This window comes from Paenibacillus sp. BR1-192, assembly GCF_029542445.1.
Classification (GTDB): Bacteria; Bacillota; Bacilli; order Paenibacillales; family Paenibacillaceae; genus Paenibacillus_AQ; species Paenibacillus_AQ lautus_A.
In genome coordinates, this window is sequence record NZ_CP120718.1 from 4,497,547 (window position 1) to 4,555,217 (window position 57,671).

54 protein-coding genes, 1 pseudogene and 1 riboswitch (2 of these 56 only partly in view) are annotated in these 57,671 nt (G+C 52.6%); of the genes and pseudogenes, 12 read left to right on the forward strand and 43 right to left on the reverse strand.

Annotated elements, in window-relative coordinates:
• Nucleotides 1–858 carry the 3' portion of a stalk domain-containing protein gene (locus tag P0X86_RS20000; RefSeq protein ID WP_277746295.1) on the forward strand. The gene continues 417 nt to the left of window position 1, outside the view, so only the last 858 of its 1,275 coding nucleotides appear in the window; its start codon lies off the left edge, out of view; it ends in the stop codon at nucleotides 856–858.
• A 119-nt stretch (nucleotides 859–977) separates the two neighbouring features.
• Here the strand turns inward: P0X86_RS20000 and P0X86_RS20005 are convergent, their stop codons facing one another.
• Nucleotides 978–1,454 carry a C40 family peptidase gene (locus P0X86_RS20005; RefSeq protein ID WP_015736121.1) on the reverse strand — a complete coding sequence of 159 codons (477 nt, stop codon included), beginning with the start codon at nucleotides 1,452–1,454 and terminating at the stop codon, nucleotides 978–980.
• A 3-nt stretch (nucleotides 1,455–1,457) separates the two neighbouring features.
• Nucleotides 1,458–1,591, reverse strand: a riboswitch (cyclic di-AMP (ydaO/yuaA leader).
• Between the two features lie 262 nt (nucleotides 1,592–1,853).
• Here P0X86_RS20005 and P0X86_RS20010 point away from each other — a divergent pair.
• The gene (locus P0X86_RS20010; RefSeq protein WP_015736122.1) at nucleotides 1,854–2,381 is read left to right on the forward strand and encodes a hypothetical protein; all 528 of its coding nucleotides are present in this window, start codon (nucleotides 1,854–1,856) and stop codon (nucleotides 2,379–2,381) included.
• A 305-nt stretch (nucleotides 2,382–2,686) separates the two neighbouring features.
• Here P0X86_RS20010 and P0X86_RS20015 read toward each other — a convergent pair whose 3' ends face one another.
• The 11 genes and pseudogenes from P0X86_RS20015 to P0X86_RS20070 all read right to left on the reverse strand — a co-directional run bounded on the left by P0X86_RS20015 (nucleotide 2,687) and on the right by P0X86_RS20070 (nucleotide 14,846).
• Entirely contained in the window at nucleotides 2,687–3,640 is a 954-nt protein-coding gene (locus tag P0X86_RS20015; RefSeq protein ID WP_036661357.1) for an ROK family protein, read from the reverse strand.
• A gap of 35 nt (nucleotides 3,641–3,675) precedes the next feature.
• Nucleotides 3,676–4,362: a copper homeostasis protein CutC gene (locus tag P0X86_RS20020; protein WP_277746296.1), complete on the reverse strand. Its 687-nt coding sequence runs from the start codon at nucleotides 4,360–4,362 to the stop codon at nucleotides 3,676–3,678.
• Nucleotides 4,363–4,392: 30 nt separating this feature from the next.
• A complete protein-coding gene (locus tag P0X86_RS20025; protein ID WP_277746297.1) occupies nucleotides 4,393–5,853 on the reverse strand; it encodes a leucyl aminopeptidase family protein in 1,461 nt (486 codons plus the stop codon).
• A gap of 37 nt (nucleotides 5,854–5,890) precedes the next feature.
• On the reverse strand, nucleotides 5,891–6,880 hold the full coding sequence (locus P0X86_RS20030; protein WP_096774359.1) for an ABC transporter ATP-binding protein: 990 nt from the start codon (nucleotides 6,878–6,880) through the stop codon (nucleotides 5,891–5,893).
• Complete coding sequence (locus P0X86_RS20035; protein ID WP_277746298.1) at nucleotides 6,877–7,881, reverse strand: ABC transporter ATP-binding protein; 1,005 nt, start codon at nucleotides 7,879–7,881, stop codon at nucleotides 6,877–6,879. Before P0X86_RS20035 ends, P0X86_RS20030 begins: the two co-directional genes overlap by 4 nt.
• 14 nt (nucleotides 7,882–7,895) lie before the next feature.
• Nucleotides 7,896–8,804: an ABC transporter permease gene (locus P0X86_RS20040; protein ID WP_009592082.1), complete on the reverse strand. Its 909-nt coding sequence runs from the start codon at nucleotides 8,802–8,804 to the stop codon at nucleotides 7,896–7,898.
• Between the two features lie 12 nt (nucleotides 8,805–8,816).
• Nucleotides 8,817–9,743, reverse strand: a complete 927-nt coding sequence (locus tag P0X86_RS20045) for an ABC transporter permease subunit (protein ID WP_009592113.1) — start codon at nucleotides 9,741–9,743, stop codon at nucleotides 8,817–8,819.
• A gap of 114 nt (nucleotides 9,744–9,857) precedes the next feature.
• A complete protein-coding gene (locus tag P0X86_RS20050) occupies nucleotides 9,858–11,447 on the reverse strand; it encodes a glutathione ABC transporter substrate-binding protein (RefSeq protein ID WP_096774360.1) in 1,590 nt (529 codons plus the stop codon).
• Nucleotides 11,448–11,541: 94 nt separating this feature from the next.
• Nucleotides 11,542–12,546, reverse strand: a complete 1,005-nt coding sequence (locus P0X86_RS20055) for an asparaginase (RefSeq protein ID WP_277749069.1) — start codon at nucleotides 12,544–12,546, stop codon at nucleotides 11,542–11,544.
• Nucleotides 12,547–12,574: 28 nt separating this feature from the next.
• Nucleotides 12,575–13,734, reverse strand: a pseudogene (locus P0X86_RS33325) (ROK family transcriptional regulator).
• Nucleotides 13,735–14,609: 875 nt separating this feature from the next.
• Complete coding sequence (locus tag P0X86_RS20070; protein ID WP_009592106.1) at nucleotides 14,610–14,846, reverse strand: ferredoxin family protein; 237 nt, start codon at nucleotides 14,844–14,846, stop codon at nucleotides 14,610–14,612.
• Between the two features lie 294 nt (nucleotides 14,847–15,140).
• On the opposite strand from P0X86_RS20070, the gene P0X86_RS20075 reads away from it, so the two are divergent.
• On the forward strand, nucleotides 15,141–15,788 hold the full coding sequence (locus P0X86_RS20075) for a helix-turn-helix transcriptional regulator (RefSeq protein WP_096774362.1): 648 nt from the start codon (nucleotides 15,141–15,143) through the stop codon (nucleotides 15,786–15,788).
• Between the two features lie 223 nt (nucleotides 15,789–16,011).
• On the opposite strand, the gene P0X86_RS20080 is transcribed toward P0X86_RS20075, so the two are convergent.
• Nucleotides 16,012–17,109 (reverse strand): PQQ-dependent sugar dehydrogenase, encoded by a 1,098-nt coding sequence (locus tag P0X86_RS20080; RefSeq protein ID WP_249732753.1) that lies wholly within the window; start codon nucleotides 17,107–17,109, stop codon nucleotides 16,012–16,014.
• A gap of 9 nt (nucleotides 17,110–17,118) precedes the next feature.
• Nucleotides 17,119–18,630: a UDP-N-acetylmuramoyl-L-alanyl-D-glutamate--2,6-diaminopimelate ligase gene (locus P0X86_RS20085; RefSeq protein WP_277746301.1), complete on the reverse strand. Its 1,512-nt coding sequence runs from the start codon at nucleotides 18,628–18,630 to the stop codon at nucleotides 17,119–17,121.
• Nucleotides 18,631–18,995: 365 nt separating this feature from the next.
• Between P0X86_RS20085 and P0X86_RS20090 the strand changes: the two genes are divergently transcribed.
• Nucleotides 18,996–19,850 carry an SDR family oxidoreductase gene (locus tag P0X86_RS20090; protein ID WP_090908383.1) on the forward strand — a complete coding sequence of 285 codons (855 nt, stop codon included), beginning with the start codon at nucleotides 18,996–18,998 and terminating at the stop codon, nucleotides 19,848–19,850.
• A gap of 190 nt (nucleotides 19,851–20,040) precedes the next feature.
• Here the strand turns inward: P0X86_RS20090 and P0X86_RS20095 are convergent, their stop codons facing one another.
• The 11 genes from P0X86_RS20095 to P0X86_RS20145 form a co-directional block, all read right to left on the reverse strand.
• The gene (locus tag P0X86_RS20095; protein WP_213579111.1) at nucleotides 20,041–20,781 is read right to left on the reverse strand and encodes a LutC/YkgG family protein; all 741 of its coding nucleotides are present in this window, start codon (nucleotides 20,779–20,781) and stop codon (nucleotides 20,041–20,043) included.
• Nucleotides 20,774–22,294 (reverse strand): LutB/LldF family L-lactate oxidation iron-sulfur protein, encoded by a 1,521-nt coding sequence (locus P0X86_RS20100; protein WP_015736139.1) that lies wholly within the window; start codon nucleotides 22,292–22,294, stop codon nucleotides 20,774–20,776. Before P0X86_RS20100 ends, P0X86_RS20095 begins: the two co-directional genes overlap by 8 nt.
• Nucleotides 22,281–23,018, reverse strand: coding sequence for a (Fe-S)-binding protein (locus P0X86_RS20105; protein WP_096774365.1), 738 nt, complete (start codon nucleotides 23,016–23,018; stop codon nucleotides 22,281–22,283). The genes P0X86_RS20100 and P0X86_RS20105 overlap by 14 nt, the downstream gene beginning before the upstream one ends.
• Nucleotides 23,019–23,121: 103 nt before the next feature.
• Nucleotides 23,122–23,898, reverse strand: a complete 777-nt coding sequence (locus tag P0X86_RS20110; protein ID WP_096774604.1) for a DeoR/GlpR family DNA-binding transcription regulator — start codon at nucleotides 23,896–23,898, stop codon at nucleotides 23,122–23,124.
• Nucleotides 23,899–23,928: 30 nt separating this feature from the next.
• Entirely contained in the window at nucleotides 23,929–25,398 is a 1,470-nt protein-coding gene (locus P0X86_RS20115; RefSeq protein WP_213579112.1) for a rhamnulokinase, read from the reverse strand.
• 71 nt (nucleotides 25,399–25,469) lie between these two features.
• Nucleotides 25,470–26,735, reverse strand: coding sequence for an L-rhamnose isomerase (gene rhaA / locus P0X86_RS20120; RefSeq protein ID WP_192571382.1), 1,266 nt, complete (start codon nucleotides 26,733–26,735; stop codon nucleotides 25,470–25,472).
• Between the two features lie 108 nt (nucleotides 26,736–26,843).
• The gene (locus tag P0X86_RS20125; protein WP_277746302.1) at nucleotides 26,844–28,913 is read right to left on the reverse strand and encodes a bifunctional aldolase/short-chain dehydrogenase; all 2,070 of its coding nucleotides are present in this window, start codon (nucleotides 28,911–28,913) and stop codon (nucleotides 26,844–26,846) included.
• 287 nt (nucleotides 28,914–29,200) lie between these two features.
• Nucleotides 29,201–29,674, reverse strand: coding sequence for an IS200/IS605 family transposase (gene tnpA, locus P0X86_RS20130; protein ID WP_277745902.1), 474 nt, complete (start codon nucleotides 29,672–29,674; stop codon nucleotides 29,201–29,203).
• Nucleotides 29,675–29,868: 194 nt separating this feature from the next.
• Nucleotides 29,869–30,195 carry a DUF4176 domain-containing protein gene (locus P0X86_RS20135; protein WP_277746303.1) on the reverse strand — a complete coding sequence of 109 codons (327 nt, stop codon included), beginning with the start codon at nucleotides 30,193–30,195 and terminating at the stop codon, nucleotides 29,869–29,871.
• Nucleotides 30,196–30,200: 5 nt separating this feature from the next.
• Nucleotides 30,201–30,401, reverse strand: a complete 201-nt coding sequence (locus P0X86_RS20140) for a hypothetical protein (RefSeq protein ID WP_009593141.1) — start codon at nucleotides 30,399–30,401, stop codon at nucleotides 30,201–30,203.
• A 17-nt stretch (nucleotides 30,402–30,418) separates the two neighbouring features.
• Nucleotides 30,419–31,264, reverse strand: coding sequence for a WXG100 family type VII secretion target (locus tag P0X86_RS20145; RefSeq protein ID WP_277746304.1), 846 nt, complete (start codon nucleotides 31,262–31,264; stop codon nucleotides 30,419–30,421).
• A gap of 359 nt (nucleotides 31,265–31,623) precedes the next feature.
• Here P0X86_RS20145 and P0X86_RS20150 point away from each other — a divergent pair, with 359 nt between their 5' ends.
• A complete protein-coding gene (locus P0X86_RS20150; protein ID WP_277746305.1) occupies nucleotides 31,624–32,517 on the forward strand; it encodes a hypothetical protein in 894 nt (297 codons plus the stop codon).
• An 89-nt stretch (nucleotides 32,518–32,606) separates the two neighbouring features.
• Here the strand turns inward: P0X86_RS20150 and P0X86_RS20155 are convergent, their stop codons facing one another.
• From P0X86_RS20155 to P0X86_RS20170, 4 genes are all read right to left on the reverse strand, one after another.
• On the reverse strand, nucleotides 32,607–32,948 hold the full coding sequence (locus tag P0X86_RS20155; RefSeq protein ID WP_277746306.1) for a hypothetical protein: 342 nt from the start codon (nucleotides 32,946–32,948) through the stop codon (nucleotides 32,607–32,609).
• Between the two features lie 100 nt (nucleotides 32,949–33,048).
• Nucleotides 33,049–33,876, reverse strand: a complete 828-nt coding sequence (locus tag P0X86_RS20160; RefSeq protein ID WP_277746307.1) for a redoxin domain-containing protein — start codon at nucleotides 33,874–33,876, stop codon at nucleotides 33,049–33,051.
• Nucleotides 33,798–34,133: a hypothetical protein gene (locus P0X86_RS20165; RefSeq protein ID WP_277746308.1), complete on the reverse strand. Its 336-nt coding sequence runs from the start codon at nucleotides 34,131–34,133 to the stop codon at nucleotides 33,798–33,800. The genes P0X86_RS20160 and P0X86_RS20165 overlap by 79 nt, the downstream gene beginning before the upstream one ends.
• 105 nt (nucleotides 34,134–34,238) lie before the next feature.
• Nucleotides 34,239–34,766, reverse strand: a complete 528-nt coding sequence (locus P0X86_RS20170) for a GNAT family N-acetyltransferase (RefSeq protein ID WP_277746309.1) — start codon at nucleotides 34,764–34,766, stop codon at nucleotides 34,239–34,241.
• Nucleotides 34,767–34,943: 177 nt separating this feature from the next.
• On the opposite strand from P0X86_RS20170, the gene P0X86_RS20175 reads away from it, so the two are divergent.
• Together P0X86_RS20175 and P0X86_RS20180 are read left to right on the forward strand one after the other, a co-directional pair.
• Complete coding sequence (locus tag P0X86_RS20175) at nucleotides 34,944–36,776, forward strand: DUF2334 domain-containing protein (protein ID WP_277746310.1); 1,833 nt, start codon at nucleotides 34,944–34,946, stop codon at nucleotides 36,774–36,776.
• 89 nt (nucleotides 36,777–36,865) lie between these two features.
• Nucleotides 36,866–37,537, forward strand: coding sequence for a pentapeptide repeat-containing protein (locus P0X86_RS20180; protein WP_096774375.1), 672 nt, complete (start codon nucleotides 36,866–36,868; stop codon nucleotides 37,535–37,537).
• A 135-nt stretch (nucleotides 37,538–37,672) separates the two neighbouring features.
• Here P0X86_RS20180 and P0X86_RS20185 read toward each other — a convergent pair whose 3' ends face one another.
• The 4 genes from P0X86_RS20185 to P0X86_RS20200 are packed head-to-tail and all read right to left on the reverse strand — an operon-like array spanning nucleotide 37,673 to nucleotide 41,824.
• A complete protein-coding gene (locus P0X86_RS20185) occupies nucleotides 37,673–38,779 on the reverse strand; it encodes a Gfo/Idh/MocA family protein (RefSeq protein ID WP_015736153.1) in 1,107 nt (368 codons plus the stop codon).
• Nucleotides 38,780–38,800: 21 nt separating this feature from the next.
• Nucleotides 38,801–39,532: a ThuA domain-containing protein gene (locus P0X86_RS20190; protein WP_192571375.1), complete on the reverse strand. Its 732-nt coding sequence runs from the start codon at nucleotides 39,530–39,532 to the stop codon at nucleotides 38,801–38,803.
• A gap of 53 nt (nucleotides 39,533–39,585) precedes the next feature.
• Entirely contained in the window at nucleotides 39,586–40,746 is a 1,161-nt protein-coding gene (locus tag P0X86_RS20195) for a Gfo/Idh/MocA family protein (protein ID WP_277746311.1), read from the reverse strand.
• A 25-nt stretch (nucleotides 40,747–40,771) separates the two neighbouring features.
• Nucleotides 40,772–41,824, reverse strand: a complete 1,053-nt coding sequence (locus P0X86_RS20200; protein ID WP_192571373.1) for a LacI family DNA-binding transcriptional regulator — start codon at nucleotides 41,822–41,824, stop codon at nucleotides 40,772–40,774.
• A 182-nt stretch (nucleotides 41,825–42,006) separates the two neighbouring features.
• Between P0X86_RS20200 and P0X86_RS20205 the strand changes: the two genes are divergently transcribed.
• Together P0X86_RS20205 and P0X86_RS20210 are read left to right on the forward strand one after the other, a co-directional pair.
• Entirely contained in the window at nucleotides 42,007–43,053 is a 1,047-nt protein-coding gene (locus P0X86_RS20205; protein ID WP_277746312.1) for an ROK family transcriptional regulator, read from the forward strand.
• A gap of 29 nt (nucleotides 43,054–43,082) precedes the next feature.
• Entirely contained in the window at nucleotides 43,083–44,336 is a 1,254-nt protein-coding gene (locus P0X86_RS20210) for an MFS transporter (RefSeq protein WP_213579120.1), read from the forward strand.
• A gap of 85 nt (nucleotides 44,337–44,421) precedes the next feature.
• On the opposite strand, the gene P0X86_RS20215 is transcribed toward P0X86_RS20210, so the two are convergent.
• On the reverse strand, nucleotides 44,422–46,185 hold the full coding sequence (locus P0X86_RS20215) for a glycoside hydrolase family 35 protein (RefSeq protein ID WP_277746313.1): 1,764 nt from the start codon (nucleotides 46,183–46,185) through the stop codon (nucleotides 44,422–44,424).
• A gap of 176 nt (nucleotides 46,186–46,361) precedes the next feature.
• Between P0X86_RS20215 and P0X86_RS20220 the strand changes: the two genes are divergently transcribed.
• Both P0X86_RS20220 and P0X86_RS20225 read left to right on the forward strand, forming a co-directional pair.
• Complete coding sequence (locus P0X86_RS20220) at nucleotides 46,362–47,276, forward strand: AraC family transcriptional regulator (RefSeq protein ID WP_213579122.1); 915 nt, start codon at nucleotides 46,362–46,364, stop codon at nucleotides 47,274–47,276.
• A gap of 259 nt (nucleotides 47,277–47,535) precedes the next feature.
• Entirely contained in the window at nucleotides 47,536–47,928 is a 393-nt protein-coding gene (locus P0X86_RS20225) for a DoxX family protein (RefSeq protein WP_096774383.1), read from the forward strand.
• A gap of 110 nt (nucleotides 47,929–48,038) precedes the next feature.
• Here the strand turns inward: P0X86_RS20225 and P0X86_RS20230 are convergent, their stop codons facing one another.
• The 6 genes from P0X86_RS20230 to P0X86_RS20255 all read right to left on the reverse strand — a co-directional run bounded on the left by P0X86_RS20230 (nucleotide 48,039) and on the right by P0X86_RS20255 (nucleotide 53,753).
• A complete protein-coding gene (locus P0X86_RS20230; RefSeq protein ID WP_277746314.1) occupies nucleotides 48,039–49,280 on the reverse strand; it encodes an MFS transporter in 1,242 nt (413 codons plus the stop codon).
• 149 nt (nucleotides 49,281–49,429) lie between these two features.
• The gene (locus P0X86_RS20235; protein ID WP_096774385.1) at nucleotides 49,430–49,708 is read right to left on the reverse strand and encodes a hypothetical protein; all 279 of its coding nucleotides are present in this window, start codon (nucleotides 49,706–49,708) and stop codon (nucleotides 49,430–49,432) included.
• Between the two features lie 9 nt (nucleotides 49,709–49,717).
• Nucleotides 49,718–51,211, reverse strand: a complete 1,494-nt coding sequence (locus P0X86_RS20240) for an alpha-N-arabinofuranosidase (protein WP_277746315.1) — start codon at nucleotides 51,209–51,211, stop codon at nucleotides 49,718–49,720.
• 195 nt (nucleotides 51,212–51,406) lie between these two features.
• Nucleotides 51,407–52,153: an amino acid ABC transporter ATP-binding protein gene (locus P0X86_RS20245; protein WP_277746316.1), complete on the reverse strand. Its 747-nt coding sequence runs from the start codon at nucleotides 52,151–52,153 to the stop codon at nucleotides 51,407–51,409.
• A gap of 15 nt (nucleotides 52,154–52,168) precedes the next feature.
• Complete coding sequence (locus P0X86_RS20250) at nucleotides 52,169–52,828, reverse strand: amino acid ABC transporter permease (RefSeq protein WP_015736165.1); 660 nt, start codon at nucleotides 52,826–52,828, stop codon at nucleotides 52,169–52,171.
• A gap of 157 nt (nucleotides 52,829–52,985) precedes the next feature.
• Complete coding sequence (locus tag P0X86_RS20255) at nucleotides 52,986–53,753, reverse strand: amino acid ABC transporter substrate-binding protein (RefSeq protein WP_277746317.1); 768 nt, start codon at nucleotides 53,751–53,753, stop codon at nucleotides 52,986–52,988.
• 282 nt (nucleotides 53,754–54,035) lie between these two features.
• Between P0X86_RS20255 and P0X86_RS20260 the strand changes: the two genes are divergently transcribed.
• Nucleotides 54,036–54,779, forward strand: a complete 744-nt coding sequence (locus P0X86_RS20260) for a hypothetical protein (protein WP_096774390.1) — start codon at nucleotides 54,036–54,038, stop codon at nucleotides 54,777–54,779.
• Between the two features lie 104 nt (nucleotides 54,780–54,883).
• Here P0X86_RS20260 and P0X86_RS20265 read toward each other — a convergent pair whose 3' ends face one another.
• From P0X86_RS20265 to P0X86_RS20275, 3 genes are all read right to left on the reverse strand, one after another.
• Entirely contained in the window at nucleotides 54,884–55,399 is a 516-nt protein-coding gene (locus P0X86_RS20265) for a hypothetical protein (RefSeq protein WP_277746318.1), read from the reverse strand.
• A gap of 345 nt (nucleotides 55,400–55,744) precedes the next feature.
• Nucleotides 55,745–56,674: a manganese-dependent inorganic pyrophosphatase gene (locus tag P0X86_RS20270; RefSeq protein WP_009593146.1), complete on the reverse strand. Its 930-nt coding sequence runs from the start codon at nucleotides 56,672–56,674 to the stop codon at nucleotides 55,745–55,747.
• 126 nt (nucleotides 56,675–56,800) lie between these two features.
• On the reverse strand, nucleotides 56,801–57,671 hold the 3' portion of the coding sequence (locus P0X86_RS20275) for a UDP-N-acetylmuramate dehydrogenase (RefSeq protein ID WP_277746319.1). It continues 152 nt past the right edge of the window; 871 of the gene's 1,023 nt are visible here — the last part of the coding sequence; its start codon lies off the right edge, out of view; it ends in the stop codon at nucleotides 56,801–56,803.

Sequence of the window (57,671 nt, forward strand, 5' to 3'; positions counted from 1 at the left end):
TGGAATCAGGCGACTCGCACGGTCTCCCTCGTGTCGCCGCAGCGCGAAATGCATCTAAGAGCCTTTTATGCTTTGCAATCTTTCCAAGAGCGGGATCTCGTAGCATCCATGAATTCAGTCGCCTTCGGCTGGAGCCGCATTGATCGGGAAGGTCAGTTTACGCTTCAAGGCGACGAGTATCGTCTGCCTGCGGCGGCCGGCGACGTGACTCCGCAATCGATTGTTGCGGATGCAGCGGATCGGGAGATTAAACCGTACCTTATGGTTTACGCTTTGGACGGAAACGGCGAATTAACCAAAGTCCTCAGCGACAGCAGCCTTCGCCAAAAGTCCATTGAGGGCATCACGACCGCGGTGGCGGATAACGGATTCGGCGGCGTGGTGCTTGATTTCGAAGGGCTCGGTTTTAAACTGGATGCCGCGAAGCAGCAGAAGCTGCTTAATGATTACGTCAAGCAATTGAAAGCGGCATTGCCGAGCGACATTGCTCTGTCCTTAGCCGTTCCGCCATTGAACAGCGCCTATAAAGGCTATGATTACAAGACGCTGGCCTCCCTTGCCGATGATCTCATCGTCATGGCGTATCAGTACAATCCGGTTGGCACCAAAGCCCAGGTTCCTGAACCCAACAGTCTGGTGGACCAAGCCATTCAGCAGGCACTTCAGGCAGGCGTTCCTAAGCAGAAGCTCCTGCTCGGCATCAGCTTAAGCAGCGAAACCGCCACATCCGTCGACGATAAGCTCGGCTTGGCCAAGCGCTATGGTCTGAAAGGTGCCGCCTTCTGGCGTCTGGGCTTGTTCCGTTCCTATAATAATGGCATGGAAGCCGCCGTGAATGCCTCTGTCGTAAAGGAATAATCTAGTGAATCCTTTCGCAGAATCCCAAATTATAATCTTCTATAAAAAAGAAAGCCTGACAAGATCATCTCTTGTCAGGCTTTCCGGTTATGTATCGAACTCTAAACTGCTTATTCCAATTAGCTCGCGCTTCCTACCAGTTTAGCATAGTTCTCTTGACTCAATACACGGCGCGCCGTTACATAACGCGGTTCGTAATAGGAGTCGCTAAGCTTGCTGATTCTTACGCCCTTGCTGCTGGAAGCATGCGCAAATTGTCCATCTCCAATGTAAACGCCCGCATGGGAAATGCCGCTTCCGCTTGTATTGAAGAATACCAAATCTCCGACTCTCAGGTCCTCGCGATCCACATGAACCCCGGCTTTAGCCTGACTCTGGGATGTGCGCGGAAGATCCATGTCGAAATTTCTAAACATATACAGAATAAATCCGGAGCAATCAAATCCGCTTGTCGTTGTTCCGCCCCATTTATAAGGCGTTCCTACCAATTGCTTCACTTGATGCTGAAAATTCGGTTGTTGATCAGCATAAGCTGATACGGCACCTGAAGAAAAAATAATTGCAGACCCAAGCAATGTGATGACAAATTTCTTCAAAATATGTTCTCTCCTTCGATGCCTACGGAGTTAGCTAAGGGTTCGGTTGAAGGTTCCCTATACTCTCTATGGTACAAGAATAATTCACCCAAGACGGTTCCCCCGTTTTCACAAACGAAATTCGGCAAAATTCATTAACATTTTGTAACCTTCTCTTAATATAGTATACAAGCAAGGATGCTGTCAATAATATCCTAGAAATCTATCACTATATGTTAATCAATGTCGTATAGGCTGAAAATTTTCATGTTTTTTCATTATGCCATCTCGTTTACTCATGACAATTATGTAACACTCCATCGAACCTCCGGCGACGTTTTGTTAACGGGCATGCAACTTTTTTGCAGTTCGGAACGTTTACATATTCAGACAAGAAATCAAAGAGGTGATCCTTCGCTTATGAGTCAAATCACGATGGCTGAAGCTTTGGCAGTCCGGGCAGCAATCAACCGTCTCATGAATCAATTGATGTCGGAACGCTTGAACAACAGCAGCACGATCATTGAAAAAGGGGAAACGGCGGAGTATCCTGCTCGCAGCGTGGATGCCATTACGGAAGAGATCGAAGCCGCCGCAGCGGATTACAGAAAGCTGGATCTGCTGATGGCAATCTCCAACACGACGCAGACCATTAGTTGGAACGGCTCCGACATGACCATCATGGAGGCGATCGAGCTCGCCAAACAAATGCGCAGCGATATCGGACAGCTTGCCCATCTCGGCTCCCGCAAGAAGCTGGAGCGCCAGAGCGGACGGGGAAGCGGAGATGGCGCCGTAACGCTGTTTAACGTGGCCCTATACGATCCGGAAGCTTATCAGGCGCAGGCGCGCAAGAAGGAACGCGAAGTGACCAGGCTCTCCTCACTGATCGAGCATGCCAACCATACGAGCATGATTACGTTCGACGCATCAAAATACATGGAGTAGCGGAATCCGCCGGCTCCAAGCCTGCAGGCCGCCTCGCGTGCGGGTTTGGAGCCGGCGGATTCCGTCGGCGGGCGGGAAAGTGCGGGCAACCGCTTATTGTTTGTCGGATACAAACAAACCTAATAGGAAACCAAAAACTCGACTCCAGTGAAAACGGATGACGGCTTACGGTTTACGCCTATCACCTGTCACAAGTTACGGACTTCGCTTACGCAAATATGATCGCTCCGTTTCCCGCTCTCTTCATGAATAATCAGAAAGCCGCCCTTGAGGGCGGCTTTTGTTGCCTTTTCTTTACGAATGTATTATTGGAACAAGGCTGCGGCTCCCACCAGGCCAACATCGTCCCGCAGTCCCGCAGGAACGATCTCGTAGGTTCCTAAATAAGACGGCATGACCAGCTTATCCGTCATTTCCCGAAGCTGCGGGAAAAGGAGCTCGCCTGCTCTGCTCACACCCCCGCCAACCACGATGCGATCGGGGTTGAAGCTGTGAATGACGTTAACCAGTCCAAGCGCCATGTAATAAACGGCACGATCGATGACCTCCACTGCGACGGGGTCATGAAGACGTTTAGCCTCGAATACATGCCTGGCGTTCACGCCTCCATCGGCTGCGGCCAGTTCAGAAATAACGCTGGTCTGGGTAAGCATCCGCTGGGATGCTGCCAGGCCGATGGCCGTTCCTGAAGCAAACACCTCCCAGCAGCCATGGCTGCCGCAATTGCACTGCGGACCGCTGGGATCAATGATATGATGCCCAAGCTCCCCTGCAAAGGAATTGCTGCCCAGAAACAGCTTGCCATCCAGCACGATGCCTGAACCGATGCCTGTGCTGAGCGTCACGTAAACCATGTTCGTCGACCCTCGGCCGGCACCTCTTACATATTCGCCCCATGCGGCTGCATTGGCATCATTCAGCACTTGTACTTCCGTATTCAGATCTCGTTCCATCCAGGCTTTGAGCGGGACGTTGGTCCATTCCGGCAAATTCGTGCCGTGAATGACAATGCCCTCCCGGCTGTTAACCGTTCCCGGCGAAGCCATGCCTACGCCTCGAAGCGGGTGGCCGCCCGACACGCTGCGAATCATGTTCGTAATTCTCGCGACCACTTCCTCGGCCGTACGCGCTCCGGCTGTCTCCATTTGCTCCCGGTTCAGCAGCTGTCCTTCGGAATCAAAGAGCGCTGCCGCGATCTTCGTACCCCCAAGGTCAACGCCAACCACAAATTCTTGCTGTTTATTCAATTCGGTTTGCAATTTTTGTTCACCTGTTTCCGATAGGTTTGCTACTTCTATTGATGTAAGCTGTCAGCCAATGATCGCAGCTCAACCGGATCAATGGGCTTCAGCCCTGATCGGCCATACCGGACAGCGGAGCCGAAATGAACCTCGCTCACGCCGGTCTGGTCGATGAAATCGCGTATGATTTCCCACTTCAGGCCTTTCCCGGCCAATATCTTAAGCCCGCTGCCTGCGGCTTGTTCCACAAGCTCGCGAATCCTCGGGATCGCTTGCGGTGCCGGCTGCGGTCCTCCCGACGTCAAGACGCGGGTGACGGCCGGATATTTCTGCAACGTACGCAGCCCTTCGAATTGATCCTCCAATTCATCAAAAGCCCGGTGGAATGTCACCTGCATATCGCCCGTCCATTCCAGCATTTGGGCCAATGCGGCCTCGTCGATCTTTCCTTCCGGAGTCAGCATGCCAAGGACCACGCCAGCCGCACCCGCCTTGCGGATCGCCTTAACCTCCGCAACCATGGTTGCTATATCCAGCGCGTTATACACAAAGGATCTGCTATGGGGCCTTACCATCACATGGACCGGAATCCGAACGGCTTTCACGACCTCTTCCACGAGACCGATGCCCGGCGTGAGCCCGCCTTCGGTGATCGCCGTGATCAATTCCAGACGGTCCGCGCCATTCTTCTCGGCTGTGATGGCATCGTCCACGCATGTTGCGATAATTTCAAGCAGCATGTTCTTCACTCCTTACTGTCTTTGGTTCGCTTATGCAGGGCGAAACTGCTTCTCCACATAGTCCGCCAGCAGCCTGGCTCCATAGCCGGTAGCCCCTGCCGCGGAGTGAGGGAATTCCCGTTTATACTGGACCGTGCCTGCCATATCGATATGCACCCATTTCATGGTCTCCGCCACAAAATGACGGATGAACAACGCAGCCGTGATCGCGCCTGCCAAAGTCGACGTGCCGACATTCCTCAGGTCGGCATAATCGCTTCTGAGCTCGGATTCATACTCGTCCATCAGCGGCATGGGCCATAGGCGCTCACCGTTGCGCTCCCCGATCTCGACCAAATCGGCCGTTATCTCCTGATCGCCCCAAATGCCGGCGATCTCCAAGCCTAATGCCGCACCGACATTGCCGGTAAGGGTGGCGATATCGATCACCTTATCAGCGTTAAGATGGGCTGCGTGCAGCAGCGCGTCCGCAATGATCAATCTTCCTTCCCCGTCCGTATTCGCTACCTGAACGCTCAGTCCGTTCGGATAGTGAACGACGGAAGAAGGAAGCATCGCATCCGGTCCCGATAAATTATCCGCTACGGCGATCAATGCCGTAACCCGTACCGGAGCCTTCCGCGACACCAGGATATCCATGGCGCCCACGACGGCGGCTGCGCCGCCCATATCCATGCGGGCATCGCTGATGTCTCGGCCGATCTTAACGTTCATCCCGCCCATGTCAAAGGTAACGCCTTTGCCGATAAGCACGATATGAGGGCTTTCCTTCCCGGATTCCGCTCCGTTATAGGAAATCTCGATCATCGCAGGCTCGTATTTGCTGCCGGCACCCACGGCGATCAGTCCGTTCATCTGCCGGTCATGAAGCTCTTGTCCGCGGTATACGTGAAGGTCTACGGGCGCTTTTTTGAAACGATCCTCAACGACCGCAACAAACGCCTCCGGATTTAACGTCTCAGGTGATTCATTCACCAAGTCTCGGGTGAGCTGCGTTCCTTCGATCCGGATTTCCGCCGTCCGGATGATGGCTTCCATATCTTCACGGGAAAGCCCCTCCCAGTCCTCTTGTCGAAGATGAAGGGACAGGGCCTGCAGATTGGCCGTAACCCCGCGATGCTTATTGAATTGATATAATCCGTACAGCCAGCCTTCCAACCACGCCTGGAGCTCTTCCTCCGCCGTAATCCCTGATGCTGCCCCGACATTGCTAGCTGCCGGGCGGATCAGCACGGCGCTTGATTTATTCTCCTTGAGCAGCGCTCTCGCGGCCGAAGCGCCCGTTATTCGCACCTGCTCCGAAGTCAGGTTCGAACGTTGCCCCATTCCGGCAACGAGATCGTCCGACTCGTGCTCGGAACGTCCATAGAACCAGGTCAGCGTCTGGCTTTGCTTCCGGGATTCCGTTACGCGGTAATGAGACTCCTCTCCCTCATAAACCGCATAAATCGAAGCATCTGCCAGCTGAACTTCATCGATGGTGATGTTCATATCGAGCCCTTACCTCCTTTTATGAGAAAAATGCCTGTTACGCCTTCTTCATGATTTCTTCGTCATATAAATGGCAAGCTACCTGATGTCCCGGCTCAATCTCACGGTATACAGGCGTAATCTGTTTGCATACTTCCATGCAGGAAGGACAGCGGGTATGGAATCGGCAGCCTGTCGGCGGATTGACCGGGCTCGGCAGATCCCCCTTCAGAATGATCCGTTCCTTCTTCTGCTTCGGATCCGGAACCGGCACCGACGACAGCAGCGCTTGAGTGTAAGGATGAAGCGGGCGATCGTACAGCGTATCCTTATCGGCCGTCTCCACGAGCGCGCCCAGATACATAACGCCGATCCGGTCGCTGATATGCTCAACCACGCTGAGATCATGGGAGATGAACAGATAGGTCAGGCCGTATTCTTCCTGAAGATCCTGCAGCAGGTTCAATACCTGGGATTGAATGGATACGTCAAGTGCCGATACAGGCTCGTCGGCTACAATCAGATTGGGACGCACGGACAAGGCTCGGGCAATGCCGATGCGCTGGCGCTGACCGCCGCTGAACTCATGGGCGAAGCGTTCGGCATGGAAGCTGTTCAAACCGACCGTTTCCAACAGCTCGCAAGCCAGTTTATCGCGCTCTTTGGAACTCAGCTTGGTATGAATCAGCAAGGGCTCCGCTACGAGCTCTTTGACTTTCATCCTTGGATTAAGGGAAGCGTACGGATCCTGGAAGACCATCTGCATGTCTTTGCGCAGCGGACGCATCTGGTTCTCGTTGTATCCGCTAATGTCGGTTCCGTTAAAAATCACTTCGCCGCTATTCGGCGTTAGCAGTCGGGTCACCAGCCGGCCGGTCGTCGATTTGCCGCAGCCGCTCTCGCCAACCAGGCTGAATGTCTCGCCCTTTTGGATTGCGAAGGAGATGCCATCCACGGCACGGAGCTGCTTGGATGTACCGAAGAACCCTTTTTTCACCGTGAATGATTTCTGCAAGTTTTTTACTTCTAATAAAGGTGTTTCTTTCATGCGGTTTCTCCTCCCTTCGAGTGACCTTCCTGTGTCAGCCAGCAGCGGCTTTTGCGATGTTCTTCATTTACAACGGGGAGAAGCTCCGGCTCCCGGGAGAGGCACTGCTCCATGACAAACGGACACCGCGGAGCAAATTTGCAGCCTTGCGGCATGTTCCTCAGATCCGGCACATTCCCCGGAATGGATTCCAAGCGGCGCACCTTTTGTCTAAGCTTGGGCACCGAATTAATGAGTCCTTTGGTGTAGGGATGCTGCGGGTTATCAAACAATTCCTCGACCGTCGCCTCTTCGACGACTCGGCCAGCGTACATGACAACCACACGGTCACACATTTCAGCCACAACGCCGAGGTCATGGGTAATGAGCAGCATGCCCATCTCCTGTTCCGTCTTGAGTCGATTCATCAGATCCAGGATTTGAGCCTGAATCGTAACGTCCAGGGCGGTTGTCGGCTCGTCCGCGATCAGCAGCTTCGGATTGCACGACATGGCCATCGCAATCATGACCCGCTGGCGCATGCCGCCGGACAATTGGTGCGGATAGTCATCCACGACCTCGTCCGCCCGCGGAATGCCGACGAGTTTGAGCGAATCGATGGCATGCTGCCGCGCTTTCTTGCGGCCGTATCCCAAGTGCAGCATAATCGCTTCCTCCAGCTGCTTTCCGATCCGAAGGACGGGATTCAGCGACGTCATCGGCTCCTGGAAGATCATGGCCAGCTCGTTTCCGCGATAGCGGCGCATTTCTTTTTCCGACATTTGCACGAGATCCTTGCCCTCAAAGCTTACCGAGCCCCCGGATATTCGGCCGGGCGTGTCTTTAAGAAGCCTCATGATGGACAGGGAGGTCACGCTTTTGCCGCATCCGGATTCACCCACGAGCCCGAGCACTTCGCCTTTATTGATATGAAAATCCACTCCTGCTACGGCAAGCACCGATGAGCCATCGCGTTTGAATTCGGTTTTGAGACCTTTAACTTCAAGCAATGTTTGCGTCACGATCTATCCCCCTATTAGTTTTTCGTCTTCGGATCAAGGGCATCATTCAGTCCGTCACCGATCAGGTTGAATGCGAGCACGGTCAGGAATATGAGAAGCCCCGGGTAATACACGATATGGGGTGCAATACTCAAGTAATCCCGACCCATGCTGAGCATGGCGCCCCAGTCCGGTTCCGTCGGCTTGGCCCCGAGGCCGAGAAAGCTTAACGAGGAAGCCGCCAGAATGGCGCCGCCGATTCTCATCGATACGTTGACGATAATGCTGGGAACCGTCTCGGGGAAAATATGTTTCCAAATAATCCGGTTATGCTTGGCACCCATGGACCGTGCTGCCTCTACATACAAAGATTCCTTTGCGGAGAGCGTCACGCTTCGAATGATTCTGGCAAACGACGGGGTCCCGAAGACTGCCACCGCGATGACTACATTGGATAAGCCCGGCCCCAGTATCGCCACGATACCGATGGCCAGCAGCAGGTCAGGGAACGAGAACATGACGTCACTGCCCCGCATGATGAGGCGATCCAGCCACCCGCCATAGTACCCGCTGATCAATCCGAGAATCGTACCCAGCACGGCGGATATAAATACGGCGCTTAAGCTGACCGACATGGTCAACCGCGTACCGTCGATCAAGCGGCTGAGAATGTCGCGGCCGTATTCGTCCGTGCCTGCCCAATGGGCAGCAGACGGGCCTTGCATCATCGCATCATAGTTCGGCTCATTGGGAGGATACGGAACGATATGCGGACCGATCACCGCCAGCACAAGTAGTAACAAAATAAATCCGCTTGATATAACGGCAAGCTTTTGTTTCAAGAATTTAGACGTAAACGCTTTGAATTTGCCAGTTGCCTGACTCTTCGCAAGCATATCCTCCGGTGCGGAGGAATGGACCGTCACTGTTGAATTGTCGCTCATGAGCTCCCCCTCCTATTTCGATGCATACCGGATTTTTGGATTCAGTACACCGTACAATAAATCGACAATCAGGTTAATCAGGATAAATTCGGCCGCGAACAGCAATAGCAGCGCTTGAATCACGGTGTAATCCCGGAACGCGATGGAATCGACCAAGAGACGCCCCATGCCGGGAATACTGAATACCGTCTCGACCATAACCGAGCCGCCCAGCAAAAATCCGAACTGAAGGCCCGCTACGGTCACGACCTGGATCAGGGAGTTGCGCAGCGCATGCCTGCCGACAACGACGAATTCCCGCAAGCCCTTCGCGCGTCCGGTCCGGACATAATCCTCGCGCATCGTTTCGAGCATCGAAGTACGGGAGTATCTTGCCAGCATGGACATAATCCCCGCTCCCAGCGTAAAGGAAGGCAAAATATAGGATTGCCAGCTGTCGACGCCCCCTGTAGGGAACCAGCCCAGCTCAACGGAGAAAATTTGAATCAGTACAAGACCAAGCCAGAAACCTGGCAGGGAAATACCCGATATAGCCGTCAGCATCCCAATATAGTCCGGCCATTTGCCGCGATTGACTGCTGATATGATACCAATGATCAGACCAATGACCAGTGCCCAGCCAAGGCTGGTAAAGGTCAGGACAATCGTCGGGAAAAAGCGGCTTTCCAACATGTCCGTCACCGGCAAACCGGAGGTAACGGATACACCCAAGTCACCCTTCAACAGATCACTCATGTAGTTCACATACTGCTGCCATAGCGGCAAGTTTAAGCCTAGCTGCTCTCGAATCCCGTTGATCTCCTCAAGGGTGGCATCCTTACCTGCAACAAGCCGTGCCGGATCTCCAGGAATCAGGTGAATGAACATAAATACAAGGATGGATACAACGAACAACAGCGGGATTACACCCAGCAGCCTCTGAATTGCATATCTTCCCAAAGGATGTGCCTCCTTTCAACATGCCAGCTTTTAAAATACGATGGGCCGCTTCCTTATTGATTCAAGAGGCGGCCCACCACAAGGTATACGTTTAGCAAGCTCTTCGCTGCCTGATTATTTGACTTCTGCGTTGATCACGCTGATCGATCCGTCCGGAAGGGCCTTCACGCCTTCAAGGTAAGCACGTTTGCCCGTGATGACCTGATCGACTCCGAGGAATGCCCAAGGAGCGTCTTCCCAGATTTGTTTTTGGATGTTTGCATAGATTTCTTTGGCATCTTCAGCTTTGACGGATGCGTTAGCATCTTTGATCCATTGGTCAACGTTGTCGTTCTTGTAGTAAGCGGTGTTGGAACCCGCTGGCGGGAAGAACTCGCTGCTGAACAGACCTTTTGTCGCGCCGTCGGCATCGCCAGACGAAGGAGACCAGCTTACGTACCACATTTGAATTTTCGCGTTTTCCGGCGTAGCCGAGTTAATCTGATCGGACAGGGTTGCACCTTCCATCGACTTCGGTTCAGCTTTGATTCCGACGAGGGCAAGCTGCTGCTGAATAAACTGCATGCCTTTTACCGTTTCGGAATCATTCTCTCCCCAAATCTCAGCTTCGAATCCATCTGGATATCCTGCTTCAGCCAAAAGGGCTTTGGCTTTCTCCGGATCGTAATCATAACCGGATTGCTCGGAGTAGTGCTGGGTCATGGAGGACATGGAAGAAGTCAGCTTCGAACCCAGTCCGGATTTAACGACTTTAATGTAAGCATCTTTATCGATGGCATAGTTGATGGCTTGACGAACCTTCAGATCGTCGTAAGGCTTCTTCATCGTATTCAGCGTGATATAACGCACGATCGTAGAATCAGTCTTATCGATGACGATATTGGAATCGCCTTCTACTTCGGACACTTGCTCTGTCGGCATAGGATAAATGAAGTCCGCTTCGCCCGTTTTCAGCATCGCGATCCGGGAACCGTTCTCCGGTACCGGTTTGAACGTAATGCTGTCCACCTTCGGAAGTCCTTCTTGCCAGTAATCTTCATTCTTCACAACGACAAGGCGGTCGCCTTGAATCCATTCCTTGAATTTGTAAGCCGCCGTACCTACTGGGTTCTTCGTGATGTCGGCGCTTTCCTTAAGAGCCTTCGGGCTGATCATCAGCGCCATGGCCGTCTTGTTCAAGAAAGCGTTATACGGCTGGCTAAGGGTGATGACAACGGTGTGTTCATCCGGAGTTTGAACATCGGCTACTGTTGAGAAGCTCTTGCGCATTCTGAGGTTGTTCTTTTCATCCATGATGCGATCCAGATTGGCTTTTACCGCTTCAGCATTGAAATCCGTTCCATCATGGAACTTGACGTTCTGGCGCAGATTGAATGTGTACGTCAGGCCGTCTTCGCTGATCTTGTAGTCTTCAGCCAGCACGGGAACGAGTTCCATTTTCTCGTTGAAGCCCATCAAACCTTCATACATCGTGCGAGCACCGGAAATGGAGTGCGTGTCTCCGGCATTGTGAGGGTCAAGCGTGATGAAGTTGGCGTTAATCGCAATGACAACATCTTTGTTATCTTTTGTCACCGGCTTGCTCTCGCCGCCGCCTTCACTTGCCCCTTCGCCGCTTCCGCTGTTTCCGCCGCAGCCTGCCGCAACAATCGTAAATGCGAGCAGCAGCATGAGCAGTGACCATGTTCTACCTTTGAATCTCATTGTTTTACTCCCCCTTTGATGTAGTGAATATCTATAGATTCACTCGCCGCTTCGGCATGTAACAGCCTGCCTGCCGCCTTGAGTTCCTCACCGTTTAAGCATTCCATTCGTACACAGCGCGCCGTTCACCGACAAGCGTGCCCCCATCGTTGAAAATGGCATTCGGAACCAGCTCATACAACCGGTCAATCGTAGACTGATCGCTGTAGCCGAGACGTTCCAGGATGGAAGCGATAATGCACGGCCATACTTGCTCGGAGCCGTCGGATACTTTAAGCGAGATCGCCAAGCGCTCTTTCCGAAGACCGATGCCGTACACGCCCTTCGCGCCGCCCTTGGCCGTCAGGTTGTGGTCCCTGAGCAGAGCTGAGCACACAAACTTGGTGTCTGCAATGATATCCGGATACTCATTCATCAGCTTCGCCATTCTGGCTGCAGCTTCTGCAGTCTCTGGATCCTCGATCAAATCCGGGCATGCCAGCTTAAGGAAGGAATACCCGATACGATCCAGGGGAAGTGCGAAGATGGGAAGTCCGCAGCCGTCAATGCCTTGCGGGATCGAGGAAACCGGAACCTCGGCAAAATAAGCGAGCGTCTCGAGGATTTCTTGCTGAACCGGATGCTCCGGTTTGTAATACGTGCTTTCGTCCCAGCCCATTTGCTTGCATAGAGCAATCAAGCCGCTGTGCTTGCCGGAGCAGTTATGGAAGATTCTGCTCTTCTCCTCATGATCGCGATGGCGCTGCGCCTTGGCATCCTCGTTCAATGGATAAGTTGCGCAGCAGTGAAGCGATTCTTCCCGAATGCCGGTTTTCTTCAGAATGGATTCCAATGCATCAATGTGGAACTTCTCACCCCGATGGGAGGCGGCAAACAAGGCCGTTTCTTCCCCCGTTAGTCCGTACACTTCGTCAATCCGGCGTTTCATTACCGGAATTGCCTGGAACGGCTTGGCCGCCGATCTCAGAAAGGTCATATGATGCGGATCGCCCGCTGCGTATACAACCTTTCCGTTCTCGTCTACGACGCTGATCGCGCCGTAATGCACGTTCTCCAATACGTTCCCGCGATATTCCTCTACCAATGGCACAAATCCCATGTTCATGCTCCCCCGATCTCCAGATGAATTAATTCAATTGAAAGTAACGATCCTGTGCGACAAGCCCCGACCCGATGATGACCCCATGCTCGTGAAGCTCCGAGCGAACAATCGAAAAGGAATCTTGAAGCGGTTCCCAGATATACTGCGAGTAGCACAGATCCGTGATCTCTTCGTATACTTCGGGAAACTTGTCCAGAAACTCGCCGCTCAAAATGACGCTGTCCGGATTGTACATGCTGACGACGTTGTTGATCGTAATCGCCATATAGGCAAGGGCCCGATCGATCAAATAGCTTGCCCAGCGCGTTCCGGCCCGCCTCTCCGCGAACAGCTCCTCGATCGTGCGGACGGGTTTGATTTTGCTGGCTTCCGACAACAAGGACGGTATATTGATATACGTTTGGAGGCATCCGGCTTTCCCGCAGTCGCACATCATGCCTTCTGGGTCCACGGTCGTGTGACCGATTTCCCCGGCGCTGTTCGTCACCCCGCGGTATATCTCCCCTCCAGAATGAGCGCCGATCCGACGCCATTACCGAAGCCCAGGAGCACCGTACGGTTGGAGCCGTAGGCCGAACCTTTGAGCTGCTCCGCCAACGCCTTCACCTTCAGCTCATTGTCCACGACAGCTTGAAGCCCGGTTAGTTCCTTGAGCCTCTGGGCGAGCCCCACATTCTTCCATCCCAGCTGTACCGAAAAATTGACGATGCCGGCGTCGACATCGATGATGCCCGGCAGTCCAACGCCAATGCCGACCACCCGTCTTCGGTCGATATCGCATTCGGCGATCAGCTCTTCAATGGTTTCCGCAATCCGGGTCACCGTGACATCTGCCGTTTCATCGGATGATCTTGAAAAGCTTCCGCTGCACAATACGTTACCCTGAACGTCAATGAATCCGATATTCGCTTGATGGCGATCCAGCTCGACGCCGATCGAGATGACCGCCGTATCCAGCAGCCTTATTAAGGAAGACTTTCTTCCGCGGCCGGCCGAGGCCTGCTCTTCCGTTTCGTGAACGTATCCTTCCTCCGTCAGCTCCGATACGATCCGGCTGACCGTTGTCGGACTCATGCCCGTCTGTTTGGCAATGACGGCTCTTGAAATCGGCTGTTCATTCTTGATGATTTGAAATACTGTGAGTCTGTTCTGCCGCTTCATAAAGTCTTGATCATGCTTTTTCATGAAGACATCCCCTATTTAATTTCACCAGTAGATTAATTAGATCAATTTTCCAAGTAAAAAGATCCGAAATCATCAAAAAACAGTGATTATTATCAGTTTTAATATTTTTATTCTCCAGTGATATTAATAATAAAACGTGTTTTGTAAAAGTGTCAATATATATGACACATTTAAATAAATATTTTTTTGATTCTGGAAATGTAAGCATTTCACTTTTTTACGAAAGAAATTCAATCTCCTGCATACATACAGATGACCGCCCATCACGCACAATATGACATGAACATGACGTAAAATCTCCTAAAATGTAGGTAACAACGTCGTTTCACCCCAATAATAAAGCCACCCGAGAAAAGAATGATTGGAACATTCTTCATCCCGAATGGCTATAAGTGGAGTACATCTATGATATGTTCGGTTTTGTCCCAGGTTGTTAGGGACATCCTTGTTTCATCAGCCTAAAACGAATGAAACCACCCGAGAAATTAATTCGAGGGGCCCTCGAAATCCCGAATGGCTTATGTATAGATCAAAGCATGAGCGCAGCTTTACGATTTTCCGGCTATTTATCTTAACCGCTTTGTTTTGACACACATAACATATAGGTTTAAACGCTTGTAATCCTCAATCTTATATTCTTTTAAGTCATTTATCTTTAATCTTAATCTCTTGATTACTTAAATTTCTTATCTTTTATCTTTAGTCTTTTAATCTTTCCCCCCAGCGGAGGTTTGAGGATAGCCGATCCTTTGGGAGTCCGTTTCTACCTTGCCTATTCCATTCCGGAAACGGACGGACAACAGAGCGGATAGACTCAAACCGGAGCGCCCGATAGACTCAAACCGGAGCGCCCGATAGACTCAAACCGGAGCGCCTTACTTGTTTTTGTAATATTCCACCGCTTTATCGAAATAATGCTTTTCGTCCTCAGGCAGGTCCTCAAAATAGTAAATGGCCGCGACCGGACACGCCGCTTCGCAGGCACCGCAGGAAATGCATATATCGGTGTCGATATAGAACTGGTCGTCCCCTTCTTCGATGCAATCCACCGGGCAAACGTCTACGCATTCTCCCGCCTTCTCTTCGATACAAGCTGAGCCAATAACATACATCCGTGATTCCACCTTCCCAAGTGTAATAAGAATCTTCTAAATTCTAACGCCGGGCTATCATTTCAAAAAGTCCATTACTCATTCATTTGCTCGGTTTCTATACTTTTTATACTAAAATATATCATAATTATGTGGTTAATCATGCCAGTTGTCAACAAACCGCGAGAGAACAGCCTTGAAAACGGCCATTCCGGTTGACTTATAGAAGGTAAAGACATAAGATGAGACATATTGCTTTTTAACCTTTTTTGTTGCAAAAGAAAGCATTCATCGAGAAACAAGGCGGTGATTATAGTGGATCAAGAAGTTGCATACAGCACCCGCGAGTATATCATGCAAATGTTGAAAATAAATGGTGAACTCAGCACGAAATCCATTACCGAGGCACTGGGCATTACGGGCATGGCCGTCCGTCGACATCTGGAGAGCTTGAAGAATGAAGGGTACATCACGTATCGAACCGTGAAGCAGCCGATGGGAAGACCCGTGTCCCTATACAGTCTTACTGAATCTGCAGAGGATTTTTTCCCTAAGAACTATCATTCGCTTGCCCTCGATCTTCTTAACGAGCTCCAGGACGAGGCCGGCGACGAAATGATATCTTTGCTGTTCGACAAGCGCAAAGACACGTTGCTGAACAAGTACACGCCGACGGTAAAAGCCGAGACTCTCGAAGATCGGGTCGCGGCCCTTGCCCAGATTCAGAACGACAACGGATATATGGTGGATTACCAAAAAGTCGCGGATGAAGAATACGTGCTTGAAGAACTGAACTGCCCGATCTCCCAGGTAGCCAACCGGTACCAGCATGCATGCCGCTGCGAGCTTGATCTGTTTCAATCCTTGCTCGAAGCGGATGTGGAACGTACCGAATGTCTTGCCAAAGGCGATAAGAAATGCGTGTACCGGATCCGAAAGCAAGCCGAAGCCAAACAAACATAATATCTGTTATTGCCACTTCAGGCTCCTTCCATACGGGAAGGGGCCCTTTTTTTGTCAAAAGATAAGAAAGTATAAACTTCAGAGGCTTACCCACCTTATCTCGCAAGAAAAACTTCCGCTATATGCGGTCTGTCTTTTGAGAAAGTACGTCGATAGACGTGTTTCTTATAGCACTTGTCCTATCCTATTCTCTTGAATCACGAGACATGTATATTTCTTGGAATTATTCCAGTACAAGCAGTCGATCATCCTGATCGGACGGCACGCCCCGGCCATCGGTATTGTTGGTAATGACATAGGTTTTGCCGTTATGGACCTTAACGTCTCTTAATCGGCCTTCGCCTTCCAGCACGGTCTCGAGCGCGGTTTTCTCCGGCTGGAACCGGTACAGCTTCTGTCCCCGAAGGGTCGCCACGTACAAGCGGTCCTGCTCGTCAAATGCGATGCCGGAAGGAGCTATTGCCGTTTCGCCGCTATGGTACAGCGGGAGTTCCATGCCTTCCAACGTATCATCGCCATAAATTTCGGGCCAGCCGTAGTTGCTGCCGGCCGTGATTTCATTAATCTCATCGTGTCCGCCCGGCGTGCCGGAAGGCCCGTGCTCCGAGCTGTAGAAATTCCCTTCCGAATCCCATGCCAAGCCCTGCGAATTCCGATGCCCTAACGTATAGACGTAAGAACCTGCCGTCGGATTGTCCGCCGGGACTTTCCCGTCCAGCGTTAATCGCAATATTTTGCCTGCCAGGTTCTCCTGATTTTGCGCAAGCTCGCCCTCGCCCGAATCTCCCGTCGTAACATAGAGCATCTCATCGGGACCGATCGCGATTCTGCCGCCATTATGCACATTGGAGCCGGGAATGGACTCAAGGAAAACTTGGGACTCCGTCCATTGGTTTCCCTTCAACTCCAGCAGAACCAGCCGATTCAAGAGCGTTCCACCCTGATCATAGGTGTGATAGGCGAAGGCTTTTCCGGAATCCCGAAAATCAGGCGCTAACGCAAAGCCCAGAAATCCCCCTTCTCCTTGATGCGAAACCGGCTTCTCGGTATGTACCGATTGTCTGTTCAATGTGCCGTCCTTGATCTGAACGATATTCCCTTCCCGCTCGCTGATATAAATCGTCTCACCGTCAAAATCGATGGACCAAGGCGTTCTCAGCTGCTCCGCAAGCACCTGATAGGAAGAATCAGAAGCCGCCTCCCCCCGCTCCTCCTGCGCTCCTTCTTCAGCCGAAGGGGACGACTGGCTTGTACATGCAGCAAGAAACAGCAGCGCCGCTGTAAACATCATGCCGAACATCTTTTGTTTCAAATCCAGCACCTCCCGGGTTTATTCAGGGCTCCGGTGCATCATCTGGATGTCCTGCCCTATGCCCTGCAAAGAACTCATCACGATATCCTCATCGCTAAACGATTCGATCCGGCTGCCCGCAACATAACGGGTTTCGTGCCCTCGTCCGGTTATAATGATCCTGTCCTCGTCACCGGCCATTTCCACTGCGCGTTGAATCGCTTCTTTACGGTCTAAGACAACCTCCCAGTTCCCCGATTCGCGGGACGTTAAGCCGCCCAGCATCTCGGCCATGATCTGCTCCGGATCCTCCGAGAACGGATTGTCGGCCGTGAACAATACATAATCCGAATACGCGGCTGCAATATCGGCCATGATCGGCCGTTTCGAGCGGTCCCGCTCGCCCCGGCAGCCCATCACGCATATCATTTTGCCTGAAGTAATGGCCTTGGCGGATTGCAAGGTTGCCTTAAGACCGTCCGGATTATGCGCATAATCGACCACCACGCCAAAACGGCGTCCTGTTTGTATTTCTTGAAACCGGCCATGAACCCCTGCAAATTGCTCCAAACTTTCGCGGATTTCTTCCAGCGGTATCCCTTCCAGCAGACAGGTCGTCATGGCAGCCAGCGCGTTGTATATATTGTGTGCTCCATGCACCTTCAGATTAACGTCGCAGCTTCCCCAAGGCGTTTCTGCATGAAAGGCGCAGCCTTCCCTTGAGTGATGAATTTGCGTTGCACGTACGTCCGCCTGATTCTGAATGCCATAGGTTATGATTTGTGCGGATGTCCGTTTTGCGTAATAAGAGGATGCGGCATCGTCTGCGTTCAAGACGGCCTTCTTCTGCATGTCATGGTTACTGTTACCCAGCTGGGCGAACAGCAGCTCCTTCGTATTGCGATAGCTCTCCATAGTCTGATGGAAGTCCAGATGATCATGCGATAAATTCGTGAAGACGACCGTCCGAAAATCGCATCCGCGCACCCTTCCCATATCCAATCCGTGCGAAGATACCTCCAGAACACCGTATTCACCCCCATGCGAGATGATCGTATGAAAATAACGCATGAGCTGGATCGTATCCGGCGTCGTATTCAGCGTTTTCTCCACATGATTTCCGATTTTCATATACAAGGTGCCGATGATCCCTGTTTTGCGGCGGGCGTCGTTAAGTATTTGATCTACCATATGAGTCGTCGTCGTTTTGCCGTTCGTCCCGGTAATTCCAATCAATTTCAATCGCCGCGTAGGGTCGCCAAAAAAAGCGTTTGCGAGAATCGGCAGGATTCTTCTTGTATCCGGCACCGTTATATGCGTAACGTTTCCTGGCAGTCCCGAAAGCTCCCGCTCGGCCACGATGGCAACAGCCCCATTACGTATCGCCTGTTCGGCATAATCATGGCCGTCCACGTGAAATCCCGGCACGCAGACGAACATGCCGCCCGGCCGGATTTCTCTTGAATCTGTTTCCAGGTTCGTGATATCCGCGGAAGTACGGCCCGTAATCTTTTTTAATATCAGCCGATCCGTCAGTGATTGTAGAATCATGTCTGGTACCTCATCTCGTGATGTAATCATATACCCAGGGTCAGGTGGCAGCGTGATGTATAAGGTGTAGAATTTACGACTATGTATCGTTTTAACCAGCATTTCTAATTAACCTAACCAAGCAAGGGCTTTCTGAAACTGAATTAGGGGATTATGTTCTGCTGCGGCCCGATTTCTTTGGAGGAGTTCACTTTATCCACTTACGCCATATCAGATCAAACAAAGTGGTGACTGGATTCGTTAACCATGTTACGCTTAAAGTAAGCGGTTGCAAGAAAATAAGCATTGAATGTATGCAGCCTGTTCTATAAAGAACGCGGACAAAGGATCCGAAAATCCATATCTGCCTGAAAGGGGAGCTTTCGATGGGACCGTTCACCGACGATTTGCTTCGCGATAAAGTCGTTTTGATTACGGGAGGCGCCACGGGCCTGGGGCGCGCCATGGGAGAGAAATTCGCGCTGCTGGGAGCCAAGCTCGCCATATGCGGACGCCGGGAAGAAGTGCTGCAGCAGACCGCTGAGGAATTAAAGCAGAAGGGCTGCGAGGTATGGTACAAAAGCTGCGATGTTCGCGACCCTGCGCAAATCTCGGCTCTTGTTGAAGCGGCAGAGCAGCATTACGGAGGCATTGATGTGCTTGTCAACAATGCGGCCGGGAACTTTATCAGCCCCACGGAGCGCCTTTCTCCTCGGGCTGTGGATGCCGTGCTCAACATCGTGCTGCACGGCACCTTCTACGCCACCCTGGAGGTCGGCAAACGCTGGATCGAACAAGGCAAAGGCGGAACGATGCTCAACATCGTCACCACATACGCTTCTACGGGCTCTGGCTACGTGGTCCCGTCCGCGGCTGCCAAAGCAGGCGTACTTGCGCTGACGCGCTCCCTGGCCGTGGAATGGGCACCATACGGCATACGCCAGGTAGCCATCGCCCCGGGGCCGTTCCCAACCGAAGGCGCCTGGTCAAGATTATCCCCAACGCCGGAACTGGAACAGAAAATGATCGACCGCATCCCCCTCAAGCGCGTTGGGGATGCTGAGGAGCTGGCTAATCTCGCCGCCTATCTGATTTCCGATTATGCCGGCTATATTAATGGCGACGTGATCACCATCGACGGCGGCGAATGGCTGCAGGGGGCAGGACAGTTCAACGAGCTGGCCGAAGTGACCCATGAGCAGTGGGATCGGTTGGCCGAGCTGACGCGCAAAGGCAAATAGCATATACGCAAGAAAAGCAGCGTTCCATCTACTTTCACCGAAGACGGAAACAGAAGGCGGAATAGGTGTGAATCGAGTTTTCAGTTTCTCTGAAAACTTATGTCTTTCTATAATCTAAATGAGCCCCAAGCCGGGAGCATCCAACGGACTGCTCCCGGCTCGGGGCTCATCTTGCGTTTAAGATTACATATTATGCTTCGTAGGAATCTACCAGCAAGGCATATACGATGCCGGGTCCGTGAACACCAATCGTCAGATCGTTCTCGATATCGGCGGAACGGCTCGGACCCGATATGAAATGGATCCCTGCTGGCAGCTGCTCACGTCCGGCCTGATCGAACTGTACGAGAATCTCTCCTAATCGGGTAACCATTCTGTCGATTGGAATGATAGCCATCAGTACGGTCGGCAACAGGCTGACCGAACGGCCCTTATGCGGGGCGGACTTCACCGTAATCGAACCGGTGTAGGCCGCAGCGTAATCGGCCATGACAACGCCGAAGTCGGCTCTGGCGGCGACAGCCCTCCAATCCGTGTCCGCCGCTTCGTTCCAGGAGAGAACCAGCGCATCCGGCAGACTCTCTTCCAGACACAGTCGATCCAGCGCGTCCTCCTGCTGACGAAGAATCGTAGCTGCGCTCATCTCCATCGCTTTATCCCTGATAAACCGGGTGACCTCTTCGCGATGGCTCAGTCTGACCACATGGCCTCCGGCTGCTTCAAAGTTCGCGGTAAACTGCGTAATTTTCTCCTCGAGCGGCCAATTAAATTCTTTCCAGAAATCCGGGGCACCGCGGAAAGGGTGCTCCGGAGCGGAGCGAATCCGATCTCTACCCAGCTTCGCGGCGATCCCATCCATGAACTGCTCCTGCTTCCTGCGGGATTGTTCTTCTAGACGGGTTAACCAGCCGCGATCGGTTTCGTTAGTCATGCGCATTCTCCCCCTTCCCGGATTTCTGCTGCCGAAGCCGCTCGCTCAACCGATCGGCGATTACGGGATCCATGGTCCCCGAGGTTCTGCGAATATCCTGCTCCATCTCGGGCCATCGATCACGGAAGGAATGTTTGGGAAGGCTTGGGGTCACCCTGTACGAATTCCATCCCTTCAAAGGACCGATTCTCGTTCGGATCTCTCCGCCCCGCACCACCAGCTTCTGGCCCCATTTTCCGAGGGATACCACGCTGCGGTAACGCTTGGCATTACCCATGACCGCCGAGAAGCCTTTCATCCCCATCGCTTCCAGCTTATCGCCGCGTCCGGCTTCGATCTTCCGGCGGCGCAAGGATACAAGCATGTCATGCAGCGGGATCTTGACCGGGCATGCTTCATAACAGGCGCCGCACAGGCTGGATGCGTTGGCGATATCGTCCCATTCCGCGACGTTCTTGTTCAAGGCCGGCGTTAATACGGCACCGATTGGGCCGCTATACGTGCCTCCATAGGCGTGCCCGCCAATATGGCGATATACCGGACAAGCATTCAGGCAGGCGCCACATCGTATGCAATTGAGCAGCTCCTGGAATTCCGGGTCGCCGAGCTGGAGAGAGCGCCCGTTATCAATAATGATAATATGCATTTCGTCTGGTCCATCGGCATCCAGCTCTCTCTTCGGCCCGCTGATGCCGGACATGTATACCGTCAGTTTCTGGCCGGTCGCGGACCTCGGCAGCAAGGTAGCCATCACCTCGAGGTCAGACCATGAGGGTATAATCCGCTCCATGCCCATTAGGGTGATCTGCGTCTTCGGCACGGTCGTCACCATCCGGGCATTGCCTTCATTCTCGAACAGGACCATAGAGCCCGTCTCGGCGATGGCAAAATTACAGCCCGTCATGCCAATGTCCGCTTCGAGAAATTTCTCGCGCAGCTTCATGCGGACGAAACCCGCCATAATCGCCGTATCCGGCGGCAGCGCTTCTCCCGCCTCCGCGGACAGCAACTCTGCGATCTGATAACGGTTCTTGTGGATGGCGGGAATAATAATATGGGATGGCGTTTCATCCGCAAGCTGAATGATGTACTCGCCGAGATCCGTTTCCACGGCCTCTACCCCGATGGAATCCAGTGCCTTGTTCAGGTGCAGCTCCTCGGACACCATCGATTTCGATTTGACGACGGATTTGGCCGACTTATGCTCCGCTATCTGCAGGGAGATCGCAACCGCTTCTTCTGCCGTCTCCGCAAAATGGACATGCGCTCCGTTCGCCCTGGCTTGCTCGGCAAACTCATTCAAATAATAATCCAAATGCGCAATGGTATGGAGCCGGATTTGGCGCCCCCGTTCCCTCCACGCATCCCAGTTGCCATGCTCCTCCGACGCCAGCTTTTTGCCAAGCCGCAGCCGTTCTGTCGTAAACTTCACCGCATTGCGCAGAAACTCATTGTTCAGAGCGTAACCTGCACGCTCCTTCACCGTCTGCGCTTTCGTCTCAGCTGTGCTCATGCACGCTCACCCCCTCGTACAAAAGCTCGGCCAAATGCTTGACCTGAACCTTCTCGCCCCGGTGTCGCAGATTGCCGGCAATATTCATGAGGCAGGCCATGTCAAGTCCGACCAGCACGGACGCCTCGGTTTCCAGCACATGATCGCTTTTCTCCGTTACCATCGCGCCCGAAATATCCGCCATTTTCACGGCAAACGTTCCCCCGAACCCGCAGCAATCCTCGGCAAACGGCAAGGGGACGAGCTCCAGCCCTTTGACGTGACTCAGCAGTTTCATCGGTTCGTCCTTCACCCCGAGCAGGCGGCTGCCGTGGCAGGAAGGATGATAGGTTACCTTGCGCGGATAGACGGCGCCAACATCGGTCACGCCCAGCACGTCGACGAGGAATTGCGTAAACTCATAGCATTTGGATTGAAGCGCTTTCGCTTTATCCAGGTAAACGGGATCGTCCTTGAACAAATCCGGATAATGATGAATCATATACGTGCAGGACCCCGAAGGGGACACCACAAAGTCGCTGTCGTCAAAAGCGTCCAAAATCGTCCTGGCACTGATGCGCGCCTCTTCCCAATAACCGCTGTTGTAGGCAGGTTGGCCGCAGCAGGTCTGGATTTCCGGGAATTCCAGCTGCACGCCGTACCTTGCCAGCAGTCTTGCCATCGATTCAGCTACCCGCGGGAACAAGGCATCGCTGAGGCAAGTGACAAACAATGAAATCTTCAACCTCTTCACCCCGCTAATCGTCAGGATAGGCCGATGAGTCGGCCTCTAGCAAGAACCCCCCGGAACGGGGGGATTCCATGTTGATATGATCCAGCAGCTTGCTCTATACGGATTCGATTCGAAGACCCAGCGCACGATAAGGCGCCGCTTCCTCTTCCGTCAATCTCCGGTCGGTGATGATCAGGTTCACTTCGGCGAGGTCGGCGACCTGCGCAAAAGCCTGCGTGCCGAATTTGCTGGCATCGGCAAGCAGAATGGTCTCATCCGTCATCCCGATCATTTTTTGCTTGATTCTCGCCTGCAGCTCATTGGATTCGCTCAAGCCCCGGTCCATGTGCACGCCCTTGCAGGAGAGGAAGGCTTTATCCACGTAGTAAGCTTCCAGCGAACGCTCCGCCAGCGGACCGACGAAGGACAAGGAACGATGAGCCAGGATCCCGCCCGTCGAGATGACCTGAACGCGCTCCTTGGTGCTCAGCTCAGCGGCCACCTTAATCGAATTCGTCAGCACGGTAATCGGAATGTCCGGTATGATCTTGGCCATGTACCACGCGGTTGAGCTTGCATCCAGCAGGATGCGGTCGTTCGGATGGATTCGCTTGACCGCTTCCTCCGCGATTCGCTGCTTCTCCAGCGCATGCATGATTTCCCGTTCAGCATACGGTATTTCCGGCTGAGACCGCTGAATTTCCGGTTGATCCTTCACGCTAACCGCTCCCCCGTGGGAACGGCGCAGGCGCCCTGCTTGCTCCAGCCTGTCAAGGTCGCGGCGAATCGTTTCCTCCGTTACGCCGCAGAGCTGACTCAGCTCGGAGACTCGAATGCTCCCTCTTTCGTTGACCAACTGTACTATTTTCTCATATCGTTCTGCAACCAGCATCATACCGCCCATCCTTACTGTTCGTATATTCTATCTCTTCCCGGTCCGCTGACCGAACACCCCGTAAGCTTCCTCCCATAAGGGGGCATCCTGCGGCTCGTAGGTCTTGACCGGGAAGGATTCCCTAATGACTGCGCGCGCTTCCCATATATCGGACAGCTCGCCCTGCGCAATGAACTGTACGGCCATATTGCCGATGGCACTGCCTTCCGCAGGCCCCGCCCATACCGGCTTCCCAATGGCGTTCGCCGTCCACTGGCATAATGTTTCATTATGAATGCCACCGCCTACCATATGCAAGCCCTGAAATTTCCGTCCGGACAATTCCTCGGTCAACTCCAGCACATATCGGTATTGCATGGCCAAGCTTTCCATAATGCAGCGCACAAGCGCGCCCTCGTTCTGCGGAACGCCCTGGTTCGTGCGGGCAGCATATTCCCTTACCCGTTTCGGCATGTCTCCCGCAGGGAGGAACATGGAATCGTCCGGATCGATGAAGCAAGCAAATGCCGGTGCCGCTTCCGCCATATGAACCAATTCGGGATACGAATACGACATCCCTTCCCGCCCCCAGGTCCGCTGACATTCCTGCAGGATCCACAGCCCCATGATGTTCTTGAGCAGCCGGTACGTGCCGTATGCGCCTCCTTCATTCGTGAAGTTCAGCTCACGGGCCCTTTCATGAATGACCGGCTGGTCGACCTCGGTCCCCATCAACGACCAGGTGCCGCAGCTCAAATAGGCGAACGACCGCTCCAATGCAGGAACCGCAACCACGGCGGAAGCCGTATCATGCTCTGCAACCGCATAAAGCGGGATGGATGGAAGCCCCAGTTCCTCGGTTACGGCAGGCCTTAACCCCCCGATATGGGTACCGGGTTGAACCACAGGATGAAATAACCCATGAGGGATCTTCATTGATTTCAATAGATGATCATCCCAGCTGGCCGAGTGCGGGTTATACAGCTGCGTCGTGGTCGCATTCGTGAATTCGTTCGCCATCTCGCCCGTCAAGAAGTAGCGCAGCAAATCGGGGATCATTAAGAATCGCTCAGCCTCTTGAAGCAGATAGGGTTTCTTCCGTTGGAGCGAAGCAAGCTGGTACATCGTATTGAACGAGAGAAATTGTATTCCCGTCCGATCAAAAATTTCTCCAGGCGTCAGCTCCCGGAAGACCTGTTCCATCACGCCATCCGTGTGCGTGTCCCGATAATGATACGGATTCATGAGCAGCTCCCCGCCCCGATCCAGGAGACCGAAATCCACCGCCCAGGTATCAATGCCGATGCTCGACGGCAAGCGATGTTTCCCCTTCAGCTTGAGCAAGCCCTGTTTCATCTCATGGTAGATCCGTAAGATATCCCATTGAAAGCGGTCGCCGATTCGAACGGGATCGTTCGGGAACCGGTGAATTTCCTCCACGCCGATGGTGCGGCTGTTCAGCTGGCCCAGCATCGCCCTACCGCTGCTTGCTCCCAAATCAAATGCAAGAACGCTCAACGCTCCCCAGCCTCCTTGTCAGATCATAATCAACGGTTCGGGCATGAACCCGATGACGATTCCATCTCTTCTCATGCCTGCGAACGCTTCAGCAATACGTCCTGTTCATACTGTTTCACTTCGGACAGCCACTCTTCTCTGACCGGCACTCCCAAACGTTCGCAATAGTAATCCCAGACCGCTCCGAACGGATAGGATTTAAACTCTTCGGTCAACGCCAGGCGGGTCGTGTAATCGCCTTCAAGTTCAGCCTGCTTCAGCCGATCGACCGGTTCAAGCTTGGCGCGCAGCAGCGCCTTGATCGTATTGCGGGTTCCGATAACCCACGCAGCGATGCGGTTAATGCTGGCATCGAAGAAATCCAGGCCGATATGGGTAACATCCAGCAGTTGATTGCGCACCAGCTCGCGGCCGATCTCTGTCAGCTCATCGTCCATGATGACGACATGGTCGCTGTCCCAGCGCATCGGCCGGCTGACGTGAAGGAGTAGTCCATCGGTGAAAAGGGCGAGCGACGACAGTTTGCCGGCAATGCTCTCGGTTGGGTGAAAATGACCCGCATCCAGGCAGATCAGCTTGTTGTTCCGAATGCCATACCCCATGTAGAACTCGTGCGAGCCCACAACGTAGGCTTCGGAGCCGAGCCCGAACAGCTTGCTCTCGACGGCATCCAAATTCCATTCCGGATTGATATCCTCGGCAAAAATCTCATCCAGCGAATCCTTCAGCCGCTGTCTCGGTGCCATTCGGTCTACCGGCATATCCTTGTAACCGTCCGGAACCCAAATATTCGTCACGCAGGTCTGACCCAGCTGTTCACCGAAATAAGCTCCGATTCTTCGCGAAGCCTTGCAATGTTCAATCCAAAATTGACGAATCGCCGGGTCGGCATGACTCAGCGTAAACCCGTCCTTCGACTTGTCGTGGGAAAAGCAGGTGGGATTAAAATCGAGTCCGATCCCCTGCTCCTTGGCCCAATCCACCCAGGACTGGAAGTGCCTCGGCTCCAGCTGATCCAAATCAACGGACTCGTCGGTATCCGCATAAATCGCGTGGAGATTCACTTTGTGGGATCCGGGAATGAGCGACAACGCTTTTTCCAGGTCGGCCCTCAGCTGGTCCGGCGTTTCGGCTGCCCCGGGATATTCCCCGGTCACGGAGATGCCGCCGGACAGGTCCTGATCACGGAACAGGAATCCGCGAACATCATCTCCCTGCCAGCAATGGATGGAGATTTTGATGCGCTCAAGTTCCGTCAAGATTTGGTCCACATCGATGCCATGCTGCCCATAGAGCTGTTTAGCTTCCTCAAAGTTCCTTGCAACGTCCTGCCTCATCGCATATCCTCCCATATGAATGAGGACAGCCGGGTTGAATCAACCCAGCGCCCCATCTTAATAAGAATTCTTGATTCCTTGCGTTAGGTTGGTTACTCATTCTTTCGATTATCGAGTAAACGCTGCCGGTACTCCCCCGTCAATCGTCAGCATACAGCCGGTCGTCTTCGAAGATTTGGACGAAGCAAAGTATGCAATGCCTTCGGCAATGTCCTGCGGATAGATGTTCACGAGCAGTGTCGTGCGTTTCCGATAGTGCTCTTCCAGCTGATCCGGTTCGATCCCGTAGGCTGCAGCCCGCTCGTTTCTCCAGTTCGAGTTCCAGATCGCAGAGCCTTGCAATATCGCGTCAGGCAGGATCGTATTCACTCGGATGCCGTATTCCCCGCCCTCGGCAGCGATGCAGCGGGCCAAATGCGCCTCGAGCGCTTTCGCTGAGCTGTATGCGGTCACATTTTTTCCGGCATAAACGGAGTTCTTCGATCCGATAAACACCATGCTCCCGCCAATACCCTGTACCTTCATCAAGGAGAAGGCTTCTCTGGCCACGAGGAAATAACCTGTGCCCAGCACGTTCATGTTCAGGTTCCATTCCTTTAGAGACGTCTCGTCAAACGGGCTGGACGTTGCAAGGCCCGCATTGTTCACGATAATATCGACACCGCCATAAGTTACGGAGGTTTCGCGATAGGCGCGCTGCACGGCCTCTTCGTCGGTTACGTCCATTTTAACAGCAAATGCCCGATTCTCCCCGTACTTTGCATTGATTTCCTCGGCAACCTGCTGCGCGCCTTCGAGATTTAGGTCCGCCAGCACGACATGGGCTCCTTCGGCTACCAGCCTGCGCGCCGCGGCACTGCCGATCCCCCCGGCTCCCCCGGTGATAAAAGCAATCTGCCGCGAAAACTCCGCTTCGGCCGGTGCAAGGCTCAATTTATACAGCTCCAGCGGCCAATACTCCACGTTGTAGGATTCGTTCTCGCTCAGGGATACGAAGTCGCCGAGCGCCGTTGCGCCGCGCATGACCGCGATTGCCCGATGATACAGGGCGCCGCTGACTTGCGACATCGCCCAGCTCTTGCCGGTGTTGATCATTCCGATTCCGGGAATCAGGATGACTCGCGGAGCCGCTTCGAACATGACGTCGCCTTCATGATGGTTGCGTTCAAAATAGGCTTGATACTGCGCTTTGTATGCCGCAATGCCTTCGATGAGTTTTGCCTTAAGGCCTTCGATATCTTCAGCGTTCGGCGTCCAATCGATGAAGAGGGGAACAACCTTGGTATGAACCAGATGATCCGGACAAGCGGCGCCTACTTGGGACAGCTTCGGCGAATCGATGCCGCCGACGAAGTCCAGCACATCGTCTTGATCATCGAAGGATAGGATCATTTTCTTCGCGTCGCTGACGGCGCCGCGTACGGCAGGCATCACTTCCGCAGCGATGCTCCGGCGGATTTCCGCGGCAAGCGGCGCATGCTTCCGGCCGCCGAACAGCTTGTCGTTGTTCACTCGGGCTTCAATGAAGGCTTCCGCTTTACTTATGATGCGAATCGTCTGTGCGTAACAAGCTTCCGAGGTATCGCCCCAGGTTACAAGGCCGTGCTTCTCCATGAGCACAAGCTCGGCGTTCGGGTTAGCCAGCACCCCTTCCGCGATCATCTTCGACAGCGTAAAGCCAGGGCGGACATATGGAACCCACACGAATCGGTCGCCGAAAATTTCCCGGGCTAATTCTTTGCCGTTATGGGCGCAGCACAAGCTGATAATGGCATCCGGATGCGTATGGTCCACATGCCGAAACGGCAAGAACGCGTGCAGCAGCGTTTCAATAGAAGCGCGCGGGTGCTTCGCATCTACCATGCAATGTCCAAGATATGCCACCATCTCCTCATCCGACATCGAATCTCGTTCGAACAGCGGCCGGATATCCTCCATGCGCAAGCCTGTGAAATTGCCCGCTTTCATGGTGGCCAGATCGGATCCGCTGCCTTTTACGTACATCACCTCGACGTCGTTGCCGCGAAAATCCTGAATCGTTGTTTTACTGGATGTGTTGCCGCCGCCCCAGTTGCATACGCGCCGGTCGGCACCAATCAAATTCGAGCGATAGACAAGCTCATCCAATGTATTTTGTGCCTGCTGTGCCTTTGATTGTTCCCATAAGCTCTGAACCATGAAGCTTCCCCTCCGATTGACCATATGAATTTGCTTTCATTTGTTTCCCATATTAACACGCCCGTTTATTTTTGAATAGCGTATTTTCAAAAATAAACGAAGATATTGTATTTGTTTGTTTGGTTTTCAATGCAACTCCCGTACAAATCAGAACCACCCGTCCAACGGGTGGTTTGCACTTGGGGTATAACCCCCTGTTGCCAAACTGCGCCTAAAGACGCTAGCCTGACCTCAAATCTGTTCAGGCTCAGTGTTATTTGTCACTTCCACTTACCAGTTAAACTGGTTTATTTCTTTTTGCTACTTTTACCACCGAATGGATCTTCATACTCTTTTACACTCAGCTTATCTATTGCTTGATCATGTGCTTCTTGCTCGCGAATATACTTAGCGACGGTTGCTTCATTTAATCCTACTGTGCTTACATAATAGCCTTCCGCCCAAAATTTTCGATTCCCGTACTTATACTTTAATTGGGCATGCTTCTCAAAGATCATTAGCGCACTTTTTCCCTTCAGATATCCCATGAATGTTGATACAGCTATTTTAGGAGGTATTGCTACCAGCATGTGCACATGATCTGGCATCATATGACCTTCTATGATTTCCACTCCCTTATATTTACATAGACGCTTGAAGATCTCGATCAAGTCTCTTCTCACTTGATTATATATTTCTTTACGTCTATACTTCGGGGTGAACACGATGTGATATTTGCACATCCACTTCGTGTGAGCTAAGCTATAATTCTTGTTTGCCATTAAGACCATTCCTTCCGTTGAACCTGAACATCTCAATGTTATCGGAATGGTCTTATTGGTGTAACCCTTGATTCCTCCACCCGCATAGCAGGTGGTTTTATGTTTCGCACGCTTCGCGTGCTCAACTGGCTAAAGCCTAAACAAAAAACAGCTCTTGTCAGAGCTGCTTTACGAACCGAGCTGCTATATTTGATTTATGAATGGTCCGAGCCGGAGCCCGCGGCCGCCATTTGATCCGCTTTTGCAATTCCTTCCAACAATGCATCACGGAATGCAATTTCATCCTCGTTGATGTAACCCGTGAATACGATTTCCGAGATGTCCTTATGGTTGAAAAAGATGTTGGAATCCGCGGTCAGATTTCCGTGAGGATAGAAGCAGGCAACGTAATCCCAACGCTTTAGCGTCTTGGAATCGTTCTGCATTCGGCCATAGATCATCAGCGTCTGGTCCCAATCCTTGAACTTGACGACAGATCCGATTGGCAGCAGCTTCTGCTCCGTTTGCTCATGCTGTTCCATGTTGATCAACCCTTCATTATTTTTTTACCGATCCAATAGACAATCGACACTACGAGCGGTACTCCAATGAGAAAGGATAGGCAGATGACGGCTTTTTCCGCTGCCGCGTAACTCGTGTCCAGCAGATTGGGAATCACCGTGCCCAGAACGCCGACGATAGCAATAATCACCATTATGTATTTGAACCGTTTTTGTCTGTCGCTCATCGGCTGTGCGCCCCCTTCTATTTTACCGTAATTGCTCCGCCGACTCCGACGAGGCTTGCTCCCGGTCCCAACGGGATGTGGAACTTCAAGCCGCTCTTGCCCACCTCCGCGGATGCGCCGAGTACGCCCAGTGAAGCGGAACCTCCGATGTGCAGCTCTTTATCCGTCCAAGGAAGCGGAATATTCACGCCGCCCTCATATTTGTTTAATGTAGCCTCAGCTCCGACGCTAAGCGTGCCGTCCTTGACCGCCGCCTCGACTTCGGCCTTCACCAGGCTAACCGATCCTTCGACATGATCATTCGCATAGCCTGCTTCAACAACAGCCCCGCTGGCATGCGCTCCTTCGGATAAGCTTGCTCCCGCGCTGCCTGTTATTGCTTTGGCAAAAAGTCCATTCTCTTCGTGCTTGATTACGCTGCCTTCCACTTCTACTCCTTTGAGCGCTGCATCCAGCGGGTTGCTTGAGGATTTAGCGGTCACGCCGGAAGTCTTGGATGCAGCGCCTGCCGCCGCAGCGATTCCCGCTCCGGTTGCCGCCCCTGCCATAATGCCCGCGCCTGCTACGGCTCCTCCAGCTGCAGCACCGTTCACCATTTCATCCGTGGAACGGAATTTGACGGATATTTGCTTCAGCTCGGCGGATATCGTTTGCAAACACTCCACAAACTTGAGCATCGTCGTCCTGGCCTGCTGATAATCCCCGTAAAACCGCTCGCGGGTCATCCCATCCCACTGACCTTCCATTTCGTGAATGCTTCGCTGAAGCCGCTGCACCATATCGCCGCTAAGTTGCCCTGATTGGGCAAATTGCGCGGATACCTGCTCCAGCTGCTCGGGTGTAACTAATATTCGATTGGACATAAATACGGACGCCCCTTCTGTCTCGCCGCCCTGCTTCTTCAGGCAGTCTACAAACAAATTTCAATTCCATAAACTGTTAAACCGATCTACCAAGCGAATAACCACATTTTTCAATTTTAGTAGGTATACAGGAAAGGGACAATCAAGCGAAGGATTCATTTTCATCAGGTCCCGATCTAGTAAAAAAGCACTGGCCTCCTCATTCCCCATGCGGATGAACAGCCATCTCATCCCCGGCTTAAGCCCAGCCATGAAATCATCCCGGGGTACGGTGCCCATTACATCCCCAGCCCGTTAAAGCAGCTCCCGATCTCTTGTACATTAGAAACAATTCATCTTTCCGAAAGAGGGTATTCATTATGAACCAACTTGCACGTGAAGCGGCCAGCGGGGCATACCGGCTGAATAAACAGGAGACATGGCTCATGCTGACGGGTCTGCTCGGCTTTTTGCTGGCCGGAATTTGCGGGGTATGGGTGCTGCTCCATGGCGGACCTGTCTCACCGGACGGAGATGTCTCCAAAGCCTTTTCCTTCAACGCGGCCCTGGGAATATTCATCCTATCAACCGCAAGCATTCTACCGGTTTCCGGCATGCGGCCACGAAGCCAATCGATCTACCGCTGCTGTTACATCCCCCTAGTGTTGTTCTCCTACTTCGCCGAGACCGTACAACATTTCCGCGGCGTCGATCCGAGGTTCGTTCGGAACGGTTCATCCTTCGATCATGTCATCTCCACGATTTTTCCTGCCGTTGCGCTTCTGCTCATCGTGTTTTACCTGATCCTGGGGGCTCAATATTTCCGCAAACGTGTAATAGAGGCCCATCCGGAGCTTGGTCTCGGCATCCGTTATGCCATGATCGCGGTGCTCGTATCTTTTGCGGCAGGCATCTGGATTTCCATCAACGCGGGTCGTTTCACCGGGATCGGCGGCAATATCATTTGGCTGCACGGACTCGGGTTTCATGCACTGCAGGCCATTCCTTTGGTGGCCTGGCTGTCCATGAGAAAATCCGTCAATGCTGCCGTTAAACCGATCATCATCCATATCAGCGGTCTCGCCTATTTATTCGGTCTGATCGCCATCGGATGGCAGACGCTTCTCGGTTACTCCGTGGCGGAATGGTCCTTGCTGCCGATTCTGGCGGGCAGCTGTTTTCTCGTTGCCTTTACGCCTGTGATATGGCTGATCAGTCAATCCGATGCATCCGCCGAACCTTTCAACCGTAACCGATCCACGCGAAATTTATAAAATGGACATAGAAAAAGAGACAGTATGGGGCACCTTCCCCGACTGTCTCATCGAAAACTGCTGGCCTTGATCCATATCCTGATGTGGGTTTAGATAAATAAAAACGGAATGAGGAACAACAAGGCAATGGCTTCCCAAGCAAGCACATTGCCTGCGAAACCGTAGCCTCCATATGGTCCAAAACCGCCGTAGCCGTACGGTCCAAATGCGGACGTTTGTGCACCGCCTTTGGTCGACTTCGAAGATTTTCTGCCCTTTTTCCCTTTGGCGGACAATATATATGCGGATGGGTTCGCAAATTCGAGTTCAAGACCCCGATCATGTACACCGCGAATCGTCCCCACGACTTCCGTCCCATCACGCATGACAGCGCAAACGGTTTTGCCGACGTAACCTTTGCATCCTTCTGCCGAAATTGGTATTGGCTGCAATCCTTCTCCCCCTCCCGAGCGTTTGTGTATTATATTCCTTCTGGGGAGAAGGCGGCAGAGATAGAAGTCCACGCAACCAAAATTCCGCCTTTAACCTTACTTATTCGCTAGCCTTACGGTAAGCTCTGGCCATGATATCTTCGTCGATCGCGCCTTGAAACCGTTCCGATACGATGCCGCCAGGCGAAATGACGTAGGTGGTCGGATAAGCCACCACCTCGTACCGCCCGGTGGTCTCACCATGCTGGTCGTACATGACGGGAAAGGTGATGCCGTTCTTCTCAACAAAAGACTGTACCTCGCTCATGCTTTTTTCCAGATGGGTCATATTGACGGCCAGTATGATAACATCCTCATCCTGATGCTTCTCGTAAAAATCCTGCATATAAGGCATTTCGACCTTGCAAGGGGGACACCAGGAGGCCCAAAAATTAAGGAGAACGGTTTGCCCGCGATAATCGGACAGCTTGATCTCCCGGCCTTCTGAATCGGTCAGCGTGAAATCCGGCGCGCGAAGCCCAGGCTTCAAACCTTCCGCTGCGATTTCCTGGCTTCCCTCTTGATGCGGCGGTGCGGCTGCTTCCCGCTCGCTGGCCGTGTTCGAAGCGAAGTCATAAATGACCCACGCGAAGAGAGCTGCCATCACGACCAGGACCGCCCTGTTTTTTCCTAATCCCAGCGTAAGGAATTGCGGCAGCGGTGTCTGGAAGCGAAGCCAGCTGACCGTCAGCAAGACGCCGAACAGCAGAGCATAGAATAGAGAAGGCGTCACACTCGCACCATCCGCCCACAGCCACTGAAAGAGATACCCTGCCGTTCCGCTTGCAAAGGCCGATAACAGCGCCGATTTCAGCAGCAGGCCAGACTCCCCCTCTTCCTGTTCCAGCGAAGTGCAGCGTAGACGATAGCGAGAACAACCCCCAGCCATATGCCCCTGACTCCCCCCGTCATGTAGATCAGCGAGGTCGGATGCTGGAGGGTGCGGATCGGATCGAACACCAGCATCCCGAATTTCCATGAGAGAAAACCTATGATGATGACGGATAAATAGGTGTCCAGGATCCATTCCCGCTGCGGCATCTGGCGCAAACGAATGCGAAGCGCGGCGAACCCGGCCGCGGCGCAGATCAGAAATATCACAATATCGGCTCGGATCATCAACGGACCTATCGGAATAATACTCAAATGCGAACCTCCTATAATGCGGCAAAATCAAAAATAGAGTTACCCGCCGGGGTATATCTCCATCATAGTGGATTCTCTCATTAATGTAAAACCAAGCGAAGACCTTCAGGAAGATGAGCGGATTTGGTCAAGGGAACTCCAAAGCAGTGCCAATTCGGCATGTCTTTTTCCCCCGATGACAATCTCTTTTTGCTTCAGCTCTTGAGCGCCCATATGTCTATAAAATTGCTCGGCTTTATTGCCTACCAGCACCCAAACCGACAACGAACGATATCCTCTCGTTTGCAGAAATTCCTTCAACCTGGCAAATAGCCGTTTTCCCCATCCCTGCCCTTGAATTTCTTCCAAGAGATAGATCGCGTAGAGTTCTCCTTCATGGGAGATCTTCTGCTCTCGCTCCGTCCCGTACGACATAAACCCGTAAACCTTGCCATGTTCGTCTGAAATAACCAGTAGCTGTTCGTCTTCGGGCATATTAGCAAGCTTCCTGCGCCAGCCTTCTACGCGGTCCGCAACGGAAAGCTTTTGCAAAAAATCATTATCGACGATCCCCCTGTACGTCGTTTTCCAGCTGTTTACATGTACGCTAGCAATGCCTTCGGCATCTTGCTCGTTTGCAATTCGAATCTGCATGGTCTTCCACTTCCTCCTGTTCCTCTCTTGATCTCTTGGTATTCGCGGAGAGGCTCGAAGATCCTTTTTTTATCATTGATTGCTTCATCCCTGATGACGCTAAGCCCACAACTAGCATAAATAAAATGTATCGGATACCACATGGCGCTCGGATGCCCATGAAAGGAGGGCCTGTACATGAATAAAGCAATGATACGGCTTGAAGATATCGGCCCTGGCGGATGGTACGGGACGGAAGAACAACAAGCGAAGCTGCTTGTCATCGCAAGATTCCTGCACCAGCTGCGAATCCCCTTTCATCTGGCCGTTATTCCCCGATACGTTGATCCGGCGCAACATACGGACCGTTCGATAGCCGACCTGCAGGATGAAGCTTCCCTTCGGTTTGTGCGGCTGCTCCGCACGATGGCAGCGCTCGGCGCCTCGCTTGGCATTCACGGCTATACGCATCAGTACGGGAGATCGGCAAGCGGCGACGGATTCGAATTTGCATATTCGGAATGCGCCGCCGATTGTCCGCCGGATGATCTCCCCGAGGCTGTGGCTTCGCTCCTGCAGCTGCAGCAATCCTATGCCTATCGGCGGGTTCAGCTAGGGCATCAAGCGTTCCAAACGGCGGGCTTTGCCGCGGCCTGGTTCGAGACGCCGCATTATGCCGCATCGCCGGTTCAGCGGCAGATCATCGAGATCTGCAACGGGGTCCTGTACGAATCTCCGCCGGACGAACCGAATGCGAAGACAGCCGTGCTCCGGCACAACCCGGACGATCCGTTGACGAACGGAACCATCTATGTACCCACGCCGCTTTATTATGTTTCAGGCCATAACATCGAAGCCGAAGTTGCTCGGATGGAACAGACTTTAAAGGATTTCACGGGTGAACGCGAACTGGCCTCGTTCTTTTACCACCCTTATCTTGAATTTCCATATATCCGATTCCTTGATGACGGCACCGTGCATTATGACCAACACTCGCCGCTCAGAAGGATCCTTCGGTTCTTCGAGAGGGAGCGCAAATCGTTCGTATCCTTAACCTCCATCCTCCCCTTCATACCGGATTTCAGGGAAACCCGGCTGTCGGATAGGTTGAGCATGAAGCGTCCCAAGTTTCTGCATGCCAAAAGAAACAAGCTCCCGAACCGATGGATCATTCGGGACGAGGCCAGCAACATTTGGTACGCTATGGATATTGGGATCCGGTCTCCCCTTAGAATCCATAATGGCATACATTCGATACGTCCGCTATTGGCCGACTGGCCGCCAACCCCTAGCGGCACCGCAATGACAGGCGATTTCGACGGCGACGGCTTTATCGACGCGGCAGTATGGCATGCAGAGCTTGGGATATGCCATGTTGCCTTGGGCGCCGGCAGCAGCCGTTTGGCACCTGACGGGATTTGGCTGTCCGAGCCCGGAGCCATGAATTGGAAAACCTTAACGGGAGATTTAAACGGGGACGGCAGAGATGATTTATTTCTATGGGATGACGTCACCGGTAAAGCCGCCATCGCTTACAGCTCCGGGGGGAGCTTTTCTCCTCCCCTTATTCAGCATGAGGTTTCCTTACAGAGCAATGATATGATACCGTGCATCGGAGATGTAAATGGCGATGGCCTGGATGATCTGGTGGTGTGGAACTCCGCCTCCGGAGCATGTCAGGTCTGGCTAAGCAGCGGTACACGGCTTCGGAATGCCGGCGTTTGGTATTCCGCCGAGGATCCCTTGGATTCGCCCCTATCCGTGCTGTTAGGGGATGTCGATGGAGACGAGCTGGAAGATTTGGTTCTCGTTCAACCTGCTTCAGGGAAGTGGTTCATCCTTTACAGCTCGGGAACGGCCTTCGGCAGGCAGGAAGAATCTTTTGGGCCATGGGCTGCCGGAGAACAGACGATGCCTTTCCTTGCTGATCTATCGGGCAACGGCCGCGTCAGTCTGCTGGCATGGTCACCGAATCGGCACGGCGGAACCCTGGACGCCGCCATCAATGCGAGGGACCGGACAATGGGATAAGGACATGTTATACTTCTATTCAAACCTATGCGGTGTGTTCCGTTAAGTTATTATTTCAATCCTTATTCCTATGTTTGGAGGAAAAAATCATGGCACCCCCCAATGCGGCCGGTTCATCGGCACCGATCAAAATCGTGAAACCCAAGCTCCCCAAGCAGCTTGAGCCTGTGATCCTGTCCGACGCCGGTGTTGACGACGAATCCTCGTTCGTTCAATCCGCTTGTCAGGACGAGACGCTTGTCTATGTTACGGCCAACAAGGTTCAGTTCGACCAAATGATCTTCGATAACGTGACGTTCCAGCACGTCACGCTCCATCATGCCGAGCTGACGGACCTCGTGTTCAACCACTGCGACTTGTCCAATGTTGATCTCAGCGAGGCCATCATGTATCGGGTACAATTTAATCATTGCAAAATATTGGGGCTCGACCTGACGGCCGCCACCATCCGTAATGTCGTATTCGACCATTGTACGGGCGACTATGCCACGTTCCGGTTTGCCAACATGAAGCAGGTATCCTTCCAATCGACATCGCTCGTCAAATCGGATTTTTATCATTCCGAGTTAAGCAAGGTAGAGTTTATGGACTGCCAGATCGATCAATCGCAGTTCTCCGGCACGAAGCTTGCGGGAATCGATCTAAGCCGAACGGACTTCCACCATATCGGCGCGACGCTGGAAGATCTTCAAGGATGCATTATATCGCCGCATCAAGCCATTCCGCTAACGAAAATATTCGGTCTTGTCGTAAAAGAATAACCTCTTGTCGCTCCATTCCAGTTCGGAATAGACAGGTTAGCCAGTGCGATATAGAGTTCCCGACACAGTATAAAGCGGCTTACCCCGGGTCCAGTTGACCTTTGGGATAAGCCTCTTTTAACATGTGACGCAATATTATTGATCCAGGGTGTACTTCGGCAAATCAAGCGGAAGCGGTGCCGGGATGTCGCAGGTGCTGGACATCTCATACCGTTTGCCATCATCGGAAGCATCATGGAACCCCCACATGGCTTCAAGCACATGATAGGCAAGCTCGCCGCTCGCTCGATGAGCTCTTCCGCTCCGGATGGCGTAGGCCATATCCGCAGGGCCGATCCCCCTCGTATTCTCGTTATACCCCGGAAGCAGCGGTTCTTCCGTCCACTCGGTTTCACCGGTCAATCGGTATTTTACCGGCCCGCCGAAGGTGTTGGGATCCGGAACGAGAAGCGTACCCTTGGTGCCGTAAATCTCAATATTAGGAAGCGTGCTGCCTCCAAAAACATCGAAACTCGTAATCAGCGTGCCGATGGCTCCATTCTGAAAATCGATAAGTCCGGCTACATGCGTAGGAATGTCTACCTTAATCTTCTGCCCTTGCTTCTTCTCGCTGGTAATGGTCCGCTCCGCGAGCGCAGCGCCGGTCATTCCGCTAATACCGCGGATCGGTCCCAGCAATTGGACCAGTGCCGTCAGATAGTAAGGCCCCATGTCAAACATCGGACCGCCGCCGGCGGCATAATAAAATTCCGGATCCGGATGCCAATGCTCATGTCCGCGGCTCATCATGAATGCGGTAGCTGCGATCGGCTTGCCGATACGTCCATCCTCAATCAGCTTCAGGGCCGTTTGGATACCGGCTCCAAGGAATGTCTCGGGGGCGCATCCTACCAGCAGCCCTTTGGCTGCTGCCATGTCCAACACCGCTCTGCCCTCTTCCCGGGTTACGCCCAGCGGCTTCTCGACGTACACATGCTTGCCGGCTTCCAATGCATCCAGCATTATTTGCGCATGAAGGGCAGGAATCGTCAGATTAATGACCAGCTCAATTTCCGGGTCCGCGAGCAGCTCCTCGGTGGTATAAACATTCGGGATATTATATTTGGCGGCCTGTTCCTCGGCACGGGCTCGATCGATATCCGCACAGGCCGTCAGCTCGAGGATGTCGAACTTGTGGCAGTTTTCCATATAAATGCCGCTGATTTTACCGCAGCCGATAATGCCTACCTTTACCTTCTTCATGATCCCAGTCTCCTTCTGCCTTTATTGGCTGTCTCCCATGCCTGTGTAGCCCTGACCTTCGGTAAAGAAACTCATGTCCGAGCCGGCATACAATGACTTGCCCTCGGCGGCCCACAGCAGTCCTCTCCGCATCATTTCCTTCACCTGCGGCATGTCGACGATATCTGCATGATGACCTAGCGAATTGTAATACACCCGTCCGTATCCCCAGCGCTTCGTCCACGCCACCGGCATGTCAACCGCTTTGTTCAGCAGATGCGGTCCTGCCGCAACCGGAAAACGGGTGGTGGCCAGCACTTCGACGGCCGGATCCACATGCAGATAATACTGCTCGGATGCCACGGTGAAATCCTGCAGCCCTTCGACAAGCGGACTGGAGCTGGATTTGATCTCGACCCGGTACTCCACTCCGTCGTTTCCCGGATGCGCAACCCAGTTTCCTCCCGTCATGAACTGCCAGTCCACATTATTGCGGAAAGAATCGCACATCCCGCCATGGCAGCCGGCCAAGCCGGTTCCCTTCTGCACGGCAAGCGATACGTTCTCCACTTGCTGCTTCGATATTTCGCCCATCGTCCATACCGGCACGATCAGATCCAATGCCTGCAGCTTCTCCGCATCGTTAAATGCATCCAGCGTGTCGGATACTTCCACTTCATACTGCTCGCCCCGAAGCAATTCCGCGAAAATGCCGGCAACCTGCTCCGGTTCGTGTCCGTCCCAGCCGCCCCATACGATTAAAGCCTTTTTCATGCGTAGCACTCCTTTTTTATGTGTCCGGCCAAGCCCTGGCCGAATGATTATGATTACATTTCAGACAGCTGCACCCAGCGTCGTTCTTCGATCGATTTATCCACGGCTTCCAGGACGGCTTGGCATTTTACGCCGTCCGCGAAATTAGGACCCGGCTGCCGTCCCTCCGAAATCGCGTTCGACAACTCAAGAAATTCATGCGTAAAGGTGTGTTCGAAGCCGATCGTATGCCCCGGCGGCCACCATGCTTCCATATAATCGTGTACGGGATCGGTAGCCAGTACCCGGCGGAAGCCCTGAACGTCCTCATCGTCGGTCGTGAAGTAAACCTCCAGTTCGTTCATCCGTTCAAAATCAAATTTCACGCTGCCCAAGCTGCCGTTGATCTCGAAGGAATTGGTGCTGCGATGTCCCGCGGCAAACCGCGTTGCCTCGAAGCTGCCCAGCGCCCCATTCTCGAAGCGTGTCATGAATAACGTAGCGTCGTCTACCGTAACTTGGCCCATGGGGCCGCCTTCGCTTCCTTTTGCGCTTAATCCGGTCATCTCGCTGGCAATGGGACGCTCCTTGATGAAGGTCTCGCTCATCCCGATTACTTCCTGCATATCCCCGACCAGATAATGCGCGAGGTCGATCAGGTGAGCGCCCAGATCCCCATGCGATCCGGAGCCGGCCACTTCCTTCTGCAACCGCCATACCAGCGGGAACTGCGGGTCCATGATCCAGTCCTGCAGAAACCAGGCACGAAAGTGATAGATCTGGCCCAATCTGCCGCTATCAATCAATTTCTTGGCCAGTCTTACGGCCGGAGAAAATCTGTAGTTAAACCCGACCATATGGGTGACTCCCGCATCTTCCGCCGCCTGCAGCATCTCTCTGGCGTCGGCCAAGGTCAGCGCGAGCGGCTTCTCGCAGAAAATATGCTTGCCGGCCTTCGCCGCGGCCAACGCAATTTCCTTATGGGCGTCGCTTGGAGCATTGATATCGACCAGATCGATATCCTCCCGATTCACGAGCTGCTTCCAATCGGTAACGCTTTCACGCCAGCCCAGCTGATCCGCCGCTTCTTGCACGGCCGACGCATTGCGGCCGCAGATTGCCACCATTTCAGGCTTCAGCGCCTTCGGAAAAAACATCGGAAGGCTTCGATATGCGTTGCTGTGGGCTTTGCCCATGAATTTATATCCGATCATGCCGACACGTAATTGTTTCATCTTTCATTCCTCCTTGAATAAGGGTTCATTGATTTTGATGAAGCGAAGATGCGCGGACCACCAGGCGAGTAGGCAGCTGCCGATGCAGCGCGGCGTTCGATCCGCTGCCGTCCGGCGAATCGGAGTCGTCCAGCAGGCGAAGCACATGCTCCGCGGCAAGATATCCCAGTTCATAGAAAGGAACTCTTACGCTGGTGAGCGGCGGGGTGCAGAGCTCTGCAGCCTCCGAGTCGTCATAACCGACAAAGGCAGGCATTCGATCCTCTGCAATACCTAACGCGCGCAGGCCCTGCTGTAATCCGATCGCCATGCGGTCATTGGCCGCAAACACCGCTTCGATCCGGTCCAGCTTCCCGGCGATTAGCTCGGCTGCGGCATAACCGCTCTTGCGGCTGAAGTTGCCCTCGAACAGCAAGGATTCATCCGGCTTGATTCCCGCTTCGTCCAGCGCCCGGGTGTACCCCTTCAGCCGGTCGCGACTGTTGGAATACTGGGGCGGGCCATTAAGAAAAGCAATTTGCCGGAATCCCTGCCCGATCAAGTGATGAACGGCTTGATAGCTGCCTTCCACATGATCGGCATCCATGACGTGAAACGCCTCGCCGTCAAAGTATTGATTAATAAGGCAATAAGGGCGATCCGCTTCACTCAGCTGTTTGATGGCTGCGCGCTCGCCTTCATCGTCCCTGGCGCCGAGAATGATGCAGGCATCCACCTTCTGGGTACGAAACAGGTTCAAGTAATCCATCGAACCGCCGGGTTCACGGAACAGCATCAAAAGGTCATGCTTGCTCTCAAGCGCCTTACTGCCGATGCCGCTGAGGATCTCCGAAAAATAATAGGCGGAGAATATGCGAGCTTTCGGCAGGTAAGGCATAACGACGCCAAGATTACCGCTCCTGCGCCGCGCAAAACTGCGGGCTAGCGCGCTTGGGGTATATCCAAGCCGATCCGCCGCTTCCAGCACGCGCTGCTTGGTCTCCTCCTTGATCGGCCCGACACCATTCAGGACGCGGGATACCGTTGCTTCCGAAACGCCGGCAAGCTGTGCTACCTCTTTACGACTAGCGATAATCATCAAGCCTCCTGCAATTTATGTACGCGCGTACATTTTCTCATGGAGCATGGCTGTTGTCAACCGCTTTCCCATCCTTCATCCTATTCTTTTTGAAACCAACATATTGTTCTTGCACCGTCTTATCGGATGTGCAATAATCATCCCCATAGACTTATTAAACACGTTTAAAAAGAGTGAACGAGGTGATTCATACGCGCAAAGAAGCTTTGCCTACGCCGCAATCCATGAAATTCGCCGTCCGGCGCGCGCTCCGTTCGACGCTGCTGGAGCTGGGGAGCGGAACCAAAGCCGAGCTCAGCGAAAGACTCGGCATCAGCTTTCCGACTGTTAGCAAAGTTATGGAGCTCATGGTGCAGGAAGGTGAAGTCAACCTGCTCGGGCAGGATGAATCCAGCGGCGGCCGACGTGCGAACCGTTATGCTTTTAATCCGGACTATATGCTGGGTCTCGCCGTTTATTATGAGAAAGAGCAGAGCGTATACACTGTTTTTAATTGGAACGGCGACTTGCTCGAGCGGAAGGCTGAAGACGGCATCCTTCATCGTGGACCGGAAGCCTTGGCTTCCCAAATGGCAAACTGGACCCGCCGTTATCCAGAGATACGCTCCATCGCCGTTGGCATGCCGGCGGCGGTGCGGGACGGTCTTATTTTCCATGTGCCGTCGTATGGAACATTCCAGGATTACAACCTCCAATCTTACCTGGAGGATCTGTTCTCCATTCCTGTCATCGTAGAGAATGACATGAATGCAGCCGTGCTCGGTTACCACAATCTCAGCGGCTCGGAGGAGGCTTCCCTCGTATACGTGTACCTCGGTCACAACGGACCGGGGGCCGGACTGCTCATTAATGGAAACGTCGTTCGCGGCCGCTCGTTCTTCACGGGCGAGATCGGCTTCGTCCCGATGAGCGAGGGCAGCAATTTTCAAGACATATTGGAACGTAATCGTTCCGTGATGAGCAGTCTCATCGAGCCGGATCAGGAGCAAATCGATGCGTTAAGCCGGCTAAGTGCCGCCTTCGCCGCGATTCTCAATCCCGATGCCATTCTGTGGTGCGAGCATAATCTCTCGCCCTCCGCCCTTGTCTCCATTAAAGAGCGTGCCTCCGCCTACGTGCCGAAGCGGCATCTTCCCGAAATGCTGCTTCGCGATTGGGAACACGACTATCTAGCCGGCTTGCAGCGGATCGCTCTGGATATGATGATATCCGATACAAGCGCAATGTAAAATTCAACAATGACGATTGGGGATTAACCGTGAATACTGACCTTCAACCAAAAACAAAACCTAAATTGAGCAAAGACTACACTCTGCATTTGGCAACGATCTTTCTAGGCTTTATCATATTCGGGATATCGGAGAATATTAAGGGGCCCGCCATTCCGCGGATCCAATTCGATTTTCGATTGGATGAAATGCAGATCGGCACCTTGCTCTCCCTGAACGCGCTCGGGTACCTGATCGCGTGCTCCTTCACCGCGCTGTTGACCCGGAAGATCGGAATCAAATGGGTCAGCATGGCTGCCTTCGGATCGATGGCCATCTCGGGCGTGTTGATTTTCCTGTCCCACAACTACCCTCTGTTTACCGCATCCTACTTCTTAATGTACATTGGGAACGGTATGCTGGAGATCGGCCTCGCGATATTGTCAGCCCGGATCTTTGTGCGCAATACGGGCACGATGATGAACCTGTCCCATTTCTTCTACGGTATCAGCTCAACGGTGGCCCCGATGATTGCATCCGGTCTCATGACCGTTACCGTGTTTAATTACACGCTGGATTGGCGGGGCATGTACCTGGCCATGCTGATGTTATCCATACTTCCCATGATCCCGGCACTCATGAGTAAGTTTCCCGGGGACGATCTATCCGAAACGGAACGGACTCCGCTGAAGCTGCTGGTCAAAGATCCCGCGCTGTGGCTGGTCGTCATGATCCTATCCTTCGGCGTCGTATCGGAGATGGCGGTTGGCGGATGGCTCGTCAACTTTCTTGAAAAATCGTACAAATGGGAACCTGCAGCGGCAGCCGGCATGCTATCCGCGTTCTTCCTCTGCTTCTCGGCGGCACGCCTGCTGCTTGGCCCGATAACGGACCGGATCGGCTTCACGCTGTCCATCATCATTCTGTCCGGACTGACCGGAGTATGTACGTTTGTCGCGATTTTCGGCGGAGAATCCTACGCCTTCCTGTTTGCGGCGGCAGGCATCGGGATTGCCCCGATCTATCCGACGGTCATGGCTCTCATTGCCAAAAGATATCCGAATGAGAGCGACACCGCGATTACGTTCACCGTCACCATGATGGGGATCGGCAGCGTCATCGGCAATTACGCGATCGGCGCGATCACGAACGGATTCAAGCAAATGTACGGCAGCGGTACAGAGCTCGGCCTGCTGCGCGGGCTCCAGGCCGGTTATGGCTTCATTGGATTATGTGCCGTCCTATGTTCGCTATTCGGCATCGTCTTATACCGTTATTTAAAAGTCCGCAAGCAATTAATTTGATACTCGAATCAACATGAAAGGGAGCCCTCTCAGCTTACAAGAGGGCTCCCTTTTGTTTATCCATCGTCGGTCTGTTCCGGACGAATTAACCCAAGTCGGGTGTGTCGACAAGTTCGATGCTTGCCGTTTCGGTATGATGCAACTCAAATACCAAGATTTCATTCCGTCCCTGCTTCAGCAGCGGTCCAGGCAGATACAGCGCTGCTTGCGGCCCTTGCTCCCAGTAGCGTCCCAGATTGAAGCCATTGACCCAGACGACCCCTTTTCCCCATCCGTCTAAGCGGATAAACGTATCGCCAATGTCATCCACCAAGAATTCGCCGCGATAGTAGGTAGGTCGGTCTTGCTGTTCAAAAGGTCCCTCCAGCGGTTGAAACGGTGCCGCATTCGGATGGTCAAGCGGTAAGGGATAGATGCTCCAGTCATACAGGAACTGGTTGTTCATTCGGACTCCCTCCGTGATTCCTTTATAATCCTTCAGCCTCGGGCCGTAATTGATGCGTCCCATATTCTCGACCACGATCTCCAGCTTGGCGCCGGCTGCCGGAACATCGATTGGCAGGGCTTTGGGATCCCAACGTTCCACCGTCCCTTGATACTTTCCGTCCAGGAATACCTGAGCGCGGTCATGCACCTCTTGCAGATGCAGGGACTCCCCTTGACGCGGCCCGGAAATATGCGTTGCGTATACCGTGAAGCCATAGCTTTGGCCCAGCCGTTCCATCGGTACGGGTGCCGTGCGTTTCTGCTCCTCGGAAAGTGCAGGCAGATGCTCCAGCAGGTCGGCATAGTGCGTCATGCTTACCGAGCCATAGCTTATCTTCTTGACAGGCTGCGGAAGACTTGGCAAATCGGAGAGCTCTTTCCCCTGATGCTGCGCGATCGCGCTTCGAATGGCTTCGAACTTGGCCGTCACGTCCCCGCACTCCGAGAGAGGGGCATCATAATCGTAGCTGGTTAGCGTCGGTTCATACTTTTCGTGAAAATTCGCCCCGTTATAGAATCCGAAATTCGTTCCGCCATGAAACATATAGAAGTTCACGGATGCATTCAAGTCCAGCATTTCCTTGAACACGGCAGCAGCATCTTCCGCGTCCCGGGTATGGTGTGGCTTCAGCCAATGATCAAACCAACCGTTCCAGTATTCCATGCACATCAGAGGATCTTCCGGACGGTACTCCCGCAGTTTATCAAACGCCTCCTTCGTTCTTGATCCGAAATTGACCGTGGCAAGCACGCCGGGAACGGTTCCGCCCTGCAGCATTCCGTCCGTGGGGCCATCCGAAGTGAACAGCAGCACGTCCACGCCCCGCTTGATCAAGCCATCCTTCAAATACTCCAGATATGCCGTATCATTTCCGTAACTCCCGTACTCGTTCTCGATTTGCATCGCAATCACGGGACCACCCTTGGAGGTCAGTAACGGAACCAATCGCGGAATCAGCTCATCATAATATTGGTCGACCTTCTCCAGATAAACCGGGTCCATGCATCGAAGCTGAATATCCGGATATTGCAGCAGCCAGGATGGAAGTCCTCCAAATTCCCATTCTGCGCAGATGTAAGGGCTCGGCCGAAGGATGACATGCAGCCCGAGATCGCCGGCGATACGGACGAACCTTTCCAGGTCGGCAATGCCATCAAACACAAAGTGTCCTTCCTTCGGTTCATGCAAATTCCACGGAATATAGGTTTCCACCGTGTTCAATCCGCAGCTTCTCAGCTTCATCAGCCGATCTTCCCAATATTCCGGAACCACCCGAAAATAATGGACGGCACCCGACAAAATCTGAATCGGTTCATCCCCCAGCACGAATTGTTGGTTAACCGCTTTCAATTGAGCTTTCATAGCTTGTTTCCTCCTTACACGTTTCATTTGCTTTCTATTGCCATCATCTATCAAAATCCCATGCTGCTCAATCTCCAAATGGGGCATTCTTTATACCTTTTGTGCCGAATCATCGTTATGATACAATATAAGGCATCATTACCGGCGTTTTCGATGCCCAAAAGGAGCCAGCTGTCATGGATATCGCTTTTCGCTTTCCCAATATGATTCAAACGCTGCAGGTAACCGGATGCCATTTTGATTCCCAGCCGCCAGGCTGGAGCTATCCGAGGCATCACCATCACCTGTTCGAGCTGCTATACTGTCTGGAAGGCGAAGTCCTGCAGGAAATTCATCGGGATTCCATTCAGCTCCGCGAAGGGGAATGGCTTCTGATCAAATCCGGAGTGCCCCATCAAACCTCGAATGCATCCAACAAGCAGTATGGGTACTTCAATGTTCATTTCGATCTGGATGATGCAGAAATTCGAAGCTCATTATCCGCTGCCCCTTACCGACATATTCGCCAGCACGAAAGCGAGCGCAGCAAACTGGCTGCCTACGTTCAAGAGCTGGAGGGAATCGTCCGGCGCAGCCAGCCGGCAGCCCATTCGGTCCGTCCGGAGAACCAGCCGAGCGATTACAATCTTACTTTTGAGGACAGGCTTCTGCTCCAGTCCTACACCCTGCTCATCATCCATGATGTGCTCTCTCTCTTGAAGAGGCAGGATGCGCTGAAGCCGCCCCGCGCTTTATCTGCGGCAGCAGGCACCCCTAAACCATCCTCCCTGCTTGCAGCGGATGCGGCTCATGCCATCGAAGCGAAGCTGTCGTCGGGATTGACCGAAGAGATATCGGTCATGGCTGTGTCCCAAGAGCTTAATTTAAGCCGAAGCCAATGCTCCAAGTTATTCCGCCAAGTGTACGGGATCTCGCCAAGACAATATATCAGCCGCCAGAAGCTCAGTCTGGCCAAAGAGCTGCTGGTCACGACCCATCTGCCGATGAACGCAATCGCCGACAAACTCGGTTTTCGCTCAGCCAGCCATTTTTCCAGGCAATTCCGCCGCTGGACCGGGCAGTCGCCGACCGAATACCGGCCCAGGCACTAAGCCATGAAAAGCATAAAAGAACCTCCAATATCGAGTACCAGAACAATAGCCATCCCTTTGAGGATGGCTATTGTTCTGTATTGGCTGAACTTCATCTAATCATATGGCATCATGATCGGATATTGTAAAATCCAAGTATTTTTAGTTAGTTACTTGACATTCAATAGTTAAATTGAGTATGATACAACCTATAGTTCTCAGCTATATTTAAGTTAGTTGATAACATTTCAAACCAAAAAGACAAGGAGTGGTCTATTTCATGGGTAGTTATTCTTCTGCAGGCACTTTCATTATTCGGGTGATTCTGGGGGTCATCTTTATGGCTCACGGTTTGGATAAATTCCAGAGCGGCATCGGGAATATCGAAGGATTCTTCGCAAGTCTGGGAATCCCTGCTTTTATGGCTACCGTTGTAGCCATTATCGAAATCGTGGGCGGAATTGCGCTGATTATCGGTTTGGGAACGAGAATCGCTTCTCTGGTTCTTGGGGTCGTGCTTGTCGTGGCGATTTTTCAGGCGAAGCTGGGCATGGGTTTCCTGGGTGGCTATGAACTGGATATCGCGCTGCTGGCCATGGCCCTACATCTTATTCTTAGCGGCAGCAGCCTGCTCTCGGTTGATTCGCTGTTCAGCAAGAAGAACAAAGCCTAACGCGGACAAGAGCATCCTCAAGATTGTCGGAGCGTCGATCCCATGAAAAAGAGCTGTGCGCAGATCCATTCCGAAAGGAATGCGACTGGTACAGCTCTTTTCTAGTGATCTCATGACAAGATGCTGCCTCCCGCTTCCGCCGCTGAAGCCGGCTTCCGCTGCAGCCTCAGGATTGTGAACGACAGCCCTGCGGATATGGCAATACAGATTGCCCCTGCAATGTAAACCATGCGAATGCCGAGCGTATCCGCGATAAGACCAATAACGGCAATCGATACACTTGTTACCGTGGATAATAAGATATCCCGAGAAGCATATATTTTCGGCAGCATCTCCTGATCCACACTGGATTGGAGAGCGGTTTGCTGCGCCACATCCCTCAGCTGATAGGCCGGCCCCATCGCAATACATAGGATTAGAGCCACAACCGGGATACTGTTCAGGCCGTACCACAAAGTAAGCAGACTGAATACTGCGGAACCCGCAGCCATGCAGGGTATCAAATTTTTCTGGATGAAGGAAGACAGCAGCAGCATCAGCAAACCGCCAAGAATGGCGCCGGCGTAATAACTGGCATTAATAAATCCCCACCAGGCCTCGCCTTGATGCAGCACTTCCTTTACGTATACCAGCGTGATCGCTCCCACCCAGATGGTTCCGGCTATCCCCTCAACCATATCCATGATCGTGACGATTCTTAGCGTAGGAATTCTCCACAGATAGAACCAGCCTTCACGGATTACTTCCCAGCTTGGTTTCCCTCGTCCGGCTGCAGCAGGAGCTTTCGACTGCATGGATCGAGCCGCAATCCAAAAACACAATACGGATAGCCAGATGAGCGTACAGCTCATGATTAATGTCGGCATATGTCCGTAGCGTATGACCAGAAACCCCGTAAACGTATATCCCGCAATCTGCAAGGATTGGCTGGTCACGGATAACGAGCTGTTGGCCTTTACCAACCGGTCAGGAGCAACCATTCTTGTTACCATGGATTGGATCAGCGGGTTCCCCCATCCTTCGGTAAACGCTATGAATAATATGAAGATACACAATATCGCGACCTGGGATGATATGTACGGGAACAAGACTACCAGCGTGGTCAACAGCAGGGCTTTCAGAACTTGAAGCCTCAACAGCAGCTTGGAGAAGCCGAATTTCTCCATGACGAGCGGAGCCGTAAAGCCGGCGGCAAACCGCGCCACTGCGTTAAACAGCGGGAACAACGCAGCAATAAAAGCCGAACCGGATTCCTGATACATAAAGGTAGTCAGCACCATGATATAGACAACGCCTGCCAGCGAAATGCTCGAGTTCGCGGTCCAGTAATATAAAAAGCCTCCTTCTTTCATGTCACACCCTATCCTAACGTGCCGATCTTTTTTTATTAGTCATAACATAGCTTATAAGTTTCTGTAAAGCTAATGAACCTTTCCCGTTCTAAAAAAGCCTGCTCCCATGATCCATCCATGAGAACAGGCCTTTGACTATGCGTTATTTTCTATGAAGCACTAACGGTGATCGACCAACGGTCTTGCCCCGGGCACGGGCAGCGCTTGTCTTTCAGCTTCGCGGCAATCTGTACGATGCATCCGCACAGCGTACACGTGGTGCCCCCTTGCAGTTTAGGGCATGAGAAGCACGCACGAAGACGGGCATCATATTCGTCATCCGGCACGCACCGGTCCGATGAGAACATCGGGGAGGACAGCACGCGCGTGATCTGCTCATCGCTGACCCGGTAATCGTCATGACAACCTTTACACCGATTATCCGCCATGACCTTCGTTTATTCCGCCGTGATCTCGAGAACGGTAACGGACATCGGTGCCAGCTTCGCACGCAGTACGTCGCCTTCCTGTTCAAATGCAGTGAATGCAGCCGGCTTGAGAACCTCCGGCGATTCAAAGGTATTATGAGCGTCCAGCGAATCGGCGGCAAGCTGCCGGCCTACGATTTGCTTCACCGCACCGCTTAATCCCCGAAGCCGGATCTTCACGTCGCTCTGCTCCGCGTGACTAACATTACACAGGCTTACATGGATTTTGCCGGCTTCATCCCTCGAGGCCGTCACGGATACTTGCGGGATCTTCTCGCCATTCATCTCATAATCGGCCCCGCTGTGATGGGTAGCCAAACGTTCGGCATCCTGATGCACTTTGTACATATCAAACACATGATAGGTCGGGGTAAGGATCATCTTTTCGCCTTCGGTCAAGATGACGGACTGCAGGACGTTGACGATCTGCGCGATGTTTGCCATCACCACCCGATCGTTATGCTCGTGGAAAATATTCAGCGTCAAACCCGCCACCAGGGCATCACGGATCGTATTCTGTTGGTACAGGAAGCCAGGGTTCGTGCCGGGCTCGACATCAAACCAGGTGCCCCACTCATCCACGATGAGACCAATTCGCTTATTAGGATCATACTGATCCATAATCGCCGAATGTCTCGTGATCAATTCATCCATATGGAGTGCTTTCTTCATGGTAATGAACCATTCCTGTTCGCTGAATCCGGTGGCAGGTCCTTTGCCTGTCCAGAATTCGCCCGGAACCGTGTAATAATGAAGGCTTATGGCATCCATGTACGGATGCGCTTCCCTCATGACGGTTTCCATCCAGCGGTAATCGTCCACATTCGGGCCGCAGGCAATTTTGTAGATCTTGTTCTCGCCATAGTTGCGGACGTAAGTCTGATAGCGTCTGTACAAGTCCGCATAATATTCCGGCCGCATATTGCCCCCGCAGCCCCAGTTCTCGTTCCCGACTCCAAAATATTTCACGTTCCACGGCTTCTCGCGGCCATTCTCCTGACGCCATGCGGCCATCGGCGACACGCCGTCAAATGTCATGTATTCAACCCATTCCGACATCTCCTGAACGGTACCGCTGCCGACATTGCCCGATATGTAGGGTTCGCAGCCCAAAAGCTCGCAGAGACGGAGGAATTCATGCGTGCCGAAATGGTTGTTCTCCACAACGCCGCCCCAGTGCGTATTGACCATCTGTTTCCGATTCTCCCGCGGCCCGACGCCATCTTTCCAATGGTATTCGTCGGCAAAGCAACCGCCCGGCCAGCGCAAAACAGGTATATTCAGCTGTCTCAACGCATCCAGCACGTCATTGCGGATCCCTTCCGTATTGGGTATCGGCGAATCCTCGCCCACCCAGATTCCTTCATAAATGCAGCGGCCCAGATGCTCGGAGAAATGTCCATAAATATTGCGATTGATTTTGCCTTTGGATACGTCCGAATGAATGGTAATAACCTGACTCATGACTTTTTCCGCTCCTCGCTATTATTTTATAGATATTTATATGAAACAGTTTATAAATCTTTAAAACAATGATATCGATCAATTCCGATTCCGTCAACCAATAATTTAAACGCTTTCACTCTATGGCCTTATTTTTTGCCAAAAAAAAGACCAGCCCACAGCCGATCTTTCGATCCAGCTTTGAGCCAGTCCTCTTTAACGCGCGGCCCGATTTAAAAACTCGCGGGTCCGCTCCATCTTCGGCTGGTTAAATATTTGATCCGGCGTTCCGGCTTCGACTACTTGTCCGTGATCCATGAAGATGATCCGGTCCGCCACTTCCTTGGCAAAACTCATCTCATGCGTCACGATCACCATTGTCATGTGCTCCTCGGCCAGCTGCTTGATGACGGTCAGCACCTCGCCGGTCAGCTCGGGATCCAGCGCCGATGTCGGTTCATCAAACAGCATGATGTCCGGATTCATCATGAGCGCCCGAGCAATGGCCACGCGCTGCTTCTGACCGCCCGACAGATTTCCGGGGTATACATCCGCTTTATCGGACAAACCGACCTTTTGCAAAAGTGCGGTGCCGTTCGTTCTAACTTCTTCTTTGCTTTGTTTTTTGACATGTTTGGGCGCGAGGCCCAGATTCTCCTGTACCGTCAGATGCGGAAACAGGTTGAAGTGCTGAAATACCATGCCCATCCGGGACGTGATCGCTTTGATCTGCGGCGGACTGGAATACACGCCGTCCTTCACCAAATACTGATCCTGCACCTTGATCGATCCGCCGTTGATTTCCTCCAGATGCACCAGGCTGCGGAGCATGGTGCTCTTTCCCGAACCGGAAGGCCCGATGACGGCAATCACTTCATTCTTCTGAATCTCAAAGCTGACGTCCTTCAGCACGTTCAGCGAGCCGAAGGATTTTTTCATATGGGTTACTTCGATAATTGCCATTGCGCGACAGTCCTTCTATTCATATTTGAATCGGCGTTCCAGAAATTTAAACAGAAGCGTTAACACAAGCGTCATCAGCAGGTATATCACGCCCGCAATAACAAACGGCATAATCGTGACATCCCGATTGACCGCCGTATACGCGAAGTGAAGCAGCTCCGGAACTGCCACTGCATACAGCAGCGCTGTATCCTTCACCAGCGTAATGGATTCGTTGGATACCGCCGGCAGGGCTACGCGGAACATTTGGGGCAGAATTACTTTCGTGGTCGTCTGCCAGCGGTTCAGGCCTAGCACCTTAGACGCTTCATATTGCCCCTTGTCAATCGCCAAGAGTCCTCCGCGGAAGATTTCCGCAAAATAAGCGGCATAGTTCAGCACGAATGCCAAGCATGCGGCTACAAAACGATCCAAAACGAGATATTCTCCGATCACCGGCAGCACGGGCAGCCCGAAGCAAAAGAACAGCAGCTGCAGCAGCAGCGGGGTACCACGAAAAACATAAATATACGCATTGGCCAACCAAGCCAGCGGCTTGATTGCGCTTCGAACCATTAACGTAAACACAAACCCGAGCGGAATGGAGGCCAGAATGGAAATCAAGAACAACAGGATCGTGGTCTGTGCCCCCTCCAGCATCGGTTTGCCGATTTGAACGATGTAATCCATACTCATGTCTGCTTAACTCCTAATGGAAAAACTTCCGGAATGCTGAAGTTCTCCGATGATTTCATTGTACCGACCGATTGGAACAGAAAACCGGAGCCTTTGGTCAAAGTCCGGTTTCTTGGAATACCTATGGGAGGTTGGATGACCAACCTCTTGGGAATGCTTACTTCAACACTTTGTCTTCTCCGAACCACTTCTCGGAAATCTTGGCGGCCGTGCCGTCGGCATTCATTTCGTCCAAGGCTTTCTGGAGGCTTTCCAGCAGTTCCTCATTGCCTTTCTTAACTCCGATCCCGTACTGCTCCGGTGCCAGGGACTCCTCCAAAATCTTGTACGTTCCTTCTTCCTTGGACATAAAGTATTTCATGACGACTTCATCTATGATCACAGCCTCAACGCGGCCGTTCTTCAAATCACTCAGAGCCAGCATGTTATCAGGAAATTCGTTGATTTTCTTCACCTGCGTGTGAATCTCGTTGGCACTTAACGCATCGGCAGCCGAGGATAGCGACTGCAAACCGACCTGTTTACCCGCCAAATCACTGATCGAAGCAATTTCGGAATCAGCCAGCACAGCAACAACCTGACTGTTCTCGAGATAAGGCTTGGTGAACAGCACTTTCTCCTTGCGCTCATCGGTGATGGTATATCCGTTCCAGATCAAGTCAATGCGGCCGCTGCTAAGCTCGGATTCCTTCGATTTCCAGTCAATTGGCTGGAACTTGACTTCCTTGCCCATTTTCTCGGCCGCTGCGCGGGCATAATCAATATCAAAGCCGACAATTTCATTGCTCTCGTCGCGGAATCCCATGGGCGCGAACTTGTCGTCAATTCCGACCACCAGCTCATTCCCCCCGCTTGCCGAGCTCGAACAGCCGACTACCGTTAATAAAAGCATGAAGCCTGCTAACACGGATGCTATCTTTTTCACCAGAAAATCCCCCTCGTAGACGTTAAGCGCAGTCATATTCTGGGATCTGCATCAATCCTCGTCCTATGCATAACTGCTTTTTCACTTTAATACATTATCAAGACTCCATGATAGCATATTAGCAGAGAAGAGTCGATAGTTTCATAGAATGGCCACTTTTCACCATTCGCATGAAATTTATGTATTTTCATCCTATTTTAAGGTTATTTTAAGGATGAGTTCAGTTTAGCGGGAAAGAATGATGGACTGTAAGACCAACAACATGAAAGGCGGTAAACAACAATGACAACCCACATGAAGTCAGTGAAGCGGCTGGTGCTGCTCGCCATCGCTTTAGTCATGGGCCTCGCTTATCTTCCCGTCTCGGTTTCGGCGGAACCGATCGGACAGCAATCGGAATCACCGGCTGTTCCTTCGTCCAAGGACGAACGCGGGCAACATAAACCCGGCCATATGTTCAAGGCCATCTCCGAGTTTCTGAAGCTGGAGCCGCAAGTTCTCCGGGATAAACTCAAAACCTCGACCCTCGCGGAAATAGCCAAAGAGCAAGGCGTATCGCGGGATGCCATGAAAGCCAAGATCATGGAGCTGCTGAAGGAGAAAATCGCTTCGCATCCAAAGCAGCTGGGCAAATCCATCGATTACTCCGCAGCGGCGGATAAACTGCTTGACGCCAAGGGCGGATGGCACAAGCAGCGGATGCATCAGCGGCACGGCCGGCTGATCTCGGATAGCGACGAGCTGGCCAAGCTGCTGAAGACAACGCCGGACCAACTCAAAGCATCGCTGCAATCCGGAAAATCGCTGGCCCAGATCGCGAAGGAGCAAGGCGTACCCGTCCAGTCCGTCATTGATCAGCAAGTCCAGGCACTCACGAAGCGCCTGGATCGGAAGCTGTCCGAGGGCAAGGTGACGAAGGAAGAATACGAAGAACGGAAATCCAAGATAGCCCCCTTCGTCAGCGACGTGGTCAACGGTAAAATCAAACCGATGAAACACCAGCACTACAGCAAAGATGCCGGTTAACGCTTGCCGTTAGCTTACAAACAAACTTAAGAGCCGCCCCTCGGTAGGATTAACCGAAATGGAGCGGCTCTTCATCAGTTCGCTTCTCTATTTTTCATGATAAATTAAGGTACATACTGTTGGATGATCTTCACGACGACGCCGTCTTCAACGGTAATATGAAAGGGAAACCATTTCATGTCCACGATATCATCCTTTTTGTAAATGTCCGCGAATTTGCTCAGGCTCACCGGCTGATTCCAGGAAATCTGGGCATCCTCATATCGTCCGGTATGGGCGTACAGCTGGAGCAGCACTTCTGCATCGTCCGCTACTGGAAGTTCGATATGCTCTTCCGTATCGTTCACGATATAATAGCCGTCGGGGGCCTCGGTCATCTCAGGGTCCTGCTCCCGTTCGCGGAACACCTGATTCGCCTCCTCTCCCTCATACCACTCGATAGGATCTACTAGAAGAAAGACCTTGCCGTCTTTGATCTCCAGTCCGTTTATGTAGGCAGCTTCCTGATTCGAAGCTTTCGGAACCGGCTCATAATTGTTGCCTGAGGCTACACCGACGGTTGTCATCATGATCAGGACAAGCAGCATCATTGCTCCCAATTTCCAAGCCGACTTCTTCATCTTCTCATCGCTCCCTCTTCATACTTCTATTGAAAGATCAGATTTATACTACTTTCTGCCTCGGAATCCGACTCAACAAACATTAATGGTCATTAACCCAATTCTTGGGATTTGAAACACCTATGTACTTGTCGTTCCTATTTCTTTCCTTCATTATACGAATCGCCGCCGTAAAAAGGATGTCATTTCGATGTAAATTCATTACAATATTTCAATTTTCGAAAGCGCTTCATATCGATTGGAGCGGTCCTGCATGATGCAGAATGCGAGAAAACAGCCAAACAAAAACAAGCCCGCCCCGCTGATTCCTCAGTCGATGGTCAGGCTTGTTCCTATAACCAGCTATTATTGATTGAATGCTTCGGTCAGAACCGGTACGATCTGCGATTTACGGGAAACCACGCCTTTAAGAAGCGCCTTGTTCTCCGACAGAGATACATTGTACGCTCTCTCCACGGCTTTGGACTCTTTACCGAGCGCCAGCGCGATGGAATCGTTGTTCAGGATGTCCGTCACCACGAAGACAAACAAGTCCAGGTTTTTGTCCGTAATAATCGATTGAATCGCATCCTCGAGTTCTGCTTGGCGGGACAATACATCATTCGTATCCACCGCGTTGACCTGGGCGATTTCGACTTTGGCACCGCCCATTTGGAATTCCTTGGCATCGAGGGAGATCAATTGAGCGATGGTTTTGTCGCTCAGATCGGCACCTGCCTTGAGCATGTCCAAACCATAGCTGTCGGCATCCACGCCGGCGATTTCAGCCAGCTCGCGAGCAGCAGCCACATCCTCGTCCGTGCAGGTTGGAGATTTGAACAAGAGGGAGTCCGAGATGATCGCGGACAGCATCAAGCCGGCAATTTCTTTGCGAACGGCTACGCCCTTCTCCTTATAAATCTTGTTCAGGATGGTAGCAGTGCAGCCGACAGGCTCCGCACGGTAGTACAGCGGATGGCTTGTCTCAAAATTAGCGATGCGGTGATGATCGATAACCTCGATTACGCGAACCTGATCAATGTCGCTGGCGCTTTGCTGACGCTCGTTATGGTCCACGAGAATAACGTCCTGCGCTTCGTTTGCAACCGTCTCAACGAGGCGAGGCGCCTCTACTTTGAAGAAATCGAGCGCGTACTGCGTTTCGCCGTTAACGTCGCCAAGACGCACGGGCTCGGCCGAAAGACCAAGCTGGTTCTTCAAGTCAGCATATGCAATAGCAGAGCAGATGGTGTCCGTATCCGGATTTTTGTGTCCAAAAATTAAAGTTTTAGCCATATTTAATGCCCCTCTCGCAACATGAATTTCATCGTTTATACCAATAAACAGATGATCACCTATCTGATTATAGCGTTAAATTCTACTTATTCCAATTCCTTTACAGAGATTATTTTCAGAGAGCGTTTATACCAATACAATCTCCGGTTCCGGAACGAACCCGAATTGGTTGTTGATCGACTCCGAAATCAGATTCATCAAGTACAGAATGTCCGTTGCCTTTGCATGCTTCTGGTTCAGAATCATGTTGCCGTGGTGCGGAGAAATGATGGCGCCTCCGTATTCGGTCCCCTTCATATTCAGCTGGTCCACGAGCGAGCCTACGGCTACCCCGTAATCGTAATTGTTCTTGAATACGGAACCGCAGGACGGATAGTCGAAATGACGCTTACTCGTCCGGTACTTGATGATGTCGAGCATCGACTGCGGCGTCTCGATTCCCCTTCCGGCCAAAGCATGGACCTCGCCCAGAAAGAACGAGAAAAAGGACGGCAGCGAGGACGGATGGCTGCCGCGGCTCTTCCACTCCGCGAGCAGCGCCGAAGTCAAATGGATCTGCTCCTCCGAGCTGACCGGTATGTTGAGATCGGCGCCTACGATGATCCATGGATGCTGCTGGAAGATGGATTGCTTGTATGCGAATAAACAGTCCCCCGCCGCAATGGACTGCACCTTCAGGCCCGGATCCATCGTATCGATATAATATACCGTATCCAGGATATCGCAGATTTGGCGCGCATTATATTTGGCGTTCATATAGATGCCGGCGCCTACGCAGCCCGGCAGCAAAAAAGTAAAGTCGAGCAAATCGGTTCCGCCCATTAACCCCATCAAGGAAAGCAGGGACATCGGCGTTCCGGATGAAACGTACCATTTGTCTCCCGAAGCCTGCAGCTCCACCAGGTTTTTCAGCGAGATAAAGACCAGATCGTGTTTCGGTTCGTCCGGGAACAGGATATTGGAGCCCATTCCGAAAATGTACCATGGCAACCCGCGT

Bases quoted from the DNA above. Each gene is read 5' to 3' on its own strand.
- P0X86_RS20010 (WP_015736122.1), top strand. From the start codon at position 1,854: ATGAGTCAAATCACGATGGCTGAAGCTTTGGCAGTCCGGGCAGCAATC.
- P0X86_RS20020 (WP_277746296.1), bottom strand. From the start codon at position 4,362: ATGCTGCTTGAAATTATCGCAACATGCGTGGACGATGCCATCACAGCC.
- P0X86_RS20025 (WP_277746297.1), bottom strand. From the start codon at position 5,853: ATGAACATCACCATCGATGAAGTTCAGCTGGCAGATGCTTCGATTTAT.
- P0X86_RS20030 (WP_096774359.1), bottom strand. From the start codon at position 6,880: ATGAAAGAAACACCTTTATTAGAAGTAAAAAACTTGCAGAAATCATTC.
- P0X86_RS20040 (WP_009592082.1), bottom strand. From the start codon at position 8,804: ATGAGCGACAATTCAACAGTGACGGTCCATTCCTCCGCACCGGAGGAT.
- P0X86_RS20050 (WP_096774360.1), bottom strand. From the start codon at position 11,447: ATGAGATTCAAAGGTAGAACATGGTCACTGCTCATGCTGCTGCTCGCA.
- P0X86_RS20055 (WP_277749069.1), bottom strand. From the start codon at position 12,546: ATGGGATTTGTGCCATTGGTAGAGGAATATCGCGGGAACGTATTGGAG.
- P0X86_RS20070 (WP_009592106.1), bottom strand. From the start codon at position 14,846: ATGTATGTTATTGGCTCAGCTTGTATCGAAGAGAAGGCGGGAGAATGC.
- P0X86_RS20085 (WP_277746301.1), bottom strand. From the start codon at position 18,630: ATGATTCTACAATCACTGACGGATCGGCTGATATTAAAAAAGATTACG.
- P0X86_RS20090 (WP_090908383.1), top strand. From the start codon at position 18,996: ATGGGACCGTTCACCGACGATTTGCTTCGCGATAAAGTCGTTTTGATT.
- P0X86_RS20095 (WP_213579111.1), bottom strand. From the start codon at position 20,781: ATGACTAACGAAACCGATCGCGGCTGGTTAACCCGTCTAGAAGAACAA.
- P0X86_RS20100 (WP_015736139.1), bottom strand. From the start codon at position 22,294: ATGAGCACAGCTGAGACGAAAGCGCAGACGGTGAAGGAGCGTGCAGGT.
- P0X86_RS20110 (WP_096774604.1), bottom strand. From the start codon at position 23,898: ATGCTGGTTGCAGAACGATATGAGAAAATAGTACAGTTGGTCAACGAA.
- rhaA (WP_192571382.1), bottom strand. From the start codon at position 26,735: ATGAGGCAGGACGTTGCAAGGAACTTTGAGGAAGCTAAACAGCTCTAT.
- P0X86_RS20125 (WP_277746302.1), bottom strand. From the start codon at position 28,913: ATGGTTCAGAGCTTATGGGAACAATCAAAGGCACAGCAGGCACAAAAT.
- tnpA (WP_277745902.1), bottom strand. From the start codon at position 29,674: ATGGCAAACAAGAATTATAGCTTAGCTCACACGAAGTGGATGTGCAAA.
- P0X86_RS20135 (WP_277746303.1), bottom strand. From the start codon at position 30,195: ATGGAACAGCATGAGCAAACGGAGCAGAAGCTGCTGCCAATCGGATCT.
- P0X86_RS20140 (WP_009593141.1), bottom strand. From the start codon at position 30,401: ATGAGCGACAGACAAAAACGGTTCAAATACATAATGGTGATTATTGCT.
- P0X86_RS20145 (WP_277746304.1), bottom strand. From the start codon at position 31,264: ATGTCCAATCGAATATTAGTTACACCCGAGCAGCTGGAGCAGGTATCC.
- P0X86_RS20150 (WP_277746305.1), top strand. From the start codon at position 31,624: ATGAACCAACTTGCACGTGAAGCGGCCAGCGGGGCATACCGGCTGAAT.
- P0X86_RS20160 (WP_277746307.1), bottom strand. From the start codon at position 33,876: ATGGCTGGGGGTTGTTCTCGCTATCGTCTACGCTGCACTTCGCTGGAA.
- P0X86_RS20170 (WP_277746309.1), bottom strand. From the start codon at position 34,766: ATGCAGATTCGAATTGCAAACGAGCAAGATGCCGAAGGCATTGCTAGC.
- P0X86_RS20175 (WP_277746310.1), top strand. From the start codon at position 34,944: ATGAATAAAGCAATGATACGGCTTGAAGATATCGGCCCTGGCGGATGG.
- P0X86_RS20180 (WP_096774375.1), top strand. From the start codon at position 36,866: ATGGCACCCCCCAATGCGGCCGGTTCATCGGCACCGATCAAAATCGTG.
- P0X86_RS20185 (WP_015736153.1), bottom strand. From the start codon at position 38,779: ATGAAGAAGGTAAAGGTAGGCATTATCGGCTGCGGTAAAATCAGCGGC.
- P0X86_RS20190 (WP_192571375.1), bottom strand. From the start codon at position 39,532: ATGAAAAAGGCTTTAATCGTATGGGGCGGCTGGGACGGACACGAACCG.
- P0X86_RS20195 (WP_277746311.1), bottom strand. From the start codon at position 40,746: ATGAAACAATTACGTGTCGGCATGATCGGATATAAATTCATGGGCAAA.
- P0X86_RS20200 (WP_192571373.1), bottom strand. From the start codon at position 41,824: ATGATTATCGCTAGTCGTAAAGAGGTAGCACAGCTTGCCGGCGTTTCG.
- P0X86_RS20215 (WP_277746313.1), bottom strand. From the start codon at position 46,185: ATGAAAGCTCAATTGAAAGCGGTTAACCAACAATTCGTGCTGGGGGAT.
- P0X86_RS20220 (WP_213579122.1), top strand. From the start codon at position 46,362: ATGGATATCGCTTTTCGCTTTCCCAATATGATTCAAACGCTGCAGGTA.
- P0X86_RS20225 (WP_096774383.1), top strand. From the start codon at position 47,536: ATGGGTAGTTATTCTTCTGCAGGCACTTTCATTATTCGGGTGATTCTG.
- P0X86_RS20230 (WP_277746314.1), bottom strand. From the start codon at position 49,280: ATGAAAGAAGGAGGCTTTTTATATTACTGGACCGCGAACTCGAGCATT.
- P0X86_RS20235 (WP_096774385.1), bottom strand. From the start codon at position 49,708: ATGGCGGATAATCGGTGTAAAGGTTGTCATGACGATTACCGGGTCAGC.
- P0X86_RS20240 (WP_277746315.1), bottom strand. From the start codon at position 51,211: ATGAGTCAGGTTATTACCATTCATTCGGACGTATCCAAAGGCAAAATC.
- P0X86_RS20245 (WP_277746316.1), bottom strand. From the start codon at position 52,153: ATGGCAATTATCGAAGTAACCCATATGAAAAAATCCTTCGGCTCGCTG.
- P0X86_RS20250 (WP_015736165.1), bottom strand. From the start codon at position 52,828: ATGAGTATGGATTACATCGTTCAAATCGGCAAACCGATGCTGGAGGGG.
- P0X86_RS20260 (WP_096774390.1), top strand. From the start codon at position 54,036: ATGACAACCCACATGAAGTCAGTGAAGCGGCTGGTGCTGCTCGCCATC.
- P0X86_RS20265 (WP_277746318.1), bottom strand. From the start codon at position 55,399: ATGAAGAAGTCGGCTTGGAAATTGGGAGCAATGATGCTGCTTGTCCTG.
- P0X86_RS20270 (WP_009593146.1), bottom strand. From the start codon at position 56,674: ATGGCTAAAACTTTAATTTTTGGACACAAAAATCCGGATACGGACACC.